At 64.9% G+C, this 52302-nt stretch carries 50 protein-coding genes; 41 read left to right on the top strand and 9 right to left on the bottom strand.

The window, feature by feature from the left end:
• The first annotated feature begins 108 nt into the window (after nt 1-108).
• The 7 genes from AXW67_RS11060 (at nt 109) to AXW67_RS11030 (ending at nt 6037) form a co-directional block, all read left to right on the top strand.
• The gene (locus tag AXW67_RS11060; RefSeq protein ID WP_063677911.1) at nt 109-903 is read left to right on the top strand and encodes a thymidylate synthase; all 795 of its coding nucleotides are present in this window, start codon (nt 109-111) and stop codon (nt 901-903) included.
• Nucleotides 904-908: 5 nt separating this feature from the next.
• Nucleotides 909-1394 carry a GNAT family N-acetyltransferase gene (locus AXW67_RS11055; protein WP_063677910.1) on the top strand — a complete coding sequence of 162 codons (486 nt, stop codon included), beginning with the start codon at nt 909-911 and terminating at the stop codon, nt 1392-1394.
• Nucleotides 1394-1903, top strand: coding sequence for a dihydrofolate reductase (locus AXW67_RS11050; RefSeq protein WP_063677909.1), 510 nt, complete (start codon nt 1394-1396; stop codon nt 1901-1903). Before AXW67_RS11055 ends, AXW67_RS11050 begins: the two co-directional genes overlap by 1 nt.
• Nucleotides 1904-2063: 160 nt before the next feature.
• Nucleotides 2064-3200 carry an FtsH protease activity modulator HflK gene (gene hflK, locus AXW67_RS11045; protein ID WP_027551340.1) on the top strand — a complete coding sequence of 379 codons (1137 nt, stop codon included), beginning with the start codon at nt 2064-2066 and terminating at the stop codon, nt 3198-3200.
• Nucleotides 3197-4096 carry a protease modulator HflC gene (gene hflC / locus AXW67_RS11040; RefSeq protein ID WP_027551339.1) on the top strand — a complete coding sequence of 300 codons (900 nt, stop codon included), beginning with the start codon at nt 3197-3199 and terminating at the stop codon, nt 4094-4096. The genes hflK and hflC overlap by 4 nt, the downstream gene beginning before the upstream one ends.
• Nucleotides 4097-4174: 78 nt before the next feature.
• Nucleotides 4175-4381 (top strand): DUF2065 domain-containing protein, encoded by a 207-nt coding sequence (locus AXW67_RS11035; RefSeq protein ID WP_027551338.1) that lies wholly within the window; start codon nt 4175-4177, stop codon nt 4379-4381.
• Nucleotides 4382-4522: 141 nt separating this feature from the next.
• Entirely contained in the window at nt 4523-6037 is a 1515-nt protein-coding gene (locus tag AXW67_RS11030; RefSeq protein ID WP_027551337.1) for a Do family serine endopeptidase, read from the top strand.
• Between the two features lie 191 nt (nt 6038-6228).
• On the opposite strand, the gene serB is transcribed toward AXW67_RS11030, so the two are convergent.
• The gene (serB, locus tag AXW67_RS11025; protein ID WP_063677908.1) at nt 6229-7134 is read right to left on the bottom strand and encodes a phosphoserine phosphatase SerB; all 906 of its coding nucleotides are present in this window, start codon (nt 7132-7134) and stop codon (nt 6229-6231) included.
• A gap of 11 nt (nt 7135-7145) precedes the next feature.
• Here serB and miaA point away from each other — a divergent pair, with 11 nt between their 5' ends.
• From miaA to AXW67_RS10970, 9 genes are all read left to right on the top strand, one after another.
• Nucleotides 7146-8078 carry a tRNA (adenosine(37)-N6)-dimethylallyltransferase MiaA gene (miaA, locus tag AXW67_RS11020; RefSeq protein WP_063677907.1) on the top strand — a complete coding sequence of 311 codons (933 nt, stop codon included), beginning with the start codon at nt 7146-7148 and terminating at the stop codon, nt 8076-8078.
• A gap of 510 nt (nt 8079-8588) precedes the next feature.
• The gene (locus AXW67_RS11010; RefSeq protein ID WP_063677905.1) at nt 8589-10364 is read left to right on the top strand and encodes an acetolactate synthase 3 large subunit; all 1776 of its coding nucleotides are present in this window, start codon (nt 8589-8591) and stop codon (nt 10362-10364) included.
• A gap of 4 nt (nt 10365-10368) precedes the next feature.
• Nucleotides 10369-11352: a threonine dehydratase gene (locus AXW67_RS11005; RefSeq protein WP_063678041.1), complete on the top strand. Its 984-nt coding sequence runs from the start codon at nt 10369-10371 to the stop codon at nt 11350-11352.
• Nucleotides 11353-11375: 23 nt separating this feature from the next.
• Nucleotides 11376-11918, top strand: a complete 543-nt coding sequence (ilvN, locus tag AXW67_RS11000; protein WP_027551332.1) for an acetolactate synthase small subunit — start codon at nt 11376-11378, stop codon at nt 11916-11918.
• 3 nt (nt 11919-11921) lie between these two features.
• Nucleotides 11922-12611 (top strand): class I SAM-dependent methyltransferase, encoded by a 690-nt coding sequence (locus AXW67_RS10995; RefSeq protein ID WP_027551331.1) that lies wholly within the window; start codon nt 11922-11924, stop codon nt 12609-12611.
• A gap of 73 nt (nt 12612-12684) precedes the next feature.
• Nucleotides 12685-13560, top strand: coding sequence for an EamA family transporter (locus AXW67_RS10990; RefSeq protein WP_027551330.1), 876 nt, complete (start codon nt 12685-12687; stop codon nt 13558-13560).
• 7 nt (nt 13561-13567) lie between these two features.
• On the top strand, nt 13568-14170 hold the full coding sequence (locus AXW67_RS10985) for a LysE family translocator (protein ID WP_063677904.1): 603 nt from the start codon (nt 13568-13570) through the stop codon (nt 14168-14170).
• A gap of 131 nt (nt 14171-14301) precedes the next feature.
• Entirely contained in the window at nt 14302-15321 is a 1020-nt protein-coding gene (gene ilvC, locus AXW67_RS10980) for a ketol-acid reductoisomerase (RefSeq protein ID WP_027551328.1), read from the top strand.
• A 616-nt stretch (nt 15322-15937) separates the two neighbouring features.
• Complete coding sequence (locus AXW67_RS10970; RefSeq protein WP_063677903.1) at nt 15938-16786, top strand: SDR family oxidoreductase; 849 nt, start codon at nt 15938-15940, stop codon at nt 16784-16786.
• Between the two features lie 10 nt (nt 16787-16796).
• Here the strand turns inward: AXW67_RS10970 and AXW67_RS10965 are convergent, their stop codons facing one another.
• Nucleotides 16797-17417, bottom strand: a complete 621-nt coding sequence (locus AXW67_RS10965; protein ID WP_063677902.1) for a hypothetical protein — start codon at nt 17415-17417, stop codon at nt 16797-16799.
• A gap of 109 nt (nt 17418-17526) precedes the next feature.
• Here AXW67_RS10965 and AXW67_RS10960 point away from each other — a divergent pair, with 109 nt between their 5' ends.
• Complete coding sequence (locus AXW67_RS10960) at nt 17527-18177, top strand: TetR/AcrR family transcriptional regulator (protein WP_063677901.1); 651 nt, start codon at nt 17527-17529, stop codon at nt 18175-18177.
• A gap of 324 nt (nt 18178-18501) precedes the next feature.
• Nucleotides 18502-20214 (top strand): sulfatase-like hydrolase/transferase, encoded by a 1713-nt coding sequence (locus AXW67_RS10955; RefSeq protein WP_063677900.1) that lies wholly within the window; start codon nt 18502-18504, stop codon nt 20212-20214.
• Nucleotides 20215-20278: 64 nt separating this feature from the next.
• On the opposite strand, the gene AXW67_RS10950 is transcribed toward AXW67_RS10955, so the two are convergent.
• Together AXW67_RS10950 and AXW67_RS10945 are read right to left on the bottom strand one after the other, a co-directional pair.
• Nucleotides 20279-21838, bottom strand: a complete 1560-nt coding sequence (locus tag AXW67_RS10950) for a glycine betaine ABC transporter substrate-binding protein (protein ID WP_063677899.1) — start codon at nt 21836-21838, stop codon at nt 20279-20281.
• The gene (locus AXW67_RS10945; RefSeq protein WP_063677898.1) at nt 21835-22617 is read right to left on the bottom strand and encodes an ATP-binding cassette domain-containing protein; all 783 of its coding nucleotides are present in this window, start codon (nt 22615-22617) and stop codon (nt 21835-21837) included. The genes AXW67_RS10950 and AXW67_RS10945 overlap by 4 nt, the downstream gene beginning before the upstream one ends.
• Nucleotides 22618-22759: 142 nt before the next feature.
• On the opposite strand from AXW67_RS10945, the gene AXW67_RS10940 reads away from it, so the two are divergent.
• Both AXW67_RS10940 and AXW67_RS10935 read left to right on the top strand, forming a co-directional pair.
• Nucleotides 22760-23578, top strand: coding sequence for an ABC transporter ATP-binding protein (locus AXW67_RS10940; RefSeq protein ID WP_027551320.1), 819 nt, complete (start codon nt 22760-22762; stop codon nt 23576-23578).
• Nucleotides 23578-24366 (top strand): ABC transporter permease, encoded by a 789-nt coding sequence (locus AXW67_RS10935; protein ID WP_027551319.1) that lies wholly within the window; start codon nt 23578-23580, stop codon nt 24364-24366. Before AXW67_RS10940 ends, AXW67_RS10935 begins: the two co-directional genes overlap by 1 nt.
• Before the next feature lie 46 nt (nt 24367-24412).
• Here AXW67_RS10935 and AXW67_RS10930 read toward each other — a convergent pair whose 3' ends face one another.
• A complete protein-coding gene (locus tag AXW67_RS10930) occupies nt 24413-24862 on the bottom strand; it encodes a cupin domain-containing protein (protein WP_027551318.1) in 450 nt (149 codons plus the stop codon).
• 136 nt (nt 24863-24998) lie between these two features.
• Here AXW67_RS10930 and AXW67_RS10925 point away from each other — a divergent pair, with 136 nt between their 5' ends.
• From AXW67_RS10925 to AXW67_RS40390, 10 genes are all read left to right on the top strand, one after another.
• Nucleotides 24999-26027 (top strand): ABC transporter substrate-binding protein, encoded by a 1029-nt coding sequence (locus AXW67_RS10925; RefSeq protein ID WP_063677897.1) that lies wholly within the window; start codon nt 24999-25001, stop codon nt 26025-26027.
• A gap of 29 nt (nt 26028-26056) precedes the next feature.
• Complete coding sequence (locus AXW67_RS10920) at nt 26057-26761, top strand: hypothetical protein (RefSeq protein WP_063677896.1); 705 nt, start codon at nt 26057-26059, stop codon at nt 26759-26761.
• A gap of 95 nt (nt 26762-26856) precedes the next feature.
• Nucleotides 26857-28167 (top strand): ABC transporter substrate-binding protein, encoded by a 1311-nt coding sequence (locus AXW67_RS10915; RefSeq protein ID WP_063677895.1) that lies wholly within the window; start codon nt 26857-26859, stop codon nt 28165-28167.
• A 15-nt stretch (nt 28168-28182) separates the two neighbouring features.
• A complete protein-coding gene (locus AXW67_RS10910; protein WP_063678040.1) occupies nt 28183-28950 on the top strand; it encodes an ABC transporter ATP-binding protein in 768 nt (255 codons plus the stop codon).
• Between the two features lie 4 nt (nt 28951-28954).
• Nucleotides 28955-29659 carry an ABC transporter ATP-binding protein gene (locus tag AXW67_RS10905; protein ID WP_063677894.1) on the top strand — a complete coding sequence of 235 codons (705 nt, stop codon included), beginning with the start codon at nt 28955-28957 and terminating at the stop codon, nt 29657-29659.
• 15 nt (nt 29660-29674) lie between these two features.
• On the top strand, nt 29675-30556 hold the full coding sequence (locus tag AXW67_RS10900) for a branched-chain amino acid ABC transporter permease (protein WP_027551312.1): 882 nt from the start codon (nt 29675-29677) through the stop codon (nt 30554-30556).
• Entirely contained in the window at nt 30553-31563 is a 1011-nt protein-coding gene (locus tag AXW67_RS10895; protein ID WP_027551311.1) for a branched-chain amino acid ABC transporter permease, read from the top strand. The genes AXW67_RS10900 and AXW67_RS10895 overlap by 4 nt, the downstream gene beginning before the upstream one ends.
• Nucleotides 31532-32461, top strand: a complete 930-nt coding sequence (locus AXW67_RS10890; RefSeq protein ID WP_063677893.1) for a polyphosphate kinase 2 family protein — start codon at nt 31532-31534, stop codon at nt 32459-32461. Before AXW67_RS10895 ends, AXW67_RS10890 begins: the two co-directional genes overlap by 32 nt.
• Nucleotides 32458-33495 carry a patatin-like phospholipase family protein gene (locus tag AXW67_RS10885; protein ID WP_063677892.1) on the top strand — a complete coding sequence of 346 codons (1038 nt, stop codon included), beginning with the start codon at nt 32458-32460 and terminating at the stop codon, nt 33493-33495. Before AXW67_RS10890 ends, AXW67_RS10885 begins: the two co-directional genes overlap by 4 nt.
• Before the next feature lie 13 nt (nt 33496-33508).
• A complete protein-coding gene (locus tag AXW67_RS40390; protein ID WP_145927534.1) occupies nt 33509-33790 on the top strand; it encodes a DUF3551 domain-containing protein in 282 nt (93 codons plus the stop codon).
• Here the strand turns inward: AXW67_RS40390 and AXW67_RS10880 are convergent.
• Nucleotides 33766-34656 (bottom strand): MBL fold metallo-hydrolase, encoded by an 891-nt coding sequence (locus AXW67_RS10880; RefSeq protein WP_063677891.1) that lies wholly within the window; start codon nt 34654-34656, stop codon nt 33766-33768. The genes AXW67_RS40390 and AXW67_RS10880 overlap by 25 nt on opposite strands.
• A 718-nt stretch (nt 34657-35374) precedes the next feature.
• Between AXW67_RS10880 and AXW67_RS10870 the strand changes: the two genes are divergently transcribed.
• From AXW67_RS10870 to AXW67_RS43130, 10 genes are all read left to right on the top strand, one after another.
• Complete coding sequence (locus tag AXW67_RS10870) at nt 35375-37708, top strand: mechanosensitive ion channel domain-containing protein (protein WP_063677889.1); 2334 nt, start codon at nt 35375-35377, stop codon at nt 37706-37708.
• Between the two features lie 101 nt (nt 37709-37809).
• Nucleotides 37810-38811 (top strand): Bug family tripartite tricarboxylate transporter substrate binding protein, encoded by a 1002-nt coding sequence (locus tag AXW67_RS10865; protein WP_063678039.1) that lies wholly within the window; start codon nt 37810-37812, stop codon nt 38809-38811.
• Between the two features lie 303 nt (nt 38812-39114).
• Nucleotides 39115-40770 carry an NAD-dependent malic enzyme gene (locus AXW67_RS10860; protein WP_082907856.1) on the top strand — a complete coding sequence of 552 codons (1656 nt, stop codon included), beginning with the start codon at nt 39115-39117 and terminating at the stop codon, nt 40768-40770.
• Between the two features lie 308 nt (nt 40771-41078).
• The gene (locus AXW67_RS10855) at nt 41079-41471 is read left to right on the top strand and encodes a BlaI/MecI/CopY family transcriptional regulator (RefSeq protein ID WP_063677887.1); all 393 of its coding nucleotides are present in this window, start codon (nt 41079-41081) and stop codon (nt 41469-41471) included.
• Entirely contained in the window at nt 41468-43978 is a 2511-nt protein-coding gene (locus AXW67_RS10850; RefSeq protein WP_063677886.1) for a M56 family metallopeptidase, read from the top strand. The genes AXW67_RS10855 and AXW67_RS10850 overlap by 4 nt, the downstream gene beginning before the upstream one ends.
• Before the next feature lie 183 nt (nt 43979-44161).
• Nucleotides 44162-45649, top strand: a complete 1488-nt coding sequence (locus AXW67_RS10845; protein ID WP_063677885.1) for a DUF1800 domain-containing protein — start codon at nt 44162-44164, stop codon at nt 45647-45649.
• A 2-nt stretch (nt 45650-45651) separates the two neighbouring features.
• On the top strand, nt 45652-46899 hold the full coding sequence (locus AXW67_RS10840; protein ID WP_063677884.1) for a DUF1501 domain-containing protein: 1248 nt from the start codon (nt 45652-45654) through the stop codon (nt 46897-46899).
• Nucleotides 46868-47065: a hypothetical protein gene (locus AXW67_RS43135; protein ID WP_063677883.1), complete on the top strand. Its 198-nt coding sequence runs from the start codon at nt 46868-46870 to the stop codon at nt 47063-47065. The genes AXW67_RS10840 and AXW67_RS43135 overlap by 32 nt, the downstream gene beginning before the upstream one ends.
• Before the next feature lie 186 nt (nt 47066-47251).
• On the top strand, nt 47252-47779 hold the full coding sequence (locus tag AXW67_RS10830; protein ID WP_027551303.1) for a septal ring lytic transglycosylase RlpA family protein: 528 nt from the start codon (nt 47252-47254) through the stop codon (nt 47777-47779).
• Between the two features lie 101 nt (nt 47780-47880).
• Nucleotides 47881-48036 (top strand): hypothetical protein, encoded by a 156-nt coding sequence (locus tag AXW67_RS43130; protein ID WP_198024679.1) that lies wholly within the window; start codon nt 47881-47883, stop codon nt 48034-48036.
• A 69-nt stretch (nt 48037-48105) separates the two neighbouring features.
• On the opposite strand, the gene AXW67_RS10825 is transcribed toward AXW67_RS43130, so the two are convergent.
• From AXW67_RS10825 to AXW67_RS10815, 3 genes are all read right to left on the bottom strand, one after another.
• A complete protein-coding gene (locus AXW67_RS10825; protein WP_063677882.1) occupies nt 48106-48411 on the bottom strand; it encodes a hypothetical protein in 306 nt (101 codons plus the stop codon).
• A 112-nt stretch (nt 48412-48523) separates the two neighbouring features.
• Nucleotides 48524-48799: a hypothetical protein gene (locus tag AXW67_RS10820; protein ID WP_063677881.1), complete on the bottom strand. Its 276-nt coding sequence runs from the start codon at nt 48797-48799 to the stop codon at nt 48524-48526.
• A 136-nt stretch (nt 48800-48935) separates the two neighbouring features.
• On the bottom strand, nt 48936-51572 hold the full coding sequence (locus AXW67_RS10815; protein WP_063677880.1) for a flavin-containing monooxygenase: 2637 nt from the start codon (nt 51570-51572) through the stop codon (nt 48936-48938).
• A gap of 238 nt (nt 51573-51810) precedes the next feature.
• On the opposite strand from AXW67_RS10815, the gene AXW67_RS10810 reads away from it, so the two are divergent.
• Nucleotides 51811-52020 (top strand): hypothetical protein, encoded by a 210-nt coding sequence (locus tag AXW67_RS10810; RefSeq protein WP_027551299.1) that lies wholly within the window; start codon nt 51811-51813, stop codon nt 52018-52020.
• Nucleotides 52021-52302 lie beyond the last annotated feature (282 nt).

The following is a 52302-nucleotide window of genomic DNA, read 5'->3' as shown; positions in this document are numbered from 1 at the left end:
GCGGGAACGCTCACTTTTCGGGGTATAATCCGTGCGGACAGCGAATCGCGGCTGTCGCAGCGCGGGGGTGGCCGTTAAGTTCGCCGCCCTCCCAAAGGCTCATGGCACATGCACCAGTATCAGGACCTGCTCGAGCGGATTCTTTCAGACGGCGCCGAGAAGACCGACCGGACCGGCACCGGCACGCTGTCGGTGTTCGGCCATCAGATGCGCTTCAATCTATCCGCCGGCTTCCCGATGCTGACCACCAAGCGGCTGCCGCTGAAGGCGATCGTGCATGAGCTTTTGTGGTTCCTGAAGGGCGACACCAACATCAAATATCTGAAGGACCACGGCGTCACCATCTGGGACGAGTGGGCAGACGCCAGCGGCGATCTCGGCCCGGTCTATGGCCATCAGTGGCGCTCCTGGCCGGCGCCCGACGGAGGCAGCATCGACCAGATCGCGAACCTCGTCGACATGATCAAGCGCAACCCGGACTCGCGCCGCCTGATCGTCTCGGCCTGGAATCCCGCCGAAGTCGACCAGATGGCGCTGCCGCCGTGCCACTGCCTGTTCCAGTTCTATGTCGCGAACGGAAAGCTGTCCTGCCAGCTCTATCAGCGCTCGGCCGACGTGTTCCTCGGCGTGCCCTTCAACATCGCCTCCTACGCGCTGCTCACCCTGATGGTCGCGCAGGTCACGGGGCTGAAGCCCGGCGACTTCGTGCACTCGCTCGGCGACACCCATCTCTATTCCAACCATCTGGAGCAGGCGCGGCTTCAGCTCACGCGCGCGCCGCGTGCGCTGCCGGTGATGAAGATCAATCCTGACGTGAAGGACATCTTCTCCTTCCGCTACGAGGATTTCGAGCTCGTCGGCTACGATCCGCATCCGCACATCAAGGCGGAAGTCGCGGTCTAGCGCCGATGTCCCTCACCATCCGCCGCGCGCGGCCCAGTGAGGCCGGCCTCATTCTCGCTTTCATCCGCGAGCTTGCCGAGTACGAGAAGCTCTCGCACGAGGTGGAAGCAACCGAAGCGATGATTGCGCAAGCGCTGTTCGGCGACGATCCGCGGCTCTATTGCGCGATCGCCGAATGGGAGGGCGAGCCGGCCGGCTTCGCGGTCTGGTTCCTCAATTTCTCCACCTTCAGCGGGCGGCACGGCATCTATCTCGAGGATCTCTATGTGCGGCCGTCGCACCGGGGCAGGGGCCTCGGCAAGGCGCTGCTGGTTTATCTCGCCAGGGAATGCGTCGAGAACGGCTGGTCGCGCCTGCAATGGGCCGTGCTCGATTGGAACGCGCCGTCGATCGCATTCTACAAATCGCTGGGCGCGGTGATGATGGACGACTGGACGCTGTGCCGCGTCGCCGGGCCCGCGCTGGCAAAGCTCGCAGGGAAGGCGTCCTGATGGAGATCGTCTTCGTCGTCGCCATCGCGGAAAACGGCGTCATCGGCGCTGGTGGTGCGATCCCATGGCGGCTGAAGTCCGACATGCAGCGCTTCAAGGCGCTCACGATCGGCAAGCCCGTGATCATGGGCCGCAAGACCTTCGAGTCCCTGCGCCGGCCGCTTCCGGACCGCACCAACATCGTCATCACGCGGGATGCGGACTATCGCGCCCGAGGTGCCATCGTCACGACGTCGGCGGCGGATGCCGGTGCGGTCGCGCGCGGCGACGCCCTGCGGCGTTCGGCCGCTGAAATCGCCGTGATCGGCGGCGCCGAGATCTACCGGCAATGGCTCGATCGCGCCGACCGCCTCGAAATTACCGAGGTGCACGCGCGGCCCGAAGGCGACACTTATTTCGAGATCGACAAGGCGCCGTGGGAGGAAACGAGCCGCATCCGCCATCCGGCAGGCGCGGACGACAGTGCCGACTACTCCTATGTGACATATCGTCGGCGGTCCCAAGATTAACCGCATTCGCCAATGTTTACATTGACTTTTCCGCGCTCAAGCATAGCTCGGGAGACGGTCAGCGGCGCGTTGTAAGGGACCTGCCGGTCCCCTATAAAGCCGGACCGGACAAATGCCGGCCGGGTAAGTTCTAGTCCCGGTCCGCAGAGGAGACTGTCGAATGCCGTGGAAGAATCAGGGCGGTGGCCCTTGGGGCTCGGGTCCGAAAGGGCCATGGGGCACAGGCCCGCAACCGGTCGGGCCGAGGCCGCCGGATCTGGAAGACCTTCTGCGGCGCGGCCAGGACCGCCTCCAGCAGATACTGCCCGGCGGCTATTTCTCCGGCGTCGGCATCACGCTGATCCTCCTGATCATCGTCGCGTTCTGGCTGCTGTCGGGCTTCTTCCGCGTGCAGTCCGAAGAGCTAGGCGTCGTCTTGCGCTTCGGCAAGCATGTCCGCACCGTGCAGCCGGGCCTCAACTATCATCTGCCCTATCCAATCGAGACCGTGCTGCTGCCGAAGGCGCTGCGCGTCTCCACGATTTCCATCGGCATGACGCTGATCGACGATCCGGCGCGGCGCGGCCGCTCCATCCGCGACGTGCCGGAGGAGAGCTTGATGCTGACCGGCGACGAGAACATCGTCGACGTCGACTTCACCGTGCTCTGGCGCATCAAGCCGGATGGCGTCGGCGACTTCCTGTTCAACATCCAGAATCCCGAAGGCACCGTGAAGGCGGTTGCCGAGAGCGCGATGCGCGAGGTGATCGGCCGCTCCAACATCCAGCCGATCCTGACCGGCGCCCGCAACGTTACCGAACAGGGCGTGCAGGAGCTGATGCAGAGGACGCTCGACAGCTACGGCTCCGGCATTCTGATCACACAGGTGCAGATGCAGAAGGTCGATCCGCCCGCGCAGGTGATCGACGCCTTCCGCGACGTGCAGGCGGCGCGCGCCGACCTCGAGCGCTTGCAGAACGAGGCGCAGACCTATGCCAACCAGGTCGTGCCGCAGGCGCGCGGACGTGCGGCGCAGATCCAGCAGGCTGCCGAGGCTTACAGGGAGCAGACCGTCGCTGAGGCCAGGGGCCAGAGCGCACGCTTCCTGAAGGTGTACGAGGAATACAAGAAGGCGCCCGACGTGACGCGTGAACGGATCTATCTGGAGACGATGGAGCGCGTGCTCGGCGGCTCGGAAAAGCTTGTCTATGACGGCGGCCCCTCGGGCCAGGGCGTCGTGCCATTCCTGCCGCTGGGCGAATTGACGCCCAAACGGGCGCCCACCGCCGGCCAGCAGCAGAGCGGAGGCACCCGATGAGGTCTCCGGTTACAGGCATCGTCGCGCTGCTCGGACTGCTCCTGATCGCGATCGTGGCCTACATGTCGCTGTTCACGGTGCAGCAGACGGAGCAGACCATCGTGCTTCAGTTCGGCCGGCCCGTGGACGTGGTCACCGATCCCGGCCTGCATTTCAAGGCGCCGTGGAACTCGGTGATCAACATCGACAAGCGGATTCTCGATCTCGAGAACCCGTCGCAGGAAGCGATTGCTTCCGACCAGAAGCGGCTGGTGGTCGACGCCTTCGCGCGTTACCGCATCAAGGATGCGCTGCGCTTCTATCAGAGCGTCGGCTCGATCCAGGCCGCCAACCTGCAGCTTACCGCGCTCCTCAACGCGGCGCTGCGCCGCGTGCTCGGCGAGGTCACCTTCATCAACGTGGTGCGCGACGACCGCGAGAAGCTGATGCTGCGTATCCGCGACCAGCTCGATCACGAGGCCGACGGCTACGGCATCCAGGTGGTCGACGTCCGGATCCGCCGTGCCGACTTGCCGGAGCAGAACAGCCAGGCGGTCTACCTGCGCATGAAGACCGAGCGTGAGCGCGAAGCGGCAGAGTTCCGCGCGCAGGGCGGTCAGAAGGCACAGGAAATCCGCGCCAAGGCGGATCGCGAGGCGACCGTGATCGAGGCAGAAGCCAAATCTCAGGCCGATCTGACCCGCGGCGCCGGCGACGCCGAGCGCAACCGTCTGTTCGCCGAGGCCTACAGCAAGGATGCCGACTTCTTCGCCTTCTATCGGTCGATGACGGCGTATGAGACCGGTCTGCGCTCCAGCGACACCCGCTTCCTGCTGCGCCCCGACTCGAATTTCTTCCGGTACTTCAGTAATCCGAGCGGCAAGACGGGCGGCGAGACGCCGCCGGCGAAGCCTTAAAAGTCGAGCGAGCCGAAGGGCGGCGCATCCGCCGCCCTTCGTCGAAACAAGAACTGCACGCGGGGAGGTTCCAATCCGATGAGGTCCATTGCGTTCGCCGACTTCCTCATCGGCTTAGGCATCCTGTTCGTGCTGGAAGGCCTGATGTTCGCGGCAAGTCCGAACTGGATGCGCAAGGCCATGAAGAGCGCGCTTGCGACACCCGACCATGTGCTGCGCGCCGTCGGGATCGCTTCGGCTGTGGTCGGCCTGATCCTGATCTGGGTTATGCGACGGCCCGTTTAGCCGCCAGGCCAACGCCAAAGTGAAACCTTGGGCCGGTTTTTCGCCGTATTATCCGGCTGTTGAGGCCCGTTAACCTCTGTGCTTGCGCCGTCCCTCCGTTCGTGCGCAGTCTGGAGCCGAATCCTTTCTCTGGAGATCACAATGATCGCTGCCACCATTGCCCCGACCCGCTTGCACCATTGCGTGCGACTTGGGCTGGCCGCGCTCGCCATCGGCGCATTCAGCGTGTTCGGCTCGCCGGCCCATGCGCGGGGACCTGAGGGAATCGCCGATGTCGCCGAGAAGGTGATCGACGCGGTCGTCAACATCTCGACCTCGCAGACCGTCGAAGCCAAGAGCGGTGGCGGCAGCAATACCATGCCGCAACTTCCGCCCGGCTCGCCCTTCGAGGAATTCTTCGACGACTTCTTCAAGAACCGTCGCGGCCCCGGTGCTGGCAAGGGCGGCGAGCGTGGCGACAACGGGCCGCCGCGCAAGACCAACTCGCTCGGCTCCGGCTTCATCATCGATACGTCCGGCATCGTGGTGACGAACAACCACGTCATCGCCGATGCCGACGAGATCAACGTCATTCTCAACGACGGCACCAAGATCAAGGCCGAGCTGGTCGGCGTCGACAAGAAGACCGACCTTGCCGTGCTGAAATTCAAGCCGTCGAAGCCGCTCGTCGCGGTGAAGTTCGGCGACTCCGACAAGCTCCGCCTTGGGGACTGGGTGGTCGCGATCGGCAATCCCTTCAGCCTCGGCGGCACGGTAACCGCGGGCATCGTCTCGGCCAAGAACCGCGACATCTCCTCTGGACCCTATGACAGCTACATCCAGACCGACGCCGCCATCAACCGCGGCAATTCCGGCGGTCCGCTGTTCAACCTCGATGGCGAGGTCATCGGCGTCAACACGCTGATCATCTCGCCCTCCGGCGGCTCGATCGGCATCGGCTTCGCCGTGCCGTCGAAGACGGTCGCCGGCGTCGTCGATCAGCTCCGTCAGTTCGGCGAGCTTCGCCGCGGCTGGCTAGGGGTGCGCATCCAGAGCGTGACGGACGAGATCGCCGAGAGCCTCAACATCAAGCCCGCGCGCGGCGCGCTGGTCGCCGGCGTCGACGACAAGGGCCCGGCCAAGCCGGCCGGCATCGAGCCAGGCGACGTCGTCGTCAAGTTCGACGGCAAGGACATCAAGGACCCGAAGGATCTCTCCCGCGTCGTCGCCGACACCGCGGTGGGCAAGGAGGTCGACGTCGTCGTCATCCGCAAGGGCCAGGAGGAGACCAAGAAAGTCACGCTCGGCCGCCTCCAGGATCCCGACAAGGTGCAGGCCGCGGTGAAGACCGATGAGCCGCCGCCGGAGAAGCCGGTGACGCAGAAGGCGCTCGGCCTCGATCTTGCGACGCTGAGCAAGGATCTGCGCACGCGCTACAAGATCAAGGACAGCGTCAAGGGCGTGGTCGTCACCAATGTCGATGCCAATTCGGATGCCGCCGAGAAGCGGCTCTCCGCCGGCGACGTCATCGTCGAGGTGGCGCAGGAGGCGGTGGCGAGCGGCGCCGACGTCCAGAAGCGGGTCGACCAGCTCAAGAAGGACGGCAAGAAGTCGGTACTGTTGCTCGTCTCCAACGGCGACGGCGAGCTGCGGTTCGTGGCTCTGAGCGTGCAGTAGGGAAGGCTGTCCACCACAAACTCACTGTCATGCCCCGCGAAAGCGGGGCATGAAGTAGCCGCGGCCTCTCTGTATCCTCGCACTGTCTCTGGAATACTGGATCACCCGCCTGCGCTAAAACTTCGGCGGGCCAGTACCAGAACCCCGGCGAAGCCTTGGCGTAGCCGGGTCGAGGGTGATGACGGTGGAGGTTAGCCCTCCACAAACTCCTCGCGCCGATACCCCTGCGCATAGAGCAGCGCGGTGAGATCGCCATGGTCGATCCGGGCCGCTGCCGCGGCGGCGACCGCCGGCTTCGCGTGATACGCCACACCCAGCCCCGCCGCCTGGATCATCGCGAGGTCATTGGCGCCGTCGCCGACCACCAGCGAGTCGATATCGTCGAGATCGAACGACTCCATCAGGTCCACCAGCGTCGCGAGCTTTGCGGCGCGCCCGAGGATCGGCTCCTTCACCTCGCCGGTGAACTTGCCGTCGCGCACGACGAGCTCGTTGGCGCGGTTCTCCTGGAAGCCGATCCTGGCGGCGACCGCGCGTGTGAACAGCGTGAAGCCGCCGGAGACGAGGCAGGTATAGGCGCCGTGCGCGCGCATGGTCGCGACCAACTCGCGGCCCCCCGGGGTCGCCGTGATGCGCTTCGCCAGGACCTCGTCGACCACGTTGACGGGGAGGTCCTTCAGCAGGGCCACGCGCTCGCGCAAGGCCGGCTCGAACTCGATCTCGCCGCGCATCGCGCGTTCGGTGATGCCTGCGACACGCGCCTTCATCCCGACGAAATCGGCGAGCTCGTCGATGCATTCCTGGCCGATCATGGTGGAATCCATGTCGGCCAGAAAAAGCTTCTTGCGCCGGAAGCCGACCGGCTGCACGACAATGTCGATCGGGAGGTCGCCACGGATTTCGCGCAACCGCTCTTCGATGGCGTGACGGTCGCCTTCGAGGTTACTGTCGGCGCCGAAGGGAATGTCGACCGCGACCCCGTCGAACAGCCAGTGCGCCGGTTCTGCCTTGGGCAGCACGGCACGGGCGCCGTCGACGATGGTGGTGTCGAGCGCGGGATTGGCAGGGTTGCAAATCAGCGTGGCGACGAGGGACATTTGAGGTTTTCGTGAGCGAGGGGCATCCGAGCAAGGCCGTGCTTATCGCAGGCCCGACCGCCAGCGGCAAGTCGGCGCTGGCGCTCGAGCTTGCGCTCGCCGCCGGCGGTATCGTCATCAATGCCGATTCCATGCAGGTCTACCGCGACCTGCGCATCATCACGGCGCGTCCCACGCGGGGTGACGAGGCGCGGGCGCCGCACCGCCTCTATGGTCACGTCGATGCGGCCGTGAACTTCTCGGCCGGCGCCTGGGTGACCGATGCGGCGAAGGTGCTCGAAGAAGCGCAGGCGCTGGGCCGCCTGCCGATCTTCATCGGGGGCACCGGGCTTTATTTCAAGGCGCTGACGGCGGGGCTCTCGGTGGTGCCGCCGATCCCTGCCGCGGTGCGTGAGGACGTGCGCGCGCGGCTGGAGCGGAACGGCGTCGAGGCGTTGCATGCGGAGCTCGCGACCCGCGATCCGCGCGCCGCCGAGCGATTGAACGTTCGCGACCGCACCCGCATAGCGCGCGCGCTCGAGGTGGTCGAGGCGACCGGCCGTTCGCTGCTCGACTGGCACCATGAGGGCCAGCCGCCGCTGCTGCCGAAGAACAGTTTTCGTGCGGTGTTTCTCGCGCCCGAGCGCGACGAGCTCTACGCCCGCATCGATGCCCGTTTCGACGCCATGCTCGGTGCCGGCGCGCTGAAGGAGGTGGAGCGGCTCGCCGATCGCCATCTCGATCCGCTGCTGCCGGCGATGAAAGCCCACGGCGTGCCGGTGCTGATCCGGCATTTGCGCGGCGAGCTTGGCCTGGAGGAGGCCGCAAGCATCGGCCGAGCCGACACCCGCCATTACGCCAAGCGCCAGTTCACCTGGTTCCGCCACCAGCTTCCGGAGTTCGAATGGGTGAAGCCGGAGGAGGCGAGGGGCTGGCTTGCCGCGGCGGCACGGGAGAGGGATTAGGGGCGTGTCCGGTCGTCGTTTCCGGCGCGCGCAAAGCGCGAGCCAGGCCCCCGCATCCCGAGATGGTTGTGGGCGATGACCGCCGGCCAAGCCTCGCCCCACATCAGGGCCTGTGGTTATGGATTCCGGGCTCGATGCTCCGGCGTCGCGCTTCGCGCGATCCCGTCGCATCGCCCCGGATGACGGAGGATTGTTGGCGGTGCCGCAATTTCCCCCTCGCCGAACCGCGGGAACACCGCTACACTGCCAAAATCGCGTGGGAATGGCCGCTTTGCCTTGACATCCAGGCTTTGGTCGCTATGTTTCGCGCAACCTTTGGGAAGCCGGGCGCCGCCATGCGTAACATTATTACCAAACTCCTTATCGCCGTCGTACCCAGGCACACCGCCGGGGGTGGCTAGCTGCCATCCACAAGACAGGCGGTGTGCATGGGCCCTCTTCGGGGCCTTTTTTATTTCCCGAACCCGACCAGAACGAAGCCGCTGACAACAGCGCATCCGGAGCAAGCCAATGAGCGACAAGAGCCACGATCCGAACCAGATGACCGGCGCCGCGATGATCGTTCGCGCGCTCATCGATCATGGCGTGAAGGATATCTTCGGCTATCCCGGCGGCGCGGTGCTTCCGATCTATGACGAGATCTTCCAGCAGAGCGAGGTCCAGCACATCCTGGTCCGCCACGAGCAGGGCGCGGGCCACGCCGCGGAAGGTTATGCGCGCTCGACCGGCAAGCCGGGCGTCGTGCTGGTGACCTCCGGCCCCGGCGCCACCAACATGGTGACGCCGCTGACCGACGCGCTGATGGATTCGATTCCGCTCGTCTGCATCACCGGCCAGGTGCCGACGCATCTGATCGGCAACGACGCGTTCCAGGAGTGCGACACCGTCGGCATCACGCGCCCCTGCACCAAGCACAATTGGCTGGTGCGCGACGTCAACGATCTCGCAAAAGTGCTGCACGAGGCCTTCTACGTCGCGACCTCCGGCCGTCCCGGCCCGGTGCTCGTCGACGTGCCGAAGGACGTGCAGTTCGCCACCGGCACCTACCATCCGCCGCGCAAATCCGACGTGCACCGGTCCTATGCGCCGCGCGTGAAGGGTGACGCGACGCAGATTCGCAAGGCGGTGGCGCTACTCGCCCACGCCAAGCGTCCCGTGATCTACAGCGGCGGTGGCGTCATCAATTCCGGTCCCGAGGCGACCAAGCTGCTGCGCGAGCTGGTCGAGGTTACCGGCTTTCCGATCACCTCCACGCTGATGGGGCTGGGCGCATATCCGGCGTCGGGCAAGAACTGGCTCGGCATGCTCGGCATGCACGGCACCTATGAGGCCAACATGACCATGCATGATTGCGACGTCATGCTGTGCGTCGGCGCGCGCTTCGACGACCGCATCACCGGCCGCGTCGATGCGTTCTCGCCGGGCTCGAAGAAGATCCACATCGACATCGACCCGTCCTCGATCAACAAGAACATCCGCGTCGACGTGCCGATCATCGGCGACTGCGGCAACGTCCTCGGCGACATCCTCCAGGTGTTCAAGGCAGAGGCGAAGAAGCCCGACATCAAGGCGTGGTGGCAGCAGATCGCGCAGTGGCGCGCCCGCAATTCGCTGTTCTACAAGAAGAGCAACGACGTCATCCTGCCGCAATATGCGATCCAGCGCCTGTTCGAGCTGACGCGCGGCAAGGATACCTACATCACGACCGAGGTCGGCCAGCACCAGATGTGGGCGGCGCAGTTCTTCGGCTTCGAGGAGCCGCACCGCTGGATGACGTCGGGCGGTCTCGGCACGATGGGCTACGGTCTGCCGGCGGCGCTCGGCGTGCAGGTCGCGCATCCCGACAGCCTCGTCATCGACATCGCGGGCGATGCCTCGGTGCAGATGACGATGCAGGAGATGTCGACGGCGGTTCAGTACGAGCTGCCGATCAAGATCTTCATCCTGAACAACCAATACATGGGCATGGTGCGGCAGTGGCAGCAGTTGCTGCACGGCAACCGGCTGTCGCATTCCTACTCCGAAGCCCTGCCGGATTTCGTCAAGCTCGCGGAAGCCTATGGCGGCGTCGGCATCCAGGCGCACAAGCCTGCCGATCTCGACGGCGCCATCAAGGAGATGATCTCGGTCAAGCGTCCGGTGCTGTTCGACTGCCGCGTCGCGGCGCTCGAAAACTGCTTCCCGATGATTCCCTCCGGCAAGGCGCATAACGAGATGCTGTTGCCGGAACAGGCGAACGACGAAGCCACGGCGACCGCATTCGCGGGCGGCAAGGCGCTGGTGTGATGTGATGTTCGACCTGAAGGAGCTCGAGCGCGCACATGCGATCGTGGGGCAGGCGGTGCCGGCGACGCCGGCGCATGCCTGGCCCTTGCTCGCTGAGCGGCTCGGCACAGAGGTCGTGGTCAAGCACGAGAACCACACGCCGATCGGCGCCTTCAAGGTGCGCGGCGGCCTCGTCTATCTCGAACGGCTGAAGCGCGAACGGCCGCACACGCCCGGCATCATTTCGGCGACGCGCGGCAATCACGGCCAGAGCCTGGCGTTCGCGGCCAGCCGGCATGGCGTGCCGGCCGTGATCTACGTGCCGCGCGGCAACTCGGTCGAGAAGAACCGGGCGATGAAGGCATTTGGCGCCGAGCTGGTCGAGCACGGCGAGGACTTTCAGGCCGCGCGCGAGGAGGCCGAGCGCCGCGCGCAATTCGCCGGCCTCCACATGGTGCCCTCGTTCCACCCTGATCTGGTGCTGGGCGTGGCGACCTATGCGCTCGAGCTGTTCAGGGCCGCGCCCGACCTCGACATTCTGTACGTGCCGATCGGGCAGGGCTCCGGCATCTGCGGCTGCATCATGGCGCGCGACCTCCTCGGCCTGAAGACCGAGATCGTCGGCGTGCAGTCGACCGAGGCGCCGTCCTACGCGCTATCCTTCGCGTCCGGCACGATCGTGACGACCGAGACCAGCAACACGCTTGCCGACGGCATGGCGACGCGCATCCCCGACGCGGATGCGCTCGCACTGATTCGCAAGGGCGCCTCCCGCATCGTCCAGGTTACGGACGACGAGGTCGCCTCCGCGATCCGCGCCTACTGGACCGATACGCATAATCTTGCCGAAGGCGCCGGCGCCGCCGCGCTCGCCGCGGCGCTGCAGGAAAAGAGCAAGTTCGGGGGCAGGCGAGTGGGTCTCGTGCTCTCGGGCGGCAATATCGATTTCGATCTGTTCCGCCGCTGGGTTGGAACGAATGCGCCTTTAGCCCGACCGGCGATGGCGTGACGAAGAGAATAAAGGGGACGACAATGAACCAGCCCGCATCCGCCTATTTCATCGAGGACCGCCACGATCCCAACGAGACGCACACGCTCGCGGTGCTCGTGCAGAACGAGCCGGGCGTGCTCGCGCGCGTCATCGGCCTGTTCTCGGGCCGCGGCTACAACATCGAGAGCCTCACGGTCTCGGAGACCGAGAGCCAGAAGCATCTCTCGCGCATCACCATCGTCACCACGGGCACGCCGATGGTGATCGAGCAGATCAAGCATCAGCTCGACCGCATGATCCCGGTCTACCGCGTCGTCGACATGACGCAGACCAAGCGCTCGATCGAGCGGGAACTTGCGATGGTGAAGGTGCGCGGAGAGGGCGAGCACCGGGTCGAGGCGCTCAGACTCGCGGACGCGTTCCGGGCCCGGGTGATCGATGCGACAACCGAGAGTTTTGTGTTTGAGATCACAGGCAATACCGACAAAATCAATCAATTTATCGACCTGATGCGCCCGCTCGGCCTCGTCGAGGTGTCGCGCACTGGCGTTGCCGCGATCGGCCGCGGGCCTGAAGGGATGTGAACCATGTTGGCGCGCGACTGGTACTACAACGAGCGGAACCGGATGGGCATCGAGCCCGCGGTGGCGTCGATCTATGACAATCATGACGATGCCGATCTGCGCGCGCGCGCCGCGCTGAAAATGCTCGGGGTACAGCGAGGCTGGCGCATTGCCGACATCGGCTGCGGCAACGGCGTGCTCGCGACCGAAGCCGCGCTGATGGGCGCCGAGGTCGACGCCATCGACATCTCCCCGGCGATGCTGGCGCTCGCCGAAATCTATGCCCGCGACCGCAAGGCGCCCGTGCGCACCCAATCGGCCGGCTTGCTCAGCTTCTCCTACCGGCCGGAATCCTACGACCTGATCGTCAGCGAGTTCACGCTGCATCATCTGCCGGATTTCTGGAAGGCGGTGGCGATATCGCGGATCTATCGCGCGCTGAAGCCCGGCGCGACCTTTTACCTGCGCGACATCGTCTTCGCCGCGATGCCCGACGCCGTCGAGCGCGACGTCGAGCAATGGGCCGACTTCCAGATCAAGAACCATGATTTCTCGCGCGAGGGCGTGGTGACGCATATGCGCGACGAATATTCCACCTTCGGCTGGGTCATGGAGCGGATGCTGACCGACGTCGGTTTCACGCTGGTCTCGGCCGACTACCACGCCCCCATGCACGGCACTTATCTGCTGCGCAAACCCAATCCTTCCACGTAAAGGCCGAGCAGGCCCAGACGACAACAGAGCGGCACGACAGAGCAGAGCCAAGAAACAGCCAAGAACAAGAACAATGAAGCCGGCCGACATCCTCATCGCCGTCCTGGTGGCGATCATCTGGGGCCTTGCCTTCGTGGCGAGCCGGATCGCGCTCGACGAATTGTCGCCGGAGCTGATGACGGCGCTGCGCTTCATCATCGCCGCGGTGCCGTGCCTGTTCATCCGCAAGCCGAAAATCGCCTGGCCGCTGCTGATCGCGATCAGCTTCACGCTGTTCCTCGGCCAGTTCTTGTCTCAGGCCTATGGCATCGCCCATGGCGTGCCGGTGGGGCTCACCAGCGTCATCGTGCAGAGCCAGGCGCTGTTCACCATCGGGTTTGCGGTGCTCGCCTTCGGCGAACGGCCGACTCCGGTGCAGATGCTCGGCATTGCGATTGCAGCGGTCGGCCTCCTGATGATCTGCGGCACCGTCGGCTATGATTTCAGCGTCAGTGCCTTTGCAGTGCTGATGATCTCGCCGATCTCTTTCGCGATCGGCAATCTCCTCTTACGCGGCGCCCGTGGCGTGCCGATGTTCGATCTGTTTGCCTGGCTGTGCCTCGCCTCGGCCGTGCCGCTGTTTGCGCTGGCTCTGATCGCCAACGGCCCGGGGCCGACCTGGGCCTCATTGACGCATATGTCTCTAACGGTCGTTCTTTGCATGCTGGCGCTCGGCGCCATTTCCACCAGCATCGCCTATTGGCTCTGGGGTCGGCTGCTGCGCGATTATCCCGCCGCGCAGGTGGTGCCGTTCGCGCTCCTGGTGCCGTTCGTCGGCTCGGCCGCCTCCAGCATCGCGTTCGGCGAGAAGTTCGGGCCGCTGCGCCTCGCCGGCATGCTTACCGTCATCGGCGGCATCGCGGTGATGCTGCTGGCCCGGCGTCCGCAGACGCTGCCGAAGACAGCATGAGGTGAGTATGTCCCAGTCGCTGCTCTATGCCTTCATCATCTTTGCGGTCGTGATGTTCTTCACGCCGGGGCCGAACAACATCATGCTGCTGTCGTCGGGGCTGACCTACGGCTTCCGCCGCACCATCCCGCACATCGCCGGCATCACCATCGGGTTTGCCTTCATGGTCGGCGCCGTCGGCCTCGGGCTCGGCACCGTGTTCCTGGCCTATCCCATCCTCCAGACCATCCTGAAATATGCCGGCGCCGTCTATCTGATCTATCTTGCCTCTGCGATCGCCCTGTCCGGGCCGACCAAGCCGGGGGAGGGGGACGGTCGCGGGCCGATGACGTTCTGGGGCGCGGCGATGTTCCAGTGGATCAACGCCAAGGGCTGGGTGATCGTGATCGGCACCATCACGGCCTATGCCGCCATCGCCCGGTTTCCGGTCAACATCGCCATCCAGACCCTGATCAGCCTGCTGGTGGGTACGGTCTCGACCGTGGTCTGGGCCCTGTTCGGGACCGCGCTGCGGCCGGTCCTGACCTCGGAGCGGCTGGTCCGCGCCTTCAATATCCTGATGGCGATCCTGCTGCTCGCCTCCCTCTACCCCGTCTTCATGGATGCATGATGCCGCAGATTTCCATGCAGAAACGGGTTTCCCAGGGGACCTAAAATGCTCTAGACAGCCCCCGAAATCCGTCAATTTCACCGTCCGAGACCGTCCATCGGCCGATTCCGGCCCCCAATGAGGAAACGACTATGCGTGTTTATTACGATCGCGACGCCGACCTGAACCTGATCAAGGGCAAGAAGGTCGCCATCGTCGGCTACGGCAGCCAGGGCCACGCCCATGCGCTGAACCTGAAGGACTCCGGCGTCAAGGAGGTGGCGATTGCGCTGCGCAAGGGTTCGGCCTCGGCCAAGAAGGCGGAGAACGCTGGCTTCAAGGTGATGGAAGTCGCCGAAGCCGCCAAATGGGCCGACCTCGTCATGATGCTGACCCCGGACGAACTCCAGGGCGACATCTATCGCGAGCACCTGCACGACAACATGAAGAAGGGCGCTGCGCTCGTCTTCGCGCACGGCCTCAACGTCCACTTCAACCTGCTCGATCCGCGCGCCGACCTCGACGTGCTGATGATCGCCCCGAAGGGCCCAGGCCACACCGTGCGCTCGGAATATCAGCGCGGCGGCGGCGTGCCCTGCCTGATCGCGATCGCCAAGGACGTCTCGGGCAACGCCCATGACCTCGGCCTGTCCTACGCTTCCGCCATCGGCGGCGGCCGCGCCGGCATCATCGAGACCACCTTCAAGGAAGAGTGCGAGACCGACCTGTTCGGCGAGCAGGTGGTGCTCTGCGGCGGCCTGGTCGAGCTGATCAAGGGCGGTTACGAGACCCTGGTCGAAGCCGGCTACGCCCCGGAGATGGCCTATTTCGAGTGCCTTCACGAAGTGAAGCTGATCGTCGACCTGATCTATGAAGGCGGCATCGCCAACATGAACTACTCGATCTCCAACACCGCCGAGTACGGCGAGTACGTCACCGGTCCGCGGATCGTGACCGCCGAGACCAAGGCCGAGATGAAGCGCGTTCTCGCCGACATCCAGGGCGGCAAGTTCGCCCGCGACTGGATGCTCGAGAACAAGGTCAACCAGACCTCGTTCAAGGCGACCCGCGCCAAGCTCGCCCAGCACCCGATCGAGGAAGTCGGCGCCAAGCTGCGTGACATGATGCCCTGGATCAAGAAGGGCGCACTGGTCGACAAGTCGAAGAACTGAGGCTTGCGTTCCCCGGATGCAGCGCAGCACTCCTGGCGATGCGAAGCATCGTCCAGTGTGATGCGCTGCTGATCCGGGGTCCACGCGGCTAGATGGATCCGGCTCTGCGGCGCATCGCTGACGCGCTGCACCGCGTCCGGGACAAGAGGGTGAAACAAGAGCTTCACTCGCCAAACCAAATATTAAACCTTCGCGACTACAACCGGAGCGAGATCGCGAGCAGCGCTCTCGCTCTTTCCTTCTCGGCGCAAGCGCTGGTGCTTCATTCAAATTCTTCGATGTTGAAGCGCGGCATGAAGTCCAAGAATTGACGCTTAAAGCACATTCTTGAGCTCGCGCTGTTTCTGAGGCCTTTGCCTCCCTTCTCCAACCTTCAAAAGACCATTGACATCAGAGTCTAGGATTCGGCTCTTCATCCTCGCTGTAATCATTCGCGAGACATGCGCGAAGGCGGCTTCGTGCAGTACATCATCTTAAGAGCTGACGTTCGCGCGCGCTTCTTGACCTCGATCGCGGATGCGAGAGGACGCGCATCTGGCCGCGCGATGGGCGGGCAGCGTTGCACTCTGTTCCCTTTCCCCTACATGATCCCGAGAGATTGAGGGGGGAGGCCATCATGCGATCTGTCGTCATCACCGGCGTATCCACCGGCATTGGCTGGGCGACCACAAAATTCCTGATCGAGCGCGGCTTCCGCGTTTTCGGTAGCGTACGCAAGCAGGAGGACGCGGACCGGCTCAAGGCCGAGCTCGGCGCCAACTTCACGCCGCTCCTGTTCGACGTCACCGATGAGGCTGCGGTGTTTGTTGCGGCGCGGCAAGTGCGCAAGGCGCTGGGCGGTGAGACGCTCGCAGGTCTCGTCAACAATGCGGGGGTCGCGGTCGCCGGCCCCGTCCTGGAATTGTCCGCCGACGAATTCCGCCGGCAGATGGACGTCAACGTCATGGGGCCCGTCATTGCGACCCAGGCGTTCGGCCCGCTGCTCGGCGCCGATGCCTCGCTCAGGGGGCCCAAGGGCCGGATCGTCATGATGAGCTCGGTCGCCGGGAAGAACGGCAACCCCTTGATGGCGCCCTACTGCACCTCGAAGCACGCCGTCGAAGGGCTGTCGGAAAGCCTGCGCCGCGAGCTGATGCTGTATGGCATCGACGTCGTCATCATCGCGCCAGGCGCGGTGAAGACGCCGATCTGGAGCAAGGCGGAGCAGTTCGACGTCTCCGCCTATCAGAACTCGCCCTATTTCCCAGTGCTCAACAGGCTGATGGCGTTCATGAGCAAGCTCGCCGAAAGCGGCCTGCCGGCCGAGCGGATCGCCGAAATCGTGTTCGAGGCGCTCACCGCCGCGAGACCCAAGGTGCGCTACCAGATCACGCCGGACCCGATGCGGCACCTGATGGGGGCGACGCTGCCCAAGCGCGCCCTCGACCGCATCATCGGCAAGCAGCTCGGCCTGGTGTCGCGGTGAGACGGGTGTGCTAGCCGGCCGCGACCGTTCGTCCGCGCGGGTGTGCGGCCATTGCGATCATGCGCAGCGCCATTACGGCGAGCAGCGGCAGCAGGAAGGCCGCGTAGGGCAGCATCGCCGGCACGCGCATGCCGAACGACACCATGAACTGGAACCAGAGATAATAACCGCCGACAAGGTGGAGCGCGCGCCAGGCGCGCGGTCCGATCAGCACCGCCGTCCGGTCGAACGAGGTCGCGCTCATCGCGATGATGAAGGTGTAGCCGATGCCGCCGAAGATGAATGAGGCGGCCGAGGTCGCCGCCGCAAAGCCGACGGGGTCCATCTTGGCGAACGCGATGATCGCAACCGCGTGGATGGCGTGAGAGGCGGCGAAGCTCAGGCCGAGGTAGCGCCGGTTGCGGCGCTGCCAGTGCGTCCAGGCGTTGGGCCAGAGCCGCGCCAGCGCCGCGGCGCCGAAGGCGAGGCAGAACAGGAGGAGCGAACTGCGCGCCGTGAAGCGGATCACCATCCCCACGCCCTCGATCTCGAACTGCCGCATCGAGGCGATCCACAGGCTCAGGGCGACCAGACTGAGGGTGAGGGCGGCGAGCAGCCGCCAGCCTTCGAGCCAGCTTCGACGTTGCGTCATGACGATGATCCTCTCCGCTATGTAATCATTGATTACATTTTGGCGAGAAGCGATCGTCAACGGTGTAATCGCCGCTTACATTCACGTTCGGGTGATGGTAGGAGGCTCCATGCCCGCCCGTCAGACACCCAAACCTCGCGCGAGCCGCCGCACCCCTGAAGCCCGGCCTTACCACCATGGCGACCTCCGCCGTGTCCTGATCGATGCTGCGCTGCAGCTGGCGGCGGAGGGCGGCGAGGTCTCGGTGCGCGAGGCCGCACGCCGCGCCACGGTGTCGCCGGGGGCACCGTTCCGGCACTTTCCCAATCGCGATGCGCTGATGGCCGCGGTGGCGGAGGAGGCGCAGCGGCGCTTTCGCGCCGAGATCGATTTGGCGCTGGCGGAGGCGCCAACCGACCCACTAGCCCGCTTCCGCGCGTTCGGCCTTGCCTATGTGCGCTCGGCGATGCGCAATCCCGCCCATTTCGAGATCATCTCGACCGGCCGTTACTTCGTGCACAGCAGCTCCGCCGAGTTGACGCGCGACAATGCCGAACTGGTCGCGCTGACCGAGCGGATGCTGACCGAGGCGGCGGAGCAGGGCCTGTTGCGGTCGGCTGATCTCAAGCGCATCCAGATCGCCGGCCGCGCCCTGGTCTACGGCTTTGCCAGGATGAACCTCGACGGCCATTTCCCGCGCTGGGGGGTGGAGGAGGGCGAGATCGAGCGGATGGCGGAGGGGGTGATTGACCTGTTCATCGCGGGGATCGCCAAGCGCTAGCGCCCGAGTGACTCTGCCCGATCCTCATGGTGAGGAGGCGAGCGCCGTCTCGAACCATAGAGGCCCCGGCTCCGGGCCTCGCCCTTCGAGACCGCCGCTTCCCGGGGCTCCTCAGGGTGAGGGGATGGAGCGAGGTGTGCGGCCCTTCGCCGCTCGCTAACATTAAGCGAAGGTCGAAGCGGTGCCCGCGTTGCGTGTCCGCGACTGTTCCGTTACAGTTTTATGACACGGCGCGCTCCGGCGGCGCTGGACGCCCTGGCCGTCAATAGGCCGGCCAGACGGCTTGGCATCACCGCGCCGGACCTTAGGTTTAGCGTGTCGTCGATGGCGTCCGCGCCCAATCCAGGCCCTTCCGCCGCGACCGCTGTGTTGGCGAGCGTTGCCGCACTCGGCATCTGGCGCCTGCTGGCGGTCGCCGCTCCACACCTCGCGGCCCTCGCGCTGATGTACGAGACCGAGACCGATTTCGGCTCGCGGCTCTCCTTCGTCCTCGCCTGGGGCATCCTCAACTTCTTCTGGATCACGCTGCTGCGGCGGCCCGCGCTGTCGGGCGCGTTGTCACTGACCATGGTCGTCGTGCTCGTGCTGCTGTCGCGGCTCAAGCACGACGTCGTGCAGATGACGGTGAACTTCATCGACCTGATGATGATCGACCGCGACACCGTCGCGTTCCTGTTCACGATTTTCCCGAACCTGCGTTGGTCGGTGATCGGGGCCGGCCTCGTCACGCTGCCGCTGATGTATGCGCTGTGGTGGCTCGATCCGTTCCGCATCCGCCGCCTGCCGGCGCTCGCCTGCAAGCTCGCCTGTCTCGCAGCTCTGGTCGGTTACTCCGTCTATCATCCTGACGAAGCTTGGCGCGGCTATTACGATGACGGCTATCTCTCGAAATTCTTCCGCTCCGGCGTCACCGCCGTCTCCGACTTCGTGCAATACGGCTTCATGGAGTCGGCGGCGTCCACCAATGAGCGGCTCAACATGCCGCTGGTCGATTCCTGCCATCCTGCGGGCCGTCGGCCGAACATCATCATGATCCATGATGAATCGAGCTTTGACATCCGCCCCGCGCAAGGCATCAAGGTGCCACCTGGCTATGGCAGCCATTTCAAGTCCTATGACGGCAAGCAGCGCACTTTCCTCGCCGAGAGCAATGGCGGGCCGAGCTGGTTCACCGAATACAACGTGCTCGCGGGTCTGTCCTCGCGCTCGTTCGGCCGCTTCGCCTACTTCGTCACCCGTCTCGCGTCCGGCCGTGTCGAACGCGGCCTGCCGCTGGCCCTGCGCCGCTGCGGCTACGACACCATGTCGCTCTATCCCGCATACGGCGGTTTCATGGGAGCGCGCAGCTTCCAGCTCACCACCGGCATCGAACGCTTCTACGACGCGAAGGATCTCGGCGCCAAGGACGTCGAGCCCGACTCGTTCTTCTACGACAAGGCGCTTCAGCTGATGGGCCAGCGGCCGCCGAACAAGCCGCTGTTCACCTTCGTCTATCTCGGCGCCAATCATTTCCCCTGGGAGACGCGCCTCCGCCCGGACCTGATGCCAAACTGGCGCGCGCCCGGCAATACGCCCTCCATCGACGAATATATGCGCCGGCAGGCGATGAGCGCCGAGCAGTACAAATCGTTTATTGCAGGTCTGAAGAAGACGTTCCCGGGCGAGCCCTTCCTGATCGTGCGCTACGGCGACCATCAGCCGGAATTCGCGCCCCATATCCTCGAGCCCGGGCTCGACGAAGGCAGTATCGGCAAGAAGCTCGACGACTATGACCCGCGCCTTTACGCGACCTATTACGCGATCGACGTCGTCAATTTCGAGCCGGTGAAAAGCAAGGCGGTGATGGATACCATCGACGGCGCCTATCTGCCGCTGGTGATCCAGGAGGCCGCGGGCATTCCGCTCGACCCGTCCTTCGCCGAGCAGAAGGAGATCATGCTCCGCTGCAACGGCGCATTCTACGGCTGCAAGGACGGTGCGGAGGCGCGCCGTCTCAACCGGCTGCTGATCGATGCGGGGATGATCCGGGGGCTTTAGCGCTGCTCGTCCGATCTGCTGGGCCCGCGAGCGATGCTCTCTAACGGTCACCTTGAGGTGCGAGCTACTGCCTGTGGATCTTCTCCCACAGCCACATCGCCACCGCATCGGGCGATGAGTTCGCGTCGTTGCCGCTGGCGCGCAAATTCGCTTCGCGCATGGTGGCGATGTCGATCTTGCCGAGCAGTGGCTTCAGCGCCGCCTGCAAGCGCGCGTCGCCGGCGCGCTTCGGCGCCAGCAACAGGATGGCATCGTAAGGCGGAATCGCGTGCCTGGGGTCGTCGAGCGTCACGAGGTCGTATTTCGCGATCAAGCCGTCGCTGGTGTAGCCCGCGATCACGTCGACCTCGCCGCTGGCGACTGCCGCATACATGAAGTCCGGCTGCATCTGGCGCTGGGCGCGGAAGGCGAGGCCATAGGCCTGCTGCAGCGCCGCCCATTCCGGACGCGAGAAGAACTCGTAGTCGCCGGCGATCGACATTGTCGATGCATGTGCGGCGAGATCGGCGATGGTGCGAATATGAAACGCCTCGGCGCGTTTCCTCGGCATCACCAGCGCATAGGCGTTCTCGAACCCGAGCTCGCCGAGCAGGGTGATGTTGTCCTTGGCAAGCGCCGTCCTCAACTCCGATAACAGCTCTGCGCGCGGCTTGATGTCGGTGCGATGCAACTGGTTGGCCCAGAGCGTGCCGGAATAGTCGACATAGAGATCGATGTCGCCGGCCTTCAGCGCCTCGAAGATCACGTTCGAGCCGAGGCCGGAGCGTGTGGTCGCAGGCAGGCCTGCCGCCTCCAGGCGTTCCTTCATGAGCGCTGACAACACATATTGCTCCGCAAATGTCTTCGCGCCGACGGCATAGCTCGATGAGGAGCGCCCCATCGACGGCACCAGCGTCGCAATCACCAGCGCTGCAAGGCCGACGCCGCCGAGCCCCGCGCGCAGGCGGCTGCGGTTGCGCAGGCCGCTCTCGATCAGGCCGAGCAATTGGTCGACGGCGAGTGCCAGCAGGGCAGAGGCAAAGCAGCCGAACAGCACGAACACCCAGTTCTGCGTCTGGAGCCCTGCGAAGATGTAATTGCCGAGGCTGGTCTGTCCGATCGGCGTCGACAGCGTCGCCGTCCCGATCACCCACACCGCGGCGGTGCGGATGCCGGCCATCATCACCGGCAGCGCCAGCGGCAGCTCGACGATGACGAGCGACTGTCGCGCGGTCATGCCGACGCCCTTGGCGGCCTCGAGCAGGGCCGGGTCGATGCCGTTCAGCCCGGTGATGCCGTTGCGCAGCACCGGCAGCATCGAATAGAGCGCCAGCGCCAGCATCGCCGGCAGGAAGCCGAACGCGGAGAAGGAGACGCCGAACCAGGCGAGCGTCACCGAGGCCGCCGCCAGCAGCAGCGGATAGAACAGCGCGAGCAGCGCCAGTCCGGGGACGGTCTGCACGATGCTCGCAAGCGCGAGCAGGACGCCGCGCGGTGCCGGGCGGTTGCGCGTCAGGATCGCCAGCGGCAGGCTGACGATCAGTCCGAGCGCCAGTGCGGCGAGGCTCACCCGCACGTGGTTGCCGAGATAATCGGGCAGATGCGCCAGCGCCTCGCCCCAGCGTGGATCGGTGAGGAGGCTCATGCCGGGCCATCCTGCGGCAACAGCGCGTTCAGCCGCTCGACCTGGCGCCGTGGTGTACGCAGGAGCTCGAGCACATAGGCATCGCCGCTGCGGGCGAGCTCGGCCGGCGTGCCCTGCGCCAGCAGCTTTCCGCTCCGCATCACCGCGATGCGGTCGGCGAGCAAGATCGCTTCCGTCATGTCGTGCGTGATCATGACGGTGGTGAGCCCGAGCTTGCGGTGCAGCTCGCGAAAATCCTCGCCGAGCGCATCGCGGGTGAGGGGATCGAGCGCGCCGAACGGCTCGTCCATCAGCACGATGCGGGGACGTGCAGCGAGCGCTCGCGCCACGCCGACACGCTGGCGCTGACCGCCGGAGAGCGCTTCTGGCAGTCGGTCGCGGTGGGCGCTGCGGTCGAGCCGCACCAGCACCAGCAGCTCGTCGACGCGCGCGGCAATCTCCGGCGCCGGCACAGCCAGCAGTTTTGGCGTGATCCCGATATTGTCGGCGACGCTCAGATGCGGGAAAAGTCCGCCGCTCTGGAACACGTAGCCGATCCGGCGCCGCAGCGCGACATGGTCGACCGTGCCGATATCCTCACCCTCGACCGTGATCGTGCCGCCATTCGCCTCGATCAGCCGGTTGGTCAGCCGCAGCAGCGTCGTCTTGCCCGAGCCAGAGCCGCCGACCACCGCCACAAACTCGCCCTCGGCGATGTCGAGCGACACGTCGTCGACGGCCACGACGGGGCCGAAATTCTTGGTGACGTGCCTGTAGCTGATCGCCGGCTTGGAAAGCATTGGAGGCGGGCTCACTCTTGCTCGCCCTCCCCCTCCAGGGGAGGGTGAAGAGCGAGGAGGCTTATGCGTACCACGCTTGGCGGCTTGATTGAACTTGGCCGCGCGAGAGGCTAAGCCATCGATCAAGGTTCGGAGGAAACACATGACAACGCCCACGGCGGTGGCGCTCGAGGACGCGAAGGTCGCGTTTCGGCTGGCGGACGAGCGAATCTATACGGCGGTGGAGAAGGCCCACCTCACCGTGGCGCAGGGCGAGTTCGTCGCCATCGTCGGTCCGACCGGCTGCGGAAAATCCACGCTGCTCAACGTCGCGGCGGGCCTGCTGAAGCCGGCCGCCGGCAGCGTCAAGATATTTGACCGGCCGCTTGCCGGCCTCAATCGCGATGCCGGTTACCTGTTCCAGGCCGACGCGCTGTTCCCCTGGAAGACGGCGCTCGACAATGTCGCGATCGGGCTCGAGATCAAGGGCACGCCGCGCACTGAGGCGCTGCCGCGCGCGCAGAAATGGCTTACCTCGGTCGGCCTCGGCGCGTTCGCGGGCCGCTATCCGCACATGCTCTCCGGCGGCCAGCGCAAGCGCGTCGCACTGGCGCAGGTGCTGATCCGCGATCCAAAAATTCTCTTGATGGACGAGCCGTTCGGGCCGCTCGACGCGCAGACCCGGCAGGTGATGGGTAATCTCCTGCTCGACCTCTGGAGCGCCGATCGCAAGGCCGTGCTGTTCGTCACCCATGACCTCGAAGAGGCGATCGCGCTCGCCGACCGTGTCGTCATCATGTCGGCGGGGCCGTCCTCGCGCATCATCGGCGACTGGCGCGTGACGCTGCCGCGGCCCCGCGACATCTTCGAGGTGCGGCTGGACAGGGAGTTTCACGCACTCCATCGCGAGATCTGGAGCGTGCTCAAGGACGAGGTGATGAAGGGCTACGCCCAATCCACCCAAGCGGCGGAGGCGGTCTGATGTCGCGTCTGACGCTGCTTGCACTGCAAGTCCTGGTTGCCGTCGTCTGCATCGTGCTGTGGCAGGTGCTGTCGACTGTCCCTGTGTTCGGCAAGATCCTGCTGCCCCCGTTCTTCTTCTCCAACCCGGTCGACGTGTTCAGCCAGATCGTGAAGTGGTTTGCGAGCGGCGTGATCTGGAAGCATCTTGCGATCACGCTCTGGGAATCCATCCTCGCCTTCGTGATCGGCTCGCTCGGCGGCGTCCTGGTCGGCTTCTGGTTTGCGCGGCAGCCGACGGTCGCCGCGGTGTTCGACCCCTATGTGAAGATGGCCAACGCGCTGCCGCGCGTGGTGCTCGCCCCGATCTTCGCCCTGTGGCTCGGTCTCGGCATCTGGTCCAAGGTCGCGCTCGGCGTGACGCTCGTGTTCTTCATCGTGTTCTTCAACGTCTATCAGGGCGTCAAGGAGGTCAGCCGCACCGTGCTCGACAATGGCCGCATGCTCGGCATGAGCGAGCGGCAGTTGATGCAGCACGTCTATTGGCCGTCCGCATTGTCGTGGATGTTCTCCTCGCTGCACACGTCCGTCGGCTTCGCCGTGGTCGGCGCCGTCGTCGGCGAATATCTGGGGTCGGCGGCGGGGCTCGGCTATCTGATCCAGCAGGCCGAGGGCGTGTTCGACGTCGCCGGCGTATTCGCCGGCATGTTCGTGCTGTCGGCCTTCGTCATCCTGATCGACACGGGCGTCACGCTGGTAGAGCGGCGCCTGCTGGTGTGGCGGCCGACCGCAGCCGACGGGCGCGGTTAGCGCAATGAGGCCCGCGCGTCAGCGCGAGCCCGATGGCGCGAAGGCTTTAGTCCAGAAGCTTGGTGTCATCGGGCGCCTGCGGCGGCGTCTTGATCGCGATCGCCTTCACCTGCCCGCTGATCGGCTTGGTGCCGCCATGCGCCGTCCCCTTCGGGATGATGACGAGGTCGCCGGGTTTCACCGTGACTTCCTTGTCGCCGAGCCAGATCGTCCCGGTCCCGTCCAGGATGTACTGGATCTCGTTGGTGTTGGGATGCATGTGCTTGGGCACATTGCCAACCTGGATCGAGATGGTGGCGCCGTCGGCGCTCATGAACATCTTGGAGCGGTAGCCGACATTGTTGGCGGGCCCGAGCGCGTCGCCTTCCATCTCGCTGGTGTGGATGATTTGTGCGTTGACGTTTTCCGCAGCGAGCGCCGGCCGGAGCAGGTGTGTCGCGCCGCATCCGGCGGCAAAGGCGGCGGCCATCGAAACGGCGGCGGCGATACGGTTCATGGATAGTCCTCCCATCTGGAATTGTTCTTGTGCCGTCATGCTATTGCGCCGAAAGGCCGATGACCAGTGCCCCGTCCGGCGCTTCTCAAGCCTGTCCCGCTGCTCTATGGTGCCGCCAGCCGAACGGAGGAAACCAATGAAGAACACGATAGCGAGGCTCGCCGGCGCGCTGCTCGCGCTGACGCTCACCACCGGTCTTGCCGCGGCGCAAAGCAAGGTGACCATCGCGGTCGGCGGCGGCTCCTGCCTGTGCTACCTGCCGACGGTGCTGGCAAAGCAGCTCGGCGAATACGAAAAGGCCGGCGTCAACGTCGATCTGGTCGACCTCAAGGGCGGCTCGGACGCGCTCAAGGCCGTGCTCGGCGGCAGCGCCGACGTGGTCTCCGGCTATTTCGATCATTGCGTCAACCTCGCGGCCAAGAAGCAGGAACTTCAGGCCTTCGTGGTCTATGACCGCTATCCCGGCCTCGTGCTGGTGGTTGCGCCCTCGCGCACCAACGAGATCAAGTCGGTCAAGGATCTCGCTGGCAAGAAGGTCGGCGTCAGCGCGCCCGGCTCGTCGACGGACTTCTTCCTGAAGTATCTTCTGAAGAAGAACGGGCTCGATCCCGCCGGCACCGCCGTGATCGGCGTCGGCCTCGGCGCCACTGCGGTGGCCGCGATGGAGCAGGGCCAGCTCGATGCGGCCGTGATGCTCGACCCCTCCGTGACCGTGCTCCAGGGCAGCCACAAGGACCTGCGTATCCTCAGCGATACCCGCACGCAGAAGGACACGCTCGAGACGTTCGGCGGTGAATATCCGGGCGGCGCGCTGTACTCGACGGCGGCGTGGGTTGCCGGCCACGAGAAGGAGACGCAGGCGCTGACCAATGCAATGCTGGGCACGCTCGCCTGGATCCATTCGCACTCGCCCGAGGAGATCATGGCGAAGATGCCGGAGGAGATGGTCGGCAAGAACAAGGATCTCTATCTCGCCGCGCTGAAGAACACGATCCCGATGTTCTCCGAGACCGGCAGGATGGACCCGAAGGGCGCCGACGCGGTGCTCGCTGTGTTCAGCGTCGGCTCGCCGGAGGTGGCGAACGCCAAGATCGACGTCAGCAAGACCTTCACCAACAAGTTCGTCGATCAGGCCAAGAAGACCACGGGATCGAATGCCAAATAACTGACGCGAAGGCGTGCTAGTCGACTGTCATGACGTCTTCCATCATTCATCGCGTCACGACGCTTGATCTTGCCGTCCGCCCGATCGCGTGGCCGTTCGCGGAAGAACGGCGCGCCGAGATCGACGCGCATTTCGCCGCGAAGCAGCGCGAGCTCCCGCAGATCTGGAACGGCCGCGTCCTGCTCGGGCGCGACCCCGTGTTCTCTGACGGCCATTTCGCCGCGACTTATTTCGAGACGGATTTTGCCAGCTTCCTCGCTTGGCGCGACTGGGGTTTTCCGGACCCGGCCGTGTTCAACGGCTTCGGCATGGGCGCGCTGCGCGCCTCCGACGGCGCCTTCGTGATGGGCGAGATGGGACCGCATACATCCAATGCGGGCCGCATCTATTTCCCGTCGGGCACGCCCGACCTCGATGACGTCAAGGATGGCACGCTCGACATCCCCGGCAGCGTTGTGCGGGAGATGGAGGAGGAGACCGGCCTGACCGCCACCGACTACGTGGTGGAGGCGGGCTGGCACTGCGTTGTCGCCGGCCGCTCGATTGCCATGATGCAGATCCTCAACCTGGACATGCCGGGCGAGGCGGCCCGTGCCCGGATCGAGGCCAATCTCGCTGCCCAGGCCGAGCCCGAACTTGCGGCCGTTCATCTCGTGCGCGGGATGAGTGATCTCACGCCGACCATGCCGCGTTTTGTCACGGCCTTCGTCGAGCACCAGTTCGCCGCGCGCTGACGCGCGAGGCTTGACATCGCATCGCTCAACCCATGTGATGGGCCAAAAAGCAAAAACAACAAGAATGCAATGCACAATCGTCCAGGGAGGTTTAGATGCGCCTGCGCATGGCTGCCCGCTTGGTACGTGGGCTGTTGGTCGCGATCGCGGCGACGGGCTTGGCAATGTCCGCCCAGGCCCAGGAGAAAAAAATCAAGATTGGCGTGATTTTCGACCTGACCGGGCCGCTCGCAGGCGGCGGATCGGAGCTCGAATATATCGGCGTCAAGATCATCCTCGACCAGTACAGCAAGACCGGCGTCGAGGGCTACAAGGTCGAGGCGGTTTACGCCGACGCGCAGAGCAAGCCTGACGTCGCCATCAACGAATCCGTTCGCCTGCTCGAGCAGGAGAAGGTCGACATGGTGCTCGGCTTCTTCTCCTCGGCGCAATGCGTGCCGGTGGCCGCTCGCGTCGAGCAGCTGAAGAAGTTCATGTGGATGACGACCTGTATCTCGTCCGCGGTGTTCAACGACAAGAACTACAGATACGTGTTCCGCCCGCAGGCGAGCGGCGATCAGTTCGGCATGATGACCATGGACTTCATCGCGCAGAACGCGAAGGAGAAGTTCGGCAAGGAGCCGAAGGACCTCCGCGTCGCCATCATCCACGAGGACGGCGCCTATGGTGTCGACGTCTCCAAGGGCAACGAGGCTGGCGCCAAGAAGGCCGGCTTCAACGTCGTGCTGAAGGAAGGCTATTCGGCAACCGCGCCGGATCTCTCAGCGCTGGTGACCAAGCTGAAGCGCGCCAGGCCCGACGTGATCTTCCACACCGGCTACAATCCCGACATCACGCTCCTGCTGCGCCAGGCCCGCGAGCAGGGCTTGAAATTCGGCGCGCTGATGGGCCACGGCGCGGGCTACGGCGTCTATGAGAAGCTGAAGGAAGGCCTCGGCGCCGACGCCACCTACATCTTCAACACCGACCCGATCTCGATCTGGCTCGCCAACCAGAAGACCATGGATCCGAAGCTCGCGCCGGTCATCAAGATGGTCGGCGAGGAGTTCGACAAGATCAAGCCCGGCGTCGCCATCCGCTCGGCTCATGTCGGCATCGGCGCCTCCAACACCTACGTGTTCATGAACGATGTGCTGCCGCGCGCGATCAAGAAGTATGGCGGTGTCGATCCGGACGCGCTGCGCAAGGCATCGCTCGATACCGACATCCCGGAAGGCGGCACCATGCTCGGCTTCGGCGTCAAGTTCTACGGCGAGGGGACGCCGATGGCCGGGCAGAACGAGCGCTCGTTCCCCGTTGTCATCCAGTATCTCGACGGCAAATCCTATGTGGTGTGGCCCAAGAGCCAGGCGCAGCGCGAAGCCGTTCTGCCGCTGCCGAAGGGCACCACCTACAGCAACCAGTAGCGGCGGAGAGCTTTGGTGTTGGAGGTCAGCGGGCTCGTGAAGCGGTTTGGCGGCTTCAAGGCCGTCAACAACGTGTCGTTCAGGGTCGATCAGGGCGAGATCCTCGGCCTGATCGGGCCGAACGGCTCCGGTAAGAGCACGATCTTCAACATGCTCTCCGGCACGCTTCCTCCGACCTCCGGATCGATCCTGTTTGCCGGGCACGAGATCGCGGGCCTTGCCCCGCACCGGATCATCAACCGCGGCATCGGCCGCACCTTCCAGATTCCGCGGCCGTTTCGCAAGCTGACCATCTTCGAGAACGTCGCGCTCGCCGGCTTCTACGGCCAGGGCCGTCACAGCCGCGTCAAGGCGGAGGAGGCGGCCGAACGCGCGCTCGCGATGGTTGGATTACCGACCGATCGGCATGCGTCTGTCGACGGCTTAGGAGCGGCCGGCCTGAAGAAGCTCGAGCTTGCGAAGGCCCTCGCGACCGCGCCAAAACTGCTGCTCGCGGATGAAAGCCTCGGCGGCCTCGATGAGGCCGAGATGGACCAGGCCGCCGAGATGCTGCGAAAGATCCGCGACGAGCTCGGCATCACCATCATCTGGGTCGAGCACATCATGGGCGTGTTGATGCGCGTGGTCGACCGCGTCATGGTGCTCGACCACGGCGAGAAGATCTCGGAGGGGCTGCCGAGTGCGGTTGCGAGCGACCCGCGCGTGATCGAGGTCTATCTCGGCACCGATGCCGAGACCACACAGGCCGCGGCCGCCGAAGCGCGCCGCCGGGCCGGAGTGTAGCGCCATGCTGGAGCTTCGTTCCGTCGATGCTGGCTATGGCAGCTTCCAGGCCTTGTTCGACGTCAATCTCGACGTGAAGGCCGGCGAGGCGGTCGGCGTCATCGGGCCGAACGGAGCCGGCAAGACCACCTTGATGCGGGTGATCTCGGGCCTGATCCGCCCCTCGCGCGGATCGATCCGGATGGAGGGTGTCGATGTCGTGGCGACGCCGGCGCACCGCATCGTCAGCCTCGGCATCGCCCATGTGCCGGAGAACCGGCGGCTGTTTCCGCAGCTCTCGGTCGACGACAATCTGAAGATGGGCGCCTTCATGAAGGAGGCGCGCGGGACCTACGCCAAGCGCCTCGATTTCGTCTTCGAGCTGTTCCCCCGCCTGAAGGAGCGCCGCCACCAGATGGCCGGCACCATGTCCGGCGGCGAGCAGCAGATGTGCGCGATCGGCCGCGCGCTGATGTCGAATCCGAAGCTGCTGCTGCTGGATGAGCCCTCCGCAGGGCTTGCGCCGGTCGTCGTGCAGCAGGTGTTCGAGCTCGTGAAACGAATCCGAGCGAGCGGGCTGACCGTCTTGATCGTCGAGCAGAACGTGCAGCAGGTGCTGCATGTGGTCGACCGTGCCTATCTGATCGAGGCCGGTACGATCCGCAGCTCGGGCACCGCGGCCGAGATGCTGGCGAGCGACACGGTCAAGGAAGCGTATCTCGGGGTATGATGGCGGGTACGGCGCATGCAGGCATTTCTTGACATCTTCGACATCTATCTGCTGGAGGCGGTGATCAACGGCATCCTGCTCGGCGGCGTGCTGGCGCTGCTCGCACTCGGGCTGAACCTGATCTTCGGCGTCATCGACGTGACCTGGATCTGCTACGCCGAGCTCGTGATGATCGGCATGTACGCCATGTACTTCATGGTGCAGTATTACGGCCTCAGCTATTTCATCGCCGCGCCGTTCACCATCCTCCTGGTTGCGCTGCTCGGCGCCTTGCTCCACTACCTCGTCATCGCGCCGCTGCTCACGGCGCCGCCGATCAATCAGCTTCTGGCGACCGGCGGGGTGCTGTTCGTGCTCCAGAGCTTTGCCACAGTCGCCTTCGGCATCGACTTCCGCAATCTCGGCATCCGCCTGCCGGTGCTGGCCTTCGGCGACATGAATTTCAGCTACGCGCGATTGCTGTCGTTCCTGGCTGCCCTGGTCGGCATGGTCGCGGTCTATCTGTTCATGACCCGCACCTTCACCGGCACCGCGATCCGCGCCATCTCGCAGGACCGGCAGATCATGGCGCTGATGGGTGTCGATACCAAACGGATGTACATCATCACATCCGCGCTCGGCGGCGGGCTCGCCGGACTCGCCGCCTGCCTCCTGGTGCTGCAATACGACGTGCATCCCTTCGTCGGACTGTCGTTCGGGCCGATCACCTTCCTGATCTGCGTGCTCGGCGGTCTCGGCAATTTCATCGGCGGCTTCATCGCTGCCTTCGTGTTTGCCGAGATCATCTCGCTCGGCGGCCTGTTCTCCGACCTCGAATGGGGCTATGTGCTCGCCTTCGCCTTCTTCATCGTCATGATGTTCATCCGGCCCGCGGGCCTGCTTGCGAGGCGGCGATGACGGGGCAGGGCCGGCTTGCAGCGTGGGCGGTGGGTTTGGCGGCACTGGTTGCGCTGCCCTTCGTCTATCGCGATCCCTATCATCTGCACATCCTCGTGCTGATCCTGATCTGGTCGTTCGCCTACACCTCCTGGTCGATGATGGGGCGGTTCGGCCTCGTTTCGCTCGGCCATGGTGGTTTCATGGGAATCGGCGCCTATGTCACCGCGCTGCTGTGGAATCATCTCGGTCTGTCGCCCTGGATCGGTATCCCCGTCAGCATGGTCGCGGCCGGCGCGCTGGCCCTCGTCGTCGGCTATCCCTGCTTCCGTTTCCGCATCACCGGGCACTATTTCGTGCTGGTGACGCTCGCGCTCTCCGGCATCGTGCTCCAGGTCATCACGGCGACGCGCGACTATACTGGCGGGTCCCTCGGCTATACGCCGAACCGCGCCACGACTAACAAGCTGCTGGCGCTGCAATTCGACGACAAGACGACATGGTACCTGATCGCGCTTGCGGTCTGGCTTGCGGGCATCGTCGTCTGGCACTTGATCGATCGCAGCATGAGCCGCTACGCACTGGAGGCTATCTCGGAGGATGAGGACGCCGCGGCGGCCGCCGGCGTCGACGTCACCGCCGAGAAGCTGAAGATCACGCTGATCAGCGCGCTGATGACGGCGCTGGCCGGCGCGATCTACTGCCAGTACCAGATGTTCATCACGCCCGACACGGTCAGCGGCATCGCGGTGTCGCTGCAGATGGTGTTTGCGGCCATCGTCGGCGGCCTGTTCGTCTCGCTCGGTCCGACCGTCGGCGCCATCATCACCATCCTGCTCGCGGAGACCCTGCGCATCGGCTTCGGCACCAAGGCGGTCGGCTGGGACAATCTCGTCTACGGCGTGCTGCTCGTCCTCTTCATCATATTCCTTCCCAAGGGCATCCTTGGTAGCGTGCTCGATCGATTGAAATCGCAACGCAAGGTATCCCGCACGCATGAGCAAGAAGCCGTCAAAATCGCTCGCTGAACAACTCGACCGGTATATCTCGCCGTTCCGCTATGACGGGTCCGGCAAGTTTCGCCTGAAAGAGCACAAGACCGACGAGAAAGGGGGCCTGGACAAGGAGCAGGGGCAGGAGATCCTCGACGCCAACAAGAAATACCTCATCGAATTCCAGGAGAAGCTCTACGCCCAGGACCGCTGGTCGCTCCTGATCGTGCTCCAGGGCATGGATGCGGGCGGCAAGGACTCCGCGATCAAGGCGATCTTCGAGGGCATCAACCCGCAGGGCTGCGAGGTCCATGCCTTCAAGCAGCCGAGCAGCAAGGAGCTCGACCACGATTTCCTTTGGCGCCACGTCATCGCGCTGCCGGAGCGTGGCCACATCGGCATCTTCAACCGCTCCCATTACGAGGAATGCCTGGTGACGCGCGTCCACCCGGAGATCCTCGCCAAGGAGAAGCTGCCGCCAAAGCTCGTGACCAGGGACATCTGGAAAGAACGGTTCGAGGACATTTCCGCCTTTGAGCGATACCTGACGCGCAACGGCACCGTAGTGCTGAAGTTCTTTCTCAATCTGTCCAAGGACGAGCAGCGCGAGCGCTTTCTCGACCGGCTGGAGGATCCGGCCAAGCAGTGGAAGTTCTCCATGGACGACATCAAGGAGCGTGCGCTGTGGCCGCGCTATCAGGCCGTGTACCAGGATATCGTCCGGCACACGGCGACGCCTCATGCGCCCTGGTATGTCGTGCCCGCCGACCACAAATGGTTCGCGCGGGTCGTGATCGGCTCGGTGATCGTCGCGGCGCTCGAAAAGCTCGATCTGCGCTTTCCGCGCGCGGACAAGGCTTCGCTGAGTGAGTTCGCCGAAGTGCGGAAAGCGCTCGAGAGCGAAGCCAAGCGAGGCAGGAAGCGCGCCAAGTGACCGCCTATGGGACCGGAAACCAGAAAAACGTCAACTTCGCACTCCAGGGCGGCGGCGCGCACGGCGCCTTCGTCTGGGGCGTGCTGGACCACGTGCTCGAGGACGGCAGGCTCGCGATCGAGGCGATCAGCGCCACCAGCGCCGGTGCGATGAATGCCGTGGTGCTGGCTTCCGGCATGGCCATCGGCGGAGCCGAGGCGGCCCGGCAGAACCTGCATGCGTTCTGGAACGAGGTCTCGCGGATGGACCAGGTCTATGACCTGTTTTCGCCGCTCAACCAGCTGATCCAGGCCCTCAAGCTGCCGCCGGAATATCACCCGGTCCATGCCTTCATCCACACGTTGACGCACACGGTTCCGCCGAACGTGCTCAACCCCTTCCACTTCAATCCGCTCCAGTCCTTGCTGCAACGCGTGGTCGACTTCGACCGGCTCAATTCGTCGCCGGAGGCGCCGCAGCTCTTTCTCAACGCCACCAATGTCCGCACTGGCAAGATCAAGGTGTTCCAGACGCCGCTGCTCAGCGCGGACACGGTGCTGGCCTCGGCCTGCCTGCCGCCGTATTTCCAGGCCGTCGAGATCGACGGCGAGCATTATTGGGACGGCGGCTATCTCGGCAATCCCGCGATCTTTCCCCTGATCTATCGCAAGGGTAGCCACGACGTCATCATCGTGCAGGTCACCGCGATCCGGCGCGACGAGCTGCCGGCGAGCGCGGCCGATGTCCTGCACCGCATCAACGAGATCAGCTTCAATTCGTCGCTGATGCGGGAGATGCGCGCGATTGCCTTCGCCACCCGTCTGATAGACAATGGCGAACTCGATAGCAGCACGCACAGCCGCATGTTCATGCACTGGATCGGCAATGACCAGTTGATGTCGCAGCTCGGGACCGCCACACAGTTTCATCCCGAATGGAGCTTGCTGTGCCAGCTGCGCGATGAGGGGCGCGAGGCCGCGCGAAGCTGGCTCGCGCAAAACTTTGACCAGATCGGAAATTCATCTACGGTCGATTTGACCGACATGTTTCTGTGAATTCGAGGTCGTTGTGTTCAGGCCGGTTGTCGCCATTTCCGCGCTCGCCATGCTCCTGGCGGCTGGTCCTGCGCGAGCCCAGACCTATGCTGGCAACGCGCCGGTCTGCCTGCGCGTCTTCGGCGAATTGGAGGGCGAGCGGATGGATTGCATTTTCCATTCGTTAGGCGAGTGCCAGGCGAGCGCGTCGGGACGCCCGGCGACCTGCCTTGCGAATCCGTATTTCGCGCAAGCCTCTCCCCGCAGGAGCGGGGAGAGGTCAAAACCCTCTCAATACCCGCGGCCCCACCAATAGCAGAAGCGCTCCACGTTGGCGGGGAGGCCGCTTTCGTAGTTCGCCCATTTCTCGTATTTGGGCAGCTTCACTTCCTTCATCGCGGTGTCGAAGCACTTGCCGGCATCGGCGGCCCTCTTCACCTCGGCCGACAGGTCCTCCATGTAGGCGATGTCGTCTTCGACGTCCTTCTTGGTGCCGAGCCGGCCGCCCGCATTGGGGTGACCCGGGATCATCCGCTCCCAGTCGAGCGCGGCGAGCTTCTTGAGCGAAGCGATATATTCGAGAGGCGACGCATTGTCCGGGATGTTGCGGAACTGGACGGACTCGATCGGTGCGAAGTCGACGACGAAGACGAGTTTCTCCTTCGGCAGCCGCATCACTAGCGAATTGTCCGAATGGTTGCGGCCGACATAGTTCAGCTCCAGCGTGGTGCCGCCGAGCGTGATGGTCTTCTTGTCGTCGACCACCTGGTCCGGCATCACGACGTCGGACAGCAGCGCATTCTGCTTCTTCAGCTCGAGCAGGCGCTCCTTGGTCCGCCGGTGGGCGATGAAGATGGCGCCGAGATCCTTGAACGGCTGGCCGCCGGCGATGTGGTCGTAATGGTGGTGGCTGTAGATGACGTATTTGATCGGTTTGTCGGTGACCGCCTTGATGGCTTCGATATAGGGCTTCGCGGGACGCAAGTACGAGATCGGGTCGGTCGCGATCACGCCCTGCGGTGTCACCACGAACATCGACTGATGGCCGCCATAGCGGAAGATGTAGACGTTCTCGGTACCGTCGACCTTCCTGGTCGAGGTCTGCGGCGGATTTTGCGCGGCGGCCGATCCAACTCCGGCGACGAGCGCGGCGAGCACAGCGAGACAAATCGATATCTTCATCTTTTGCTTTCTAGAAATGACGGAGAAAGGAGAGGCGAATATCCTCATCGACGCAAACGCTGAGGGGAAGAATTTATTCCGCCGCATCTTGTCGCGGACCAGCCACGGCAGCGTCGACGTTGCGGAACCAGCACATTCAAATGTGATCCGCGCACCTCTGATCCCGCTTGACAGTTTTGTGGCACGGGAGGAGCATTCCGAGGGTCGCAAATCTGCGACGCGCAATGTCCAACCTCAAGAGCAAGGGGAGGTCTATGACGCCACCTCCGCAAATCCAGCCGCGTTAATTGCGATGGAGCTCGTTCGGACTATCGCATAGCGGTTCAATCCGCGAACGACACGCCGGGACAAGGTTTAAGCGGGCTGCATCAGTGAGGCAAAGCCCCTTACCTTCCCGGCGGTGTGTTGTGAGACGCGCTCAGCGCATCAGGCGACCGCGACGAGGCCGCCGCGCGAAGTTGCCTTCGACATCCTGCTTTCTCTCTCTTCTCCTCCTCGCCGTCATTCCGGGCTGAAGCCCGGGATGACGGGAGCTTTGCTCTCGCCTATTACGCCGCGGGCATTCCCTGCATTGCGGCAAATGCCAAGAGAAAGTCGTCTCGCCGGCAAACTTCCGACACAGGATCGGGGCGAATAGCACAATCCGACATGACGCCTGCGCCACGGCGACGACGAGTCTCGTCTCCGCCGGGCGCAGCCGTTTTTCCAGGGAATCTTCGTGTCGCACAAGCTCGTCCCAGCGCTATTCGCTGTCCTCTTCCTCGCAATCTCGACCTTCTCCGGTGCCCGCGCCGAGCCGCGCGCGCCGGCAACGAACGGAGCGGCCACGCTGTCGCCCGACGAAGCCAAGCGGGCGCTGGAGACCCTGCAGGACGACAAGAAACGCGCCCAGATGATCGATACGCTGCGCGCCATCGCCAACGCTTCGACCCAGGCCGCGCCGCCCCCGCCCGAACAGAAATCCCCGATTCCCCTCTCGGCCGACGGTCTCGGCGCGCAGCTCCTGCTGACGGTATCGGAGGAGATCGGCGATATCTCGCGTCAGGTCGCGGAAATCGCGCGGACGCTGACGCATTTCCCGGCCTTCTACTACTGGTTCCTGCGCACGGCGAATGATCCCGCCGCCTACAATCTTCTGATCGAGATCGCCTGGAAGCTGGCGCTGGTGTTCGGCTGTGCCTTCTGCGCCGAATGGGTGATCTTTCGCCTGATCCGGCGTCCGGTCGCATTCCTGGAATCGCGCGTGCCGCAGACCGCGCGTCTTCCCGCGCAGGCGCTGCCCGTCGCCGATCCGCCATCCTCCGCCGCCGATGTCGCCGCCGCACCCGAGCTGCACCGGCGCCGCGCCACCCTGGCGCGGGCCTGGCAGCTGTTCCTGCGGCTGCCGTTCGTGATGGGACGTCTGCTCCTCGAGCTGCTCCCGGTGTGCGTCTTCGTCGGCATCGCCACGGCGCTTCTGGGAACGGAGATCGGCGATCCAATAACGGTACGCCTCGTGATCCTCGCGGTCGTCAACGCCTACGCGTTCTCGCGCGGACTCATCTGCGTCGTCCGCGCTCTGGCGGGACCGTACGGCCTGTTCCCGGTTCGCGCCGAGACTGCGGCCTATATCGAGATCTGGGCGCGCCGCATCGTCGGCGTCGGCGTGTCCGGCATCTGCTTTGCCAACGTGGCGCTGCTGCTCGGCCTGCATCGCGCCGGCTATGCTGCCTTGCTGCGCATGGTGATGTTGATCGTGCATCTCTTCATCGTCGTCATCATTCTGCAATGCCGCCGCCAGGTTGCGGACGCCATTCGCGCGCCCGCCGGCCGGCAGGGAATTGCGGCGCGCCTGCGCAACCGCATCGCCGGCGGCTGGCACTATCTTGCGATCGCGCTCGACCTTGCGCTGTGGGCGGTGTGGGCGCTGAACATCCGCAACGGCTACTCGCTGCTGCTGCAATATTTCGTCGGCACCATCGCGGTCGCGCTGATCACGCGCGTCGTCATCATGGTGACGCTGAGCCTGATCGACCGCGGCTTCCGCATCAATCCGGAGATCCTGCAGCGATTCCCCGGCCTCGAGATCCGCGCGAACCGCTATCTGCCGCTGCTGCGCAGGATCGTCTCTGGTGTCATCGCCTTCATCGGCTTCGTGGCTGTGCTCGAGGTCTGGGGCGTCGATGCCATCGTCTGGTTCTATGGGGGCCAGATCGGCAGCCGGCTGATATCGGCGGTGGTGACCATCGGCATCGCCGCGGCCATTGCCGCGATAGTCTGGGAAGCCAGCAACGCGCTGCTGGAACGTCAGATCAACACGTTGTCGCGGGACGGACATTACGCCCGCGCCGCACGGCTGCGCACGTTCCAGCCGATGCTGCGGACGGTGCTGCTCTGCCTGATCGCCACCGTCGTCGGTCTCACTGCGCTGAGCGAGGTCGGCGTCAATGTCGCGCCATTGCTTGCCGGTGCCGGCATTGTCGGCATTGCTATCGGCTTCGGTTCGCAGAAGCTGGTGCAGGACCTCATCACCGGCCTGTTTCTGCTCCTGGAGAACACGGTGCAGGTCGGCGACACCGTCAGTGTGTCGGGTCTCACCGGCGTGGTCGAGAACGTCTCGATCCGCACCATCCGCCTGCGCGCCGGTGACGGTTCCGTGCACATCGTGCCGTTCAGCGCGGTGACCACCATCACCAATTCCAGTCGCGGCGCGGGCAATGCGTCGGTCAGCGTCAACGTCGCCTACAAGGAGGACACCGACCGTGCCGGCCAGATCCTCAAGGAGATCGTCGACGAGATGCGCCGCGAGCCGGAATTCCGTGCGGCGATCCGCGGCGACCTCGAGCTCTGGGGCATCGACAAGGTCGACGGCGCGATGGTGTCGATCGTCGGCCAGATCCGCTGCACGGATTCGGGGCGCTGGCCGGTGCAGCGCGAATTCAACCGCCGCATGAAGCTGCGCTTCCAGCAGGCCGGGATCGAGATCGCATCTCCCGTTCAGACCATCTTGATGCAGATCGCGCCGCCGGCCGATGCGGCCGCGAACCTGACGCCCCGTCGCGCGACCGGATAGCCGCTCGACAAATTTCCGGCTTGCCTCTGTCCGCCTGGCAGCGTTCACTCCGGCTCCAGCCCGCTGCCAACATGCGGGCGACGAAAAGGGTGGTGAGGATGATGCGGGGGCTGTGGGCTGGATTGCGCGGCCAAGTGATCGTTTGCGCGTTGATCGTTTGTGCGTTGGCGCCCTGGGCCGCGCCGGCCAGCGCCCAATCCTTCTCGTCGCGACCCATCACGCTCGTCGTGCCGTTCGCGGCGGGTGGCCCGACCGATACGCTGGCGCGGATCCTGTCCGAACGGATCGCTGCTGAATTGCACACGACGGTCGTTGTCGAGAACGTGGCGGGCGCCTCCGGCAGCATCGCCGGCGCCCGTGTCGCGCGCGCGAGCCCGGACGGCACGACGATCACGATCGGCCATTGGGGCACGCATGTTCTGAACGGCGCGATCTTCAAGCTACCCTACGACGTGATCGCGGATTTCGAGCCGGTCGCGATGATCGCGATGGGCACGCAGCTCATCGTCGGCAGGAAGACGCTCAAGGCCGACAATCTGAAGGAGCTGATCGCCTGGCTGAAGGAAAATCCCGGCAAGGCCACCGCCGGGACCGCCGGTGCCGGCACGGGCGCGCATGTTGCCGGCGTCTTCTTCAAGGAAAAGACCGGCACCGACTTCCAGTTCGTGCCCTATCGCGGCGCGGGGCCCGCGATGATCGATCTGGTGGCAGGGCAGATCGACATCATGTTCGACCAGGCGTCGAACTCGCTACCGCAATACAAGAACGGTGCGATCAAGGCGTTCGCGGTGACGTCGCCGACGCGGCTCGCGTCCGCGCCCGACATTCCGACCGTCGACGAGGCGGGGCTGCCCGGCCTCTACATCTCCTACTGGCACGGCATCTGGGCACCGAAGAACACGCCCAAAGAAATTGTCACAAAACTCAACGCGGCGATCGTGGCAGTGCTGGCCGATCCGTCAGTCAAGCAGCGCTTTGCCGAATTGGGGCAGGAGATTCCGCCGCTGGAGCAGCAATCGCCCGCAGCGCTCGAGAGATTCCAGAAGGCCGAGACTGAAAAATGGTGGCCGGTCGTGAAGGCCGCCGACATCAAGCCGGAGTAGCGCTGCAGTATCACAAAGCGCTCCCCCTCATCCTGAGGGCCCGCTGGAAGCGGGCGTCTCGAAGGATGGGAAGCGGGCGAGATAGGGGCATTCATGGTTCGCGACGCGCGTTCCGCGCTCCTCACCATGAGGGCGACGGGTTTGCGGCGTTAACTTTGTCGTCGCATGCAACTTGCGGTCTTTACGGAAATCTCGCTGCGGTGCGAGATCACAATCGACGCATGCGTGGCAACGTCCTTGATCTCCAGGGTGTGGTGGCCGACAATGTTCGCGGTTCAATAAGAAACTCCCTGGGGGGAATTCGTGAATAGACCTAACCGGGTTAGTGCCCACTCGACACCATCTTCCACCGCGCTGCAGGGCATGGCGCTGCTTCGCGATCCCTTGCTCAACAAGGGCACCGCCTTCACCGAACAGGAGCGCGCCGCGCTCGGCTTGCGCGGTTTGCTGCCGCCCTGCGTGCTGACCATGGAAACGCAGGCGGAGCGCGTGCTCACCAATCTGCGCACGCTGCCGACCGACCTGGAAAAATACGTTGCGCTGAACGCGCTGCATGACCGCAACGAGGCGCTGTTCTTCCGCGTCGTCTGCGACAATATCGACGAGATCCAGCCGATCATCTACACGCCGACGGTTGGGCTCGCCTGCCAGAAATATGGCCTGATCTTCCAGCGGCCGCGCGGCATGTTCATCTCCTCGCGCGATCGCGGCCAGATCGCCGAGATCCTTAAGAACTGGCCCTATCCGGCGAAACTCATCGTTGTGACCGACGGCGAGCGCATCCTCGGTCTCGGCGACCTCGGCGCCAACGGCATGGGCATCCCGGTCGGCAAACTCTCGCTCTATTCGGCCTGTGCGGGCGTGCATCCGGAGCAATGCCTGCCGATCGTGCTCGATGTCGGCACCAACAACGAAGAGCTGCTGAACGATCCCTATTATCTCGGGCTGCGCGAGCGGCGGCTCACGGGCGAGGCCTATGACAGCTTCGTGGACGAGTTCATGCAGGCCGCGCGAAAAACGTTTCCGGGCGTGCTGATCCAGTTCGAGGATTTCGCCAACCATTCGGCATTCAAGCTGCTGCACAAATATCGGGACGAAGCCTGCGTCTTCAACGACGATATCCAGGGCACGGCGGCGGTCGCGCTCGCCGGTCTGTTCTCGGCGCTGCGAGTCAGCGGCGGCAAGCTCAGGGACCAGAAGATCCTGTTCCTCGGCGCGGGCGAGGCGGCGACCGGGATCGCCGATCTCGTTGTCTCCGCCATGATGACGGAGGGCGCCACGGACGCCGAAGCGCTCCGGCGCAACTGGCTGGTGGATTCCCGCGGCCTCGTCGTTGCGGGACGTGCGGGCCTTTCCGGCCACAAGCTCCGCTATGCCCATGCCGACCAGGCGCCGATCACCGACTTCCTCGCTGCGATCAAGACGCTGAAGCCGACGGCGATCATCGGTGTCGCTGCAGTCGGCGGCGCCTTCACGCCCGACGTGCTCAAGGCGATGGCCGAGCTCAACAAGCATCCGATCGTGTTCGCGCTCTCCAACCCGACCTCGAAGGCGGAATGCTCGGCGGAGGATGCCTATCGCTACACCGAGGGCCGCGCGCTGTTCGCCTGCGGCAGCCCCTATGATTCCGTGACGCTCAACGACCGCACCTTCGTGCCGCGCCAGGGCAATAATTCCTACATCTTCCCTGGCGTCGGCCTCGGCGTCATCGCCAGCGGTTCGCGATTGGTGACGGACGAGATGTTCATGGCCGCGGCCCACACGCTCGCCGATTGCGTCGGCAAGGAGGACCTCGCGCAAGGCAGCCTCTACCCGGCGCTGCCCCGCATCCGCGAGGTTTCCGCGCGCATTGCCGCTGCCGTCGCGCAAGTGGCCTATCAGCGCGGGCTCGCCGATGGTCCCGCGCCCAACGACGTGATGGCCCAGGTCTCGTCGCAGATGTACGAGCCGCATTACTGAGCGTCGGGCCAAATCCAACCGCATATGATGCGGGCGCTAAGTGCGCTGACGCTTCTACATCGTCATGGCCGGGCTTGTCCCGGCCATCCACGCGTTGCCTGCGGTACGAAGAACGTGGATGCCCGGGACAAGCCCGGGCATGACGACCTCCTGAAGTTTGGCATATGCGATCAAGCCGACCTCGGCCGGACGGTGGTTTAGGTCAGCACGGCGATACCATTTCAGGTAGAATCGCCGTTGCGCGGCGCGGCCGCATATGCGACGGTCTGTAGCGTTACAAGAAACTTCCATCCGCAAGGTCAGACACCATGGACGATCGTTTGCCCGAACTGGGCGATCTCGAGCGCGAGGTCATGCAATTGGTTTGGGCCCACGGTCCGGTGACGGCCGAAATCGTGCGTGAGCGGCTGTCGCGGCGTCTGAAGGAGTCCACGGTTCGCACCGTGCTGCGCCGGCTGGAGGAGAAGGGCTATGCGCGCCACACCGTCGACGGACGCACCTATGTCTATCACGCGGCCGAGCCGCGCGCGCGCGTGGCGGCCAAAGCCGTTCAGCGGATCGTCGACTGGTTCTGCAACGGTTCGGTCGAGGAGGTCCTCGTCGGCATGGTGGACAATGCGATGCTGGACCAGCAGCAATTGCGCACGCTGGCCGACCAGGTGGCCAAGGCGAAGAAGGCGAGAGGAGTGAAGAAAGAATGATCGCAACTCTGGCAGAGGCGGCGCTGCGCTCGTTTGTGCTTGGAGGCGTCGTCTGGTTCGGTCTCAACCTCTTCCGCGTGCGCAATCCGCACGTCCACATGACGGCTTGGGTCGTCGTGCTCATGGCATCGCTGGCGATGCCCTTCGTGATGCACTGGCCGACGCTGACCATCGCGCGGCTGCCGGTGTCCGCGGCGATGCCGGACGAGTTCTGGCCCGCTGACGTCTCGATGCTGGAGGCGCCGCAACCGGCTTTGCCGGTCGCCGCGAGCGCGCTGCCGCCGAAGAGCGGCGCATCGATCGACTGGTGGCTAGTGGGGACGATCATCTATGCGGGCGTCGCAGGTCTGCTGTTGCTGCGGCTCGCCGTCGGTCTCTGCCTGACCTGGCGTCTGGCGCGGGCCGCGCAGCCGATGAGGGGCCTGCCGATGATTGGTGCAGACGTGCGCATCAGTCGCGAGGTCAGCGGTCCCGTCACCTTCGGATCGACCATCCTCGTGCCGCCGCAGTTCGCCGGCTGGGATGCGAAGAAGCGCCTTGCTGTGCTGGCGCATGAGGGCGCGCATGTCGCCAATCGCGATTTCTATGTCCTCCTGCTCGCTGCCCTCAATCGTGCGGTGTTCTGGTTCAGCCCGTTCTCGTGGTGGCAGCTTGCGCACCTCGCCGAGCTTGCCGAGATCATCAGCGACGCCGAGGCGATCGAGGTGATCGACGACCGGCTGTCCTACGCCGAAATCCTGCTCGACGTTGCTACCAGCGTGAAGTCGCGTCCGGTGGAGCTTGCGATGGCGCGGGCCTCGACCGTGCGTGCCCGCGTCGAGCGCATCATCGCGGCGGCTGCGCTGCCGGTGGCGGTCGGCTGGCGCAAGCGACTGTGGATCGCGGCCGCGATCGTGCCGGCCGTGATCGTGTCGACCGGCATGATCGCCTATCGCACGCCGGACCCGGTGCCCGCTGTCGTCGATCTCGGCGAGGCGCCGGCCCAGCACTACCGCCCCTTCGTCAATTTCTACGCCATGGGTCCCGCTTCGGTATTTGCGATCTTCCGCGAGGGCGATGAGCTGTACGGGCAGAGCACCGGGCAGCGCAAGCTGCGGCTGACGGTTGCCGGCGATGGCACGGCATCCTACCCGGCTTCGTTCGGCGAGATCACGTTTGCGCTCGACGCGGAACGTCGCTCGTCCGAACTGATGCTGCATTTCAACGGTCGTGACGTGCGCGCTTCCCGCATTGCGGAGATGCCGACATCGGCCTCCGGTGCGGCGCCGCTCGATCAATATGTCGGCTGGTATCGGCTTGCGCCGAACCGCGTACTCACCGTTCAGCGCGACGGGGATGGGCTTCAGGTGCAGGAAACCGTACTGGGCCGATCCGCGCTTCTTGCTGAAGGCGCTGACGCATTCTCGATCCGGGGCGACAATCTTCTGATCTTCCTGCGCGACGAGCAGGCGAGAGTGACGCGCGTCCTGCTCCAGACTGCGGTCTCCGGCGCCCGCCTCGCGCAGCGGATCGACGCGTCTGTGGCCAAGGCGATCGAAGCGGACTTCGCCCGCCGGATCGCCGAGGTGCCGGATCGCTTCCGCGAGCAGGTCCCGGCCGCCGGCGGCAGGGAAGTGATCCTGCGCGGGATCGAGGACATGCGCCGCGGCACGCCGAACTACGATCGCATGAGCGCGCCGTTAGCTGCAAAGATCCATCTGCAGCTCGACGAGCTGCACGCGACGTTCCTGGCGCTCGGCGCGGTGGAGTCGATCTTCTTCCGCGGTGTCGGTCCCGGCGGCTACGACATCTATGGTGCGAAATTCGAGAACGGCACAGCGGAGTTCCGCCTGCTGCTCGAGCCGGACGGCAAGGCCGCCGACGTGCTCTTCCGCCCCGACGGCAATGACGAGCTCGGCGGCATCGTCTCCTGTTCGCAAGAGGCGAGTGTGCGCGGCCGCGCCGGCACGTCGCCGATCAGGATCATGATTTATAACGAGATGGGCGACGACATCCAGGTCTTCAACCTTGATGCGGACGGAAATCGCAGGACAGAGAGCGTCGTCAGGGCCAACATGTCGTGGGCTCACATGACTACGGTGAACAGCCCGTGGGTCATTGCCGACAAGTCGGGGCGATGCCTGGAAATCCTGGTGCCGGGCCGGCAGACGCGCTTTCACAATGTCGAGGCCTCGACCGTCGGGGCGCGGCAGGGGCGCGCCGCGCGCCGCGCCGTTCCGATCGTCAATGGCGAGGAGATGCTGCGGCGCTATATCGAGGGCGTCGGCAAAGGTCAGCCGGACTACGACCACATGACATCGGAGGTTGCCAACATCACGCGTCAGCAGCTTCCGTTCGATCAGGCGATCCTGGCGCGGCTCGGCGCGTTGCGTGCGGTCTCGTTCCGCGGCGTCACCGCGCTCGACAGCGACATCTACATCGCCCAGTTCGCCAACGGCTCGGCGGAATGGCGCATCGGGGTCAGGAATGGCACGATCACCAAGATCGCGCTCGGGCCGAATTTCTAAGGCCGCGCCGACCGCCCGTCCGTTACATCGGACGGGCGCCTCCCGATTTCTTGCCCGCGATGTCTCAATCTCTGCTTGCGAGGCCATAGGCTGAATGCTACGGTTCGTAGCATTACAGATCGTAACCTCAAGCGACGCTTCTGCGCTGCTTGTCTGGCAGGCGCGGAGAATTGGGCATTCGCCATGAGCAATTCTGCAAAAGCCGAAGCTGTGCTGGCCCTTCATCGTTTCGGGATGGGGCCGCGACCTGGATCGATTGCGGCCGTTGGGACTGACCCGCGTGGCGCGCTGATTGCCGAGCTCAACCGGCCGCTCGCGCTATCCGCGGCGGCCAGCCTTCCCTCCAGCGCCAAGGCCTTCCGTACGGTTGCCGACGCCAATGCGCGCCGAACCGCCCGCGCCAAGCAGGCCCAGCAACAGGCGAAGAAGCAGCAGGTGGCTTCGGCGCCCGCTGCGGCTGAAGACCAAACTCAGGCGCAAACCCAAAGCCAAACTCAAGGGCAAGCGCAGAGCGCGAGCGAGGAGAAGGATGCGGCCGAGATGGCGGCGAAGAAGGCAGCCGAAGCCATTCCCGATCCCGGGCGTCCGATCTATTTGCAGGAAGCCAAGGTGCGCACCGAGGCCGCGCTTGCCGCCGATATCGGTTTTGCCGAGCGGCTGGTGTGGTTCTGGTCCAACCACTTCTGCGTCTCAGCCAACAAGATCCAGAGCATGTCCGGCGCCTATGAGCGCGAAGCCATCCGCGCTCACGCGCTCGGTCGCTTCGTCGATCTGCTCCTGGCCGTCGAGAGCCACCCGGCTATGCTGTTCTATCTCGATAATACTGATTCGATGGGCGCGAACTCGACTGCCGGCATCAACCGCAGCCGCGGCCTCAACGAGAACTTCGCGCGCGAGATCATGGAGCTGCACACGCTCGGTGTGCGCACCGGCTACACCCAGGACGACGTCATCAGCTTCGCCAACGTCCTGACGGGCTGGACGCTGTTGCCCCCCGGCGCCGATCCCCAGCACGGCGGCGAGTTCACCTTCAATCCGCGGCTGCATGAGCCCGGCGGGCAGACGGTGCTCGGCAAGCGCTACGAGCAGGAGGATGCGGAGCAGGGCCGTGCTGTGCTGCGCGACCTTGCCGCGCATCCGTCGACTGCAGCGCATCTCGCGACAAAACTTGCGCGCCATTTCGTCGCCGACGAGCCGCCGCCAGCGCTGGTCGAGCAGATGACGAAGACGTTTCGCGATACCGAGGGCGACCTCAAGCAGGTCGCGATCGCGATGGTATCGTCGAACGAGGCGTGGCGCGGGCCGCCATCAAAACTCAAGCGTCCTGGCGAATGGGTCGTCGGCATGGTGCGCGCAACTGGCATCACGCAGGTTGATCCGGTGCGCTACACCGGAGGACAGGAGCTGCTCGGCGAGGCACTGTGGCGTCCGTCCGCGCCCAAGGGTTATCCGGACGATGAGGCAAGCTGGATCGACGGCGTCGGACGGCGGCTCGACGTCGCCAACTTCTTTGCCGAGCGCGTGACGGGCATCACAGACCCGCAGGCAATCATCGATAACGTCTTCGCATCGGAAATCTCGCCCGAAGTGACGCAGGCGGTCGGCCGTGCCGAGAGCCGGCAGCAGGCGCTCGCGCTGTTGTTCATGTCGGCGGATTTTCAGAGGAGGTGAGCATGAGCATCGTCCACCTGCCCACGCGGCGCGAGCTTCTGGTCGGCTCCGGTGCGCTGTTCGCATGGAGCCAGATGCCGCGGCTCGCGCGCGCCGAGGGGCGCGATCCGCGCCTGCTCGTCGTCATCTTGCGCGGCGCGCTCGATGGACTTGGTGCGGTCGCACCGGTCGGCGATTCCGACTGGATCTCACTGCGCGGCGATCGCGCGCTGGTGCTGGACGGCAAGACGCCGGCGCTGCCGCTCGATTCCTTGTTCGCGCTCAATCCGGCGATGCCGAACCTGTATCGGCTCTACAAGAACAAGCAGGCCGCGATCGTCCACGCTACGGCGACGCCCTATCGCGAACGCTCGCATTTCGACGGCCAGGACGTGCTCGAAAGCGGCATTGCCAAGCCAGGCGCGACCGGATCGGGATGGCTCAATCGTGCGCTGCTCGCGCTGGAGTCCGGCGGTCGTGTCGACCCGCGCGGCAGCCGCGCGCTCGGCATCGGTTCGGTGACGCCGCTCGTGGTCCGCGGCTCCGCGCCGGTGATGACATGGGTGCCGCAGAAGCTGTTGCCGGCGAGTGCGGACACGCAGAACCGCCTGCTCGACCTTTACCAACACACCGACCCGAAGCTCGCGAGTGTGCTCCAGGCGCGCGTGAGGCTCGCATCGCTCGACGGAACGCCCGCGATGGGCGATCCGATGTCGGACGATCCGACGCTGGCGCCGCCGGGCATCGCGCGTGTACGCGCCTATTTTGCCGATGCCGCCGGCACCGCCGCACGCTATCTGGCGAAACCCGACGGCCCGCGTGTCGGCGCCATGGGCTTCGTCGGTTGGGACACGCACATCGCCGAAGGCGCGGCTTCGGGCCAGCTCTTCAATCTGCTCGGCGCGCTCGACGGTGCCTTCGCTTCAATCGAAAGCAACATGGGCGAAGCCTGGCACGAGACCGTGGTCGCCGTCGTCACCGAATTCGGGCGCACCGCCCGCATCAACGGGACGGGCGGAACGGACCACGGCACCGGCACAGTCGCCTTCCTCGCAGGCGGTGCGCTCGCCGGTGGCCGCGTGATCGCGGACTGGCCGGGACTGAAGCCGGCGCAGCTGTTCGAGGACCGCGATCTCAAGCCCACCATCGATCTGCGCGCCGTGCTCAAGGGCCTGCTCAGGGATCATCTGCGCGTCGAGGAGAATCTGCTCGCCAGCGCCGTCTTCCCCGACAGCGCAGATGTCAGGCCGATGGGAGGTCTCGTCGGCTGACGCGTTCAACTGGATCGGGTTCGTGATGTGCACATTGACGCAACGAGAGCTCGACTTTCTCGCCAGCCTGACGACTCGCTGGCAATGGCTCTACTGGCGCGAGCTCGTGCGCATCCTTAAGAAGGACTCGCTGGCCCGTAAGCGCGGCGCAGCGCTCGTGCTGTGACGTTGCGTCTTGCCTTGCGTCGAGTTTTTGGCCGGTTCGGTGGGAACCTGTCCCGATTCAGGACATAAACTGTGGTGGAATCGTCACAGCCGGCCCGAAACGACGGTCGCCTCAGGCCTGCTTTCCTTCCGACAAGGTTCTGCCCCCATTGCCGAACGAACCTAGGGTTGTTCGGAGGGGCGTATCATGTCTCGCTATGCACATACCGAAAGTGCCCGGATTTCTCCCGCAACCTCATGCCGGCTTCTGCTCGCCGTGATCGGCGCCGCTTCCCTCGCCGCGTGCGCGCAATCGCCGGCCGGCCGCCAGGCGGCCTCCGGATTTGTCGGAACCAGCCGCCAGGCCACCGTCGAGCGGCCTCATAGGGTTGCAGCCCTGCATACTCGGCCGATCAGGCGTGCGCGCGCGCCGGTCGATCGAGGCAATGCCACGGAGACAGCCGCGCACGGCGTTGCCAGCTTCTACTCGGACACGGAGACCGCGAGCGGCGAGAAGTACGACAAGAACGAATTGACCGCGGCGCATCCGACCCTGCCGTTCGGGACGCGCCTGCGCGTCACTGATGTCTCCAGCGGCCGTTCCGTCACCGTCAGGGTCAACGATCGCGGGCCCTATGTCCGGGGGCGCGTTGTCGACCTTACCCCTTCTGCTGCCGCCGCACTCGGCATGGAGGACAAGGGCATCACCAATGTCCGGCTCGACGTGGTGCGATAGACGTAGTCGATCGACATCGAGCGCCGCGCGCTTAACCGGCTGTTAGCCGCTCTGACGCACCATGGGTGCCCAAACAAATCGGGCTCTCGGGGAGGCGGCGCTTGAACACGATCCAGTATCTCGAAGATCAGGCCGCGCGCGCCGAACGGCTGGCCAAACGGATCACGGATACGCGGACGATCGAACAGCTCCTGACCTTCGCCGGCGAACGCCGCCGCGAGATCGAGGTGATCGCCGGCAGATATCAGCGCGCCTAACTCCGGTCGCTCCAGGCGTCGTTTTTTGCGGGCTTGCGAATTTGGCCGGGCCGATGCGATCGTGGGCGATCAGCTATGGCTCTCGACGAAATCACTGAGATAGTCGGGCAGCGTGACGCCGTCGATGTCGCAGCGCGCCTGGATTTCGCCGGCGATCTCGGTCGAGATGTCCTTCATCCAATGTTCGAGCGTGTTGAAGGAAATCACCTGGACAGGATCGTGGAAGCAGCCGGCGACGAGTTCGTCGATCGTGACTTCGATGTCGCTTCGTTCAATGCGGATTTCTGTCGCCCTGTCGAGACGGTCGACCACCACGAATATGGTTTGATCGGCGCCATAAGGCACCATCGGGGATGATACGTCCGCTTCAAGCATCGTAGGCACTCACGCCATTTTCCGATGCACTGATAACGGGAAAATCCGGCAGAAGGTTCCTACTGTCGCGCGAAGCTTGTCGTGCGCTGCAAACGACAGCAGCCGCACGCGATCAGAGAAATTCCCGTAAGCGTGACAGCTCGGCGATGTGCTCTGGCGACAGGATTGCCGTGACTAGTGGCGGCTGCGGCGTTGCGCGGATCTCATAGAGGTGCCGGGTTGCCGCAGGTTTGCCCATGAAGGCCGAAATGCACTGATCGAGCGTGCCTTCGATCACTTGATAGGAGGTACGATCCGACCGGCGCTGATTGCCGAGCGAAGGCCATTTGTACAGTACGGCGGCCGCGCTGAAATTGACCTTGGAATCACTGAAAGACGCGTCTCCCATCGCACTCCCCCTCACCCAAAAAGAGCCCCAGCACGCGTGCCTTGCGTGCCGGGGCCCACACATCTATCGCTGCATCTCAATGCCACGCGCTGCTAACGTGGCGGCCGGGAAATGGTTCCCGGCAGTCCGTCACCGGTTAACTCGCAGCCGCCGCGATCTTGTAAAATCCCGCGAAGCGCCTCAGCGCCTCGGCCATCTGCACCCGGCCCGGCACGCCGGTGATCACCACGTCGACCATGGTGAAGGACGAGTGGAAATGACCGCGCGCCTTGAGCTGCTCGACCGGCACTCCGGCGGCCGCGAGCGCTTCGGCATAGGCGATCCCCTCGTCGCGCAGGGGATCGAACTCACAGGTGACGATGAAGGCCGGCGGCAGGCCCGCGACCTTGCCGCGCAGCGGCGAGACGCGCGGATCGGTGCGGTCGGCCGGTGAGCAGTAGAGGTCCCAGAACCAGTACATCAGAGAGCGCGTCAGGAAATAGCCGGTCGCATTGTCGTTGTAGGACGGCCGTTCGTAGGTGCAGTCGGTGACCGGGCATATCAGGAGCTGACCGGCGATCTCCGGGCCGCCACGGTCGCGCGCGAGCTGGCAGGTGACGGCAGCGATATTGCCGCCGGCGCTCCAGCCCGCGACCAGCACGGCGCCGGGCGCGCCGCCGAGCTTGGCCGCGTGTTCGGCGATCCAGCGTGTCGCGGCATAACCGTCCTCGGCCGCGGTCGGGAAGCGATGCTCGGGGGCATGGCGATAGCCGACGCTGACGAAGATCATGCCGGTTCGCCGCACCATGTCGCGGCAGAACGGATCGTCGGACTGCTCGTCGCCGAGCACCCAGCCGCCGCCATGGAAATAGACCACGACCGGATGCGGCCCCGGCGTCGCCGGTCGATACAGCCGATAGGGTAGCGGACCGTCGCTGCCGGGCAGGGTGCCATCGACGATTTCGCCGACAGGGCGTCCCGCAGGCCGCGATTTGTTGAACTCGTTGACGAAGGCGCGCGCGCCAAGCGCGCCCATCGACTCGATCGGCGGCAGGTTCAACTGCCCGAGCAGGTTCAGCACCAGCCGGACATCCGGCTGCAGGCGCACGATCTCGCCGTCATTGCATTGCGCGGCGCCGCCGGCGCCGGTGAGCCTGAAGCCGAGCATGCCGCGGCCTACGACCTCGTCGCAGATGCTGCGATAGGGACCGACGCCGCCGGTATAGGGCATCAGCGCGTGCACCTTGCCGGGCACGTTGGCGCCCGTGTACCAGGTGTTGGCGAGCCGGTGCAGCGTCAGCATCGAGCAGTCGGCCATGTGCTGGCCCCAGCCGGCCTGCGCCGTCTCGGTGGCCTCGATGGTGGAGAAGCCGGCATCGCGTAGCGCGGTGAGGCGGTCGACGATCCAGTCGACATGCTGCTCGATCGACACCGCCATGTTCGACAGCACCGACGGGCTGCCGGGCCCGGTGATCATGAAGAAGTTCGGGAAGCCCGCGACCGTGAGCCCGAGATAAGTCTGCGGCCCCTGCGCCCAGACGTCGGACAGCGACTTGCCGCCACGTCCCGTGATCGGATGCACGGCGCGGATCGCGCCGGTCATGGCGTCGAAGCCGGTTGCGAACACGATCACGTCGACGTCGAAGCTGCGCTTGTCGGTCACAATGCCGCCGGCGGTGATCGCCTTGATCGGCTCCTGGCGCAGATTGACCAGCTTGACGTTCGGCCGGTTGTAGGTCGCGTAGTAATTGGTGTCGAGGCAGGGACGTTTTGCGCCGAACGGATGATCGTGCGGCATCAAGGCGGCCGCCGTTTCGGGATCCTTCACGATCGTCGTGATCTTCTCGCGGATCAGGTCGCAGATCAGCGCGTTGCCGTCGAAGTCGACGGCCTGGTCGGCCCAGAGCTGCGTCAGGATGTAGACGAGGTCGCCCTTGCCCCAGGCCTCTTCGAAGCACGCACGGCGCTCGGCATCGCTGAGCTGCCAGCTCACCGCGGTCTGCTGCGGATAGGGGACGCCCGCCATCGACTGGCGCGCCTGCTCGCGATAAGCGGCACGGTCGCCCTGCAACAGGCTCATGCGATCGTCCGGCGCCGGCCCGTTGTGCGCCGGCAGCGCGAAATTCGGCGTGCGCTGGAACACGGTGAGATGCGCGGCCTGCTCGGCAATCAGCGGAATTGACTGGATGCCGGAGGAGCCCGTGCCGATCACGGCGATGCGCTTGCCCGCAAGGTTGACGCCCTCATGCGGCCAGCGCCCGGTGAAGTAAACCGCGCCCTGGAAATCCTTGACGCCGTCGATCTCCGGCGGCTTCGGTGCCGAGAGGCAGCCGGTTGCCATGATGTAATAGCGGCAGGAGACGGGTGCACCGTTGTCGGTGCCGAGCCGCCAGCGTTCGGCCGCTTCGTCCCACTTGGCCTCCGTGACCTTGGTCTTGAAACGGATGTCGCGGCGCAGATCGTAACGGTCAGCGACGAAGCCGAGATAGCGCAGGATCTCCGGCTGGGTCGCGTATTTCTCCGACCAGGTCCAGGCCGTCTCGAGCTCGGGATCGAAGGTGTAGCTGTAGTCGATGGTCTGGATGTCGCAGCGCGCGCCGGGATAGCGGTTCCAGTACCAGGTGCCGCCGACATCGCCGGCCTCTTCCAGCGCGACGGTCGAGAAGCCGGCCTTGCGCAGCCGGTGCAGGAGATAGAGGCCGGCAAAGCCGGCGCCGACCACGGCGACATCGACCTGCTGGATGGCTCCGCTCGCGGCGTCAGAGGCACGTGCAGCGACCATTGCGTCAGGCATGGCATTCCTCCCGTGCGTTTTGTTTTGCCGGCAGGCTATCGCTGCAGGACCGGCTTGTCATTAGAGCAATTTCAATCTTCGGTAGTCGTTTGGAGCGGTACCGCGGCAACGCGAAGGTCATGGAGATACACGCGTCGCGACGCACAACGGCGCCATATGCGTGATTTTCCGGACTAATCAGGCGGGATGCTTCTGTGTATGCTGCGTTTTTCGTCACCCATGCGTACCGACCAGCGCCATGACAGAGTTGAGCGAGCGAACCAAAGCCAACATGGACGTCGTCCTGGAGGAGACGTGCCGCCAATTGCCGCACGGCGGCGATCACGACAGCCGCAGATTCATCGCCGAGAACCTGATCAAGGCGGCGCAATCCGGGCACTCGACGCTCGGTGAACTCGGCATCGTCGCGCGGCGCGCGCTCGCCGAGCTCACCAGCAAGCACAGCTAGGCTCGACGTCGCGTCGGGCTTGCCTCGCCGCAGCCTGCGGACGTAACTTCTCGAGGAACCATTCCGCGCATCGAGATCCTCCGAAGATGCGGTCCTTGCTTGCGCTTGCTCTGGCTACCGCAATCCTGTGCTGCGCCGGCCTCGCCGCGGCCCAGCCGGTCGGCCAGTTTCCATTTGCGCTGACGCGCGAAGGACAGATGCTCGGCGCCGTCGAAGGCGAGGTCGCCTCCTTCAAGGGACTCGCCTATGCCGCGCCGCCGGTCGGCCCGCTGCGCTGGCGCC

The sequence above is a fragment of the Bradyrhizobium neotropicale genome (assembly GCF_001641695.1).
Lineage (GTDB): Bacteria > Pseudomonadota > Alphaproteobacteria > Rhizobiales > Xanthobacteraceae > Bradyrhizobium > Bradyrhizobium neotropicale.
Note: the sequence above shows the minus strand (reverse complement) of the source record. Positions and strands in the feature narration are given on the sequence as shown.

Coding starts and splice junctions, on each gene's coding strand:
- AXW67_RS10915 (WP_063677895.1), top strand. CDS start 26,857: ATGCGCCTGCGCATGGCTGCCCGCTTGGTACGTGGGCTGTTGGTCGCG.
- AXW67_RS10970 (WP_063677903.1), top strand. CDS start 15,938: ATGCGATCTGTCGTCATCACCGGCGTATCCACCGGCATTGGCTGGGCG.
- AXW67_RS10840 (WP_063677884.1), top strand. CDS start 45,652: ATGAGCATCGTCCACCTGCCCACGCGGCGCGAGCTTCTGGTCGGCTCC.
- AXW67_RS10895 (WP_027551311.1), top strand. CDS start 30,553: ATGACGGGGCAGGGCCGGCTTGCAGCGTGGGCGGTGGGTTTGGCGGCA.
- AXW67_RS10920 (WP_063677896.1), top strand. CDS start 26,057: ATGACGTCTTCCATCATTCATCGCGTCACGACGCTTGATCTTGCCGTC.
- serB (WP_063677908.1), bottom strand. CDS start 7,134: ATGTCCCTCGTCGCCACGCTGATTTGCAACCCTGCCAATCCCGCGCTC.
- AXW67_RS10940 (WP_027551320.1), top strand. CDS start 22,760: ATGACAACGCCCACGGCGGTGGCGCTCGAGGACGCGAAGGTCGCGTTT.
- AXW67_RS10850 (WP_063677886.1), top strand. CDS start 41,468: ATGATCGCAACTCTGGCAGAGGCGGCGCTGCGCTCGTTTGTGCTTGGA.
- AXW67_RS11050 (WP_063677909.1), top strand. CDS start 1,394: ATGGAGATCGTCTTCGTCGTCGCCATCGCGGAAAACGGCGTCATCGGC.
- AXW67_RS10950 (WP_063677899.1), bottom strand. CDS start 21,838: ATGAGCCTCCTCACCGATCCACGCTGGGGCGAGGCGCTGGCGCATCTG.
- ilvN (WP_027551332.1), top strand. CDS start 11,376: ATGAACCAGCCCGCATCCGCCTATTTCATCGAGGACCGCCACGATCCC.
- AXW67_RS10865 (WP_063678039.1), top strand. CDS start 37,810: ATGCGGGGGCTGTGGGCTGGATTGCGCGGCCAAGTGATCGTTTGCGCG.
- AXW67_RS10945 (WP_063677898.1), bottom strand. CDS start 22,617: ATGCTTTCCAAGCCGGCGATCAGCTACAGGCACGTCACCAAGAATTTC.
- AXW67_RS43135 (WP_063677883.1), top strand. CDS start 46,868: ATGTCAGGCCGATGGGAGGTCTCGTCGGCTGACGCGTTCAACTGGATC.
- AXW67_RS10990 (WP_027551330.1), top strand. CDS start 12,685: ATGAAGCCGGCCGACATCCTCATCGCCGTCCTGGTGGCGATCATCTGG.
- AXW67_RS10810 (WP_027551299.1), top strand. CDS start 51,811: ATGACAGAGTTGAGCGAGCGAACCAAAGCCAACATGGACGTCGTCCTG.
- AXW67_RS10925 (WP_063677897.1), top strand. CDS start 24,999: ATGAAGAACACGATAGCGAGGCTCGCCGGCGCGCTGCTCGCGCTGACG.
- AXW67_RS10855 (WP_063677887.1), top strand. CDS start 41,079: ATGGACGATCGTTTGCCCGAACTGGGCGATCTCGAGCGCGAGGTCATG.
- AXW67_RS10900 (WP_027551312.1), top strand. CDS start 29,675: ATGCAGGCATTTCTTGACATCTTCGACATCTATCTGCTGGAGGCGGTG.
- AXW67_RS10905 (WP_063677894.1), top strand. CDS start 28,955: ATGCTGGAGCTTCGTTCCGTCGATGCTGGCTATGGCAGCTTCCAGGCC.
- AXW67_RS10985 (WP_063677904.1), top strand. CDS start 13,568: ATGTCCCAGTCGCTGCTCTATGCCTTCATCATCTTTGCGGTCGTGATG.
- AXW67_RS10955 (WP_063677900.1), top strand. CDS start 18,502: ATGGCGTCCGCGCCCAATCCAGGCCCTTCCGCCGCGACCGCTGTGTTG.
- AXW67_RS10965 (WP_063677902.1), bottom strand. CDS start 17,417: ATGACGCAACGTCGAAGCTGGCTCGAAGGCTGGCGGCTGCTCGCCGCC.
- ilvC (WP_027551328.1), top strand. CDS start 14,302: ATGCGTGTTTATTACGATCGCGACGCCGACCTGAACCTGATCAAGGGC.
- AXW67_RS11055 (WP_063677910.1), top strand. CDS start 909: ATGTCCCTCACCATCCGCCGCGCGCGGCCCAGTGAGGCCGGCCTCATT.
- AXW67_RS10815 (WP_063677880.1), bottom strand. CDS start 51,572: ATGCCTGACGCAATGGTCGCTGCACGTGCCTCTGACGCCGCGAGCGGA.
- AXW67_RS10890 (WP_063677893.1), top strand. CDS start 31,532: ATGAGCAAGAAGCCGTCAAAATCGCTCGCTGAACAACTCGACCGGTAT.
- AXW67_RS10845 (WP_063677885.1), top strand. CDS start 44,162: ATGAGCAATTCTGCAAAAGCCGAAGCTGTGCTGGCCCTTCATCGTTTC.
- AXW67_RS10820 (WP_063677881.1), bottom strand. CDS start 48,799: ATGGGAGACGCGTCTTTCAGTGATTCCAAGGTCAATTTCAGCGCGGCC.
- AXW67_RS11035 (WP_027551338.1), top strand. CDS start 4,175: ATGAGGTCCATTGCGTTCGCCGACTTCCTCATCGGCTTAGGCATCCTG.
- AXW67_RS10930 (WP_027551318.1), bottom strand. CDS start 24,862: ATGAACCGTATCGCCGCCGCCGTTTCGATGGCCGCCGCCTTTGCCGCC.
- hflC (WP_027551339.1), top strand. CDS start 3,197: ATGAGGTCTCCGGTTACAGGCATCGTCGCGCTGCTCGGACTGCTCCTG.
- AXW67_RS10825 (WP_063677882.1), bottom strand. CDS start 48,411: ATGCTTGAAGCGGACGTATCATCCCCGATGGTGCCTTATGGCGCCGAT.
- AXW67_RS11010 (WP_063677905.1), top strand. CDS start 8,589: ATGAGCGACAAGAGCCACGATCCGAACCAGATGACCGGCGCCGCGATG.
- AXW67_RS10880 (WP_063677891.1), bottom strand. CDS start 34,656: ATGAAGATATCGATTTGTCTCGCTGTGCTCGCCGCGCTCGTCGCCGGA.
- AXW67_RS11030 (WP_027551337.1), top strand. CDS start 4,523: ATGATCGCTGCCACCATTGCCCCGACCCGCTTGCACCATTGCGTGCGA.
- AXW67_RS10960 (WP_063677901.1), top strand. CDS start 17,527: ATGCCCGCCCGTCAGACACCCAAACCTCGCGCGAGCCGCCGCACCCCT.
- AXW67_RS11060 (WP_063677911.1), top strand. CDS start 109: ATGCACCAGTATCAGGACCTGCTCGAGCGGATTCTTTCAGACGGCGCC.
- hflK (WP_027551340.1), top strand. CDS start 2,064: ATGCCGTGGAAGAATCAGGGCGGTGGCCCTTGGGGCTCGGGTCCGAAA.
- AXW67_RS10830 (WP_027551303.1), top strand. CDS start 47,252: ATGTCTCGCTATGCACATACCGAAAGTGCCCGGATTTCTCCCGCAACC.
- AXW67_RS10935 (WP_027551319.1), top strand. CDS start 23,578: ATGTCGCGTCTGACGCTGCTTGCACTGCAAGTCCTGGTTGCCGTCGTC.
- AXW67_RS10995 (WP_027551331.1), top strand. CDS start 11,922: ATGTTGGCGCGCGACTGGTACTACAACGAGCGGAACCGGATGGGCATC.
- AXW67_RS11005 (WP_063678041.1), top strand. CDS start 10,369: ATGTTCGACCTGAAGGAGCTCGAGCGCGCACATGCGATCGTGGGGCAG.